Consider the following 43066-nt stretch of genomic DNA (forward strand, 5'->3'; position numbering starts at 1 on the left):
AGCGGGATTTGGACGAGCCAAACGCCCCTGGCCGTCAGGGGGAAGACGCTGCCTTCCCCCTCGGGCAATCCAATTAGACAAAACCGTGTCCTCGCGCTCTGCGCTGCGGGCCGCACCACTTTTGTCGGATAGCATTTCCTCGCCCCCAACCGCGTTCGCCACGTGGCAGATCAGCAGGAGCAGGCGGCTTCGCCGACTGAACCTGTAAATCAGCCCTAATTTTCCGAAAAGGGAAGTCAGATCAATCGAAACAGCCTGCGGGAGCAAAATGGAGATGTTGCGTCAGATTATCACGCAAGGGTCAAAGTCGTGTGAGGTTCAACATCGAGCAATGAGAATGGAAAGGTTCTGTCGCAAATGGCAGAACTATGTGTCGTCTCACACATAGATGTGGAACGTCACTGATGTTTGACTCAATTGACAGCCAAAACCTCAATAAATCTGCAAATCACGTCATTCATTTCTGACCCAAACGTCAAGCATTTCTGACCCAATCTGGAAAACAGTCCTTTATCAACGCTGCGGCTACAGATGGAGGTTTTTCGACGCGGGCCATAGCGTGCGGGATAGGCTGGAGTTGGCAGTGGCCCGCGTTGACAAACCTCTCAGGGAGGAAACCGCGGGGGCTGGGTGTGGTCTATGGGGAAAGAGCGTTTTCGGTTGGGTCTGTGCTTCTGACTGAGGCTCCGCTCGTGGTTTTGGAGGTGTTGTATCACAAGGTCCGCGAGCGACTTTGGCCTTCGTTTCCCCCGGATATGGATGGTTGAGCGTTCCAGGCGCGGCTTTCGGCATCGCTTTGAACAGATGTGCTCGGCCGGTGTGGCTGAGCCAACCGGTGTGCGGATGATGGTATGAACCAGCTTTTGGTCATGCGGCATGTCTCCGGGGTGGCGCGCGTGATCGCGGGACGTGCCCTGGGCGGAATGTCTCGATGATGCGCATGAGCCCGCCACACTCTGGGCATGGCTCGTGCAATGTCAGCGGGATGATCTCGACACCGGGCATATCTTCCTGCGTTGCCGTTTGTGCGCCGAGCAATGCCCGGATCTTCGCGATGTTGGCTTTGCGCTGCGCGGAAGCGAGAAGGCCGTAGTGGCGGATGCGGTGGAAGCCTTCGGGCAGGACGTGGATCAAGTATCGGCGGATGAACTCATCTGTCACAAGCCGCATAACTTTCATCCGATCTCCCCGCTTGATCCGATAGTCTTTCCAGCGGAATGCCACGATGCCCGCATCGGCGCTAACGAGGCGGCTGTTTGAGATCGCGATCCGGTGGGTGTAACGGCTGAGATAGGCCAGAACGGCTTCTGGGCCGCCGAAGGGCGGTTTGGAATAGACCACCCATTCTGATTGGCGGAACGGCGCGAGCCATTCGGTGAAGTTCGTTGCCTCCGCCAAGCCGGTCACATCGCCGAAGAATGCCAATTTGCCCGCGCGGTGCAGCGCCAACAGCCCGTCAATGAACAACCGTCGAAACAGCCGCGATAAAACCCGCACATGCAGAAAGAACCCTGGTTTGCGTGTGGCCCACTTGGTCCCGCCCGAGGACAGGCCACCACCGGGCACGATCATGTGGATGTGTGGGTGATGCGTCATCGCCGACCCCCAAGTATGCAACACACTGGTCATGCCGACGCGCGCGCCCATGCACTTGGGATCGGCAGCAATGGTCGCTACCGTCTCGGCTGATGCTTTGAACAGCAGTCCATAGACCGCCCGTTTGTTCCAATAGGCGATCCGGGCAATCTCGGCTGGCAGCGTGAAGACCAGGTGGAAATATTCCACTGGTAACAAGTCTTCGGCTCGGGCCGCCATCCAGTCGCGCGCCGCCGGTCCCTGGCACTTCGGGCAGTGCCGGTTCTTACAGCTGTTATACGCAATGTGCTGGTGATCGCATTTGGTGCAAGCCGCTACATGCCCGCCAAGCGCCTCAGTCCGGCAGGCTTCAATGGCGGACATGACCCTGAGCTGCGCGAGGCTCAGGTGCCCTGCATTGGCCCGCCGATAGGCAGGCCCATGATCACGGAAGATGTCGGCAACCTCCAGCGCGTGCCTTGGCACGCCGCGCCTGTCAGGTCACGTCCTGGATATGCTCGAACGGGCTGGCAACCTTGCCCAGCGTCTTGGTGGCAACATGAGTGTATCGCGCCGTCGTGGTTAGCTTGGCATGACCGAGCAAGACCTGGATCACCCGAACATCGGTATCTGCCTCTAGAAGATGCGTGGCAAAGCTGTGCCGGAGCGAATGCAGCGTTGCGGGGCTTTTTGATCTCGGCCATGGCTTTTGCGGAGTTGAAGGCGCGGTTCAAAGAGCGCGGAGATAGAGGCTCGACCCGGCTTTGCCCGGGGAACAGCCAACCCTGTGGACGCGCCTCGCGCCAGTAGTCTCGCAAAAGCTCCAGCAAGGACGGCGACAGCATCACGTCCCGATCCTTGCCGCCCTTGCCGCGTTCGACATGGATCAACATGCGATCACTGTCGATATCCCGCACCTTGAGATTGGTGACCTCGGAGGCTCGCAGTCCTGCGCCATATCCGATGCCGAGTGCCGCCCGATACTTGAGACCCGGTCCCGGGGCCGCTGATAAAACCGCTGCCACTTCCTCAAAGCTCAGCACAATAGGCAGCTTGCGCGGCTCAGTGCGGAATTTCATGTACTTCTTCATGTCCTTGCGGTTGCAGGTCATGCCGAAAAAGAACCGCAGCGCCGTGATCCAGGAATTATAGACCGTAGGCGTGACCTCGGTGTCCGTCATATGAAGCTGATAAGCGCGCAGCTCATCTGGGGTCGCTGTATCCGGTGCGCGTCCGAGGAATGCGGTGAAATCCTTCAGCGCCCTGATATGCGCCTTCTGCGATGTCTCCGCCATCCCGCGAATGCGCATGTCCTCGATCATCCGCGCACGCAGTGGGCTCATCTTCTCCAGTGTCATGGGAGCCTCCTGTCCGATTGAGAAACCTCAATCGTCAGGCACATCACAAAATACGCCTACATATTGTTAGACTCTCTACCTCAGCAACAAGCGCCATTGCTGCGAGAGCGGCTTAGTCCACAGAGCCCAGAGTGTCGAATGCGGCACTCCGATATTTGAGAGATTGCGCAACTGTTATAAAGTCAAACTGAGCTTTACCAAAGGTTGGTGACACAGTATTTTAACTCAATTGATGAATCTAGCCGTGCTTTAGAGAGCAAAGCAGGATTCAAGCTGTGCGGTCGTGATTTAGCCTCTTCGCCGCCTCGCAGAGCATCTTCATATCTTCTGGGTTCTCGGTAAACCCTATGCCAGCAACGATTGTCATCACACAGCTGATTTCATCTTGTGAATCGAACACCGCTGCCGCCTGGCCGGTAACTCCTGCTTTCAAATGGCCTGTGATTGATACAGCTTTGTCTTGGCGTATTTGTTCCAGTGTTTGAGGAGCTGGTGGCTCCCCTCTAAAAGCTTTGGGTTGCGCTTGTCGCGCAGTTTCAATCTGTTTCTTTGACATAAATGCCTGAAACAACAGTCCGCATGCAGTGTTATCCAATGGAAGAACGTCTCCGAGCTTCAAAGAAGCGATCGAAAATGTTTCACTTCGGTACCACCGGACCAGCGTTGGGCCCTGATCTGTCCAGACTGCAATTCCGCCACTTACGGCGAGTTCACCACAGAGCGCTTTCATTTCATGTGACGCAGCGTCCATCAGGTCAAATCGCCGCGCGGCGGAGAGGCCGATCTGCAAGGCATTTTGCCCCAAATCGTAAGGTTGGTTGGGGCCGTCCTGCGTAACCATTCGTGTGGCCAACAAACTTTGAATATAGCGATGCGCCGAGGACGTACCGATTTCAGCACGCTTGGCAATTTCCCCTAGCGCAAGCGGGCGTTCTGCTGCGGCCATCACTTCAAGTATGCGAACAGCCGTCACTACGGAGTTTATCCGATCAGACCCGCCTGCCTTGGTTGGTTTGCTCTCGCTCATATTCGCCAGCTTCCTCGTGCCAATGGGTACGTGTGACAGAAGTAATTGGCTTGGTTGTTGTTGCCAAGCCGCAGTGTGTTGATTGCGCCAGTGTCTTTCGCAACGTCTCTTGAAACCCGAAAGCACTTCTGGAATAGATTCCTCAATGTGGAAAATGATAGATCTGTCAACTCCGCGCGCCAGTGTTCCTTGAATGCAAGCCATCAATCAAAAGCAAACGACTAAGGAAGATGAGATGCCTCTCATGTTGAGAAAGCCACTTCAGCTTGTGGCCTGCGGACTGTTAAGCACTACCGCCCTGATCCCCCCAACTGGCGCATTGGCACAAGAAGATGAGGTCTTTGACCTCGGAACTATTTTTGTGCGCGGCTTAAATCGGACGGTGGCGATTGAAGACGCCGCTGCATCTGTTCAGGTGCTAACCTCTGAAGAGATAGAGCGCGACAAAGGCAACGCAACAGTTCAAGAAGCTGTGCGCAACGTGCCTAATGTGTACTTTCCAAGCGCGGTTGGCGCACCAGTAATTCGCGGTCAGCCCGCTAAAGGTCCCAACCGTGGCGCGGCGGCCTTCTTTGCGGGGACCACTCCGCGCGCCACAATTACGATTGATGGCAGGCGTCTGAGCTTCAACGAATTGAATTTCGGAACAGCAACCCTTTGGGATGTGGATAGCATTGAAGTCTTCCGCGGGCCGCAAACCATCAGCCAAGGGCCGAACAGCATCGCCGGTGCGATAGTTGTAAACACGGCTGACCCAACATTTGAGCGAGAAGGGGCCGTCCGTGTGAGCTATGGCTCTTACGATCGCAAGCAAATATCAGGTGTTTTTTCACAAGCATTGAGCAACGATGTTGCCGTTCGTCTCAGCTTTGACCACAGCGAGCGCGACACCTATATCGATTTCACCAATTCTGCTTTTGATCCCGGACAAGCACCAGTCGGCGAAAAAAATACAACGGGACGTGTGAAGCTGCTTTGGGCTCCAGAAGAGATGCCTGAGCTAGAGGTGAAGTTGACATACAGCTACACGGACACAGAAGGTCAACATGCCGAGCCCTATCAACCACCATTCGAAAATCGTCAGAGTGATGTGACAAACCCAGCTGGCTGGACCACACAAGTTCACTCAGCCGCTCTTGATGCGTCTTATGATTTTGACAATAGCGTCACGCTGACCAACCGCCTGCTGTACTCCGATACAGAAACGCGGCGCTACGTGAATCCCAACACCCAAGGTGGCGCTTCGGTGGATAGTCAGGATCTATCAAACGATCTTCGGCTCACCTTTGGCGACGACGCGGCGCGCCTTTCCGGTGTTGCTGGCTTGTATCTGAACCGAGTCACAGCGGATGAAGCCGTTGATCTATCTGGTTTTTTCGGCGGGGTATCTAACTTTGACGACACAAAAGAAAGCACTGGCATTTACTCTGAGCTAACCTATGAGCTGACAGATCGCTGGTCTTTGACGGGCGGGCTGCGCTATCAGACCGATCGCATAGATCGCGAAGGTACTGTGAATTTCCGCGGTGTTGCGCCAGTGGATTTCGATAAGACCTTTGAGGCGTTTCTGCCAAGTCTCAGCATCGCCTATGATGTTAACGACGATATGACGATGGGTTTCTCCTACAGCACCGGCATGAATCCGGGTGGTGTCTCATACAGCTTTATTCAAGGCGAATATGTGGAATTCGAGGAAGAGACTGCAGACAATTACGAGCTGTTCTTGCGTGGGGCATTCCTAGGTGGGCGCTTGAATCTGGCCGGAAACCTCTTCTACACAGATCTCAAAAATGCCCAACGCAACGTTTTGACCGCCTTGAGCGCAACAACGTTTGAATCCATTACTGTGAACGCTGAAAAGGCGAGGTCTTATGGTTTAGAGCTGTCGGGGAGCTATTCGGCAACCGACCGGCTCAGTCTTTGGGGATCTGCAGGGTTCTTGCAGACAGAATTTCAGGAATTCACCAGCGCGGTGGCCGACTACGACGGCAACTCTTTTGCGGAATCGCCTGAATACACCCTGAGTGTAGGTGCCGCATATGACGTGACAGACCGGATTACGGTATCCGGCGATATCACCCATGTCGCTGGATACTATTCTGACGATTTGAACACATCAGCCTTCGAGACCGCCTCCTATACTCTGGCAAATCTCCAAGCCGAATACCGAACAGACTTCGGTGGCACGTTTTACGGATATGTCAACAATCTCACCGATAAGGCCGCTGTTACCAGCATTACGCCGGGCGTGCGCGGAGGCTCACCCACTGCGAGCATGGTTGCACCGCGCGAAATTGGCGTCGGCTATAGGTTGGATTTTTGATCCGATTTTATTCGTGAAATCAAATAAGGGGTGCCCTACAGGTGCCCCTTATTCACTTTCAAACACTCCACGATCAGACAGGGTTTTCCAAAGCCCATCTTTTAATGGCGTCTAGCATATGCATGGCACTCGCAACGGTGGTTGTTGCGATTTTGGCTGAGGGCACAAAGATCATCCGATGATCTTGTGCCGGACGAGAAAACCGCCTCCAGCCCGGGCTGATGACATCCAGTTTGGCAGACAGCATATCCGTAGGATCGGTTGCAGCCACAAACCCATCCGTGGCTAATAAAAGGTCAGGGTTCAGTCGCGGAAATTCCTCAGCGCTTAGCGGTGTGCGCCAACCATCACCGAAAGCATCTTCCCTTCCCGATTTTGACCAAATCAACGCTCTATATCCCAGATCGCGCAGGGCCTGCATGCCGCCCGTTAAATCGCGCAACACACTTATGTCATCGCGCACCATCACCAGCATAGCAGTTGATTGTCTGGGATCCGGTTGCCCGTAAGCAACCACGACACCACGAACCTCTTCAATCTTGTCACGGTATTGGACATAAAGTGCGTTGTAGACATCCTCTTTGTCCAAGAGCCGGGCCATCTTGCGTTGCGACTCAAAGCCCGTGGATTTTGAGGCCCGGGTATGAAGTACATAAGTGGGGGCAATTTTCTCAAGTTGACCGAGCATAGCCATATCCAGCTCAGACCCAAGTATCAGATCGGGTTTAAGCGCGCGTACTCTCTCAAGATCCAATCCGCCCAACGGACCGGTGCCGACGATCCCTTCGGCACCTGCATCCCGGCCCAGTACCTCACGAATGAAATCAACTCCGAATAAGGATCCGCCATCATCGTCACGCCCAAAGCTGCCGACAACGTTAAGTCCAAGTTCAAGCGCTGGGATGGTCAGCAACCCTTCATACAAAGATACAATCCGCTGTGGGCGAACCGGCATCGTCACCTCACGCCCAGCATCATCGGTTACGGATTTGGTCCCTACTGCAAACGCTGGGTTGGCCAAAAGCATGCAGCTGCCAGCAAGAAAGTACCTTCGATCCATCTATATGCCTCCTTCAGGCCCTGCGGTTCAAGTTGCGCAACCGCAGTGTAATAATGAAAAGCGGCGCGCCGATCAGGGTCAGGGCCAGACCCAGTGGCAACGCAATATCATGCGAAACAATACGGCTGAGCGTATCACCAGCCACTACCAGTAGCCCACCCATCAGCGCCGACTGCACCAATCGTGGGCGACCCGAGGCACGGTTCAGAAACATCGCGAGATGCGGTCCCAGCACCCCCAGAAACGAGAGCGGTCCGACAGCTGTGACGGAGGCTGAGGTGATCAAAATCGCCAGAAACAAAATCGCAGGACGGCTGCGCCGTGTCTCTTCACCCAGACTTTTTGCTACGGCGTCGCCAAGATCGAACAACCGTGTGGCCGGACCATATATCAAAACCGCAGGGATACAGAGCAGGCCCCAGGGCAAAAAAGACCAGACCCGCGCCCAGTCTGCCATGACCAAGGATCCGGCCATCCAAGCAGCCAAGGCGGTAGACAATTCGGGAGGCGTGTAAAGCGACAGCACCGAGGACACAGAAGATAGCACCGTTTCGATGGCGATCCCCATCAATAAAACGGCCATCCCCGCCCGCTCAGCGGAGCGCGTCAGCAGGATTACAATAGCCCCAACGCTCAATCCCCCGGCCAGCGCGACAAAGGGCAGAATGTGATGCGACAGACCCGGCGCGATCACCAGGCTCAAAATCATCGCGACCAAAGCTCCTTGACTCAGGCCGAGCAGCCCCGGATCCACAAGAGGATTCTGTACCAGAGATTGCATCAGAGCGCCTGTCATAGCCACTGCACAGCCGACGCTCCATCCTAGGACAATACGTGGCAAGCGAACCTGCCACAGCGCATAAGCTTCATCGCTATGTGGATGGGTCAACGCCACCCACATGTCGGACCAACGCAGGTCAATGGACCCTGTGCGCAGGTGTATTGCAGCACAGATAAGCGTAGCCGCGAAGAGGCCCGCAGCTGTTATCAGGGGGCGTCTTTGGATCATCCTGCTCGTTCCGAATTTCTTGACTGGAAGTAGTGGCGTCGCACAATCCACACAAAGACCACCCCGCCCAATAGATCCATCATGACCCCGGTATGCAGGACGTAGGGTTTGAACACCAATCGCGCCGCAACATCCGCCCAAAGACACACCCCCGCCCCGACGACGGCACAGACAGGTAACTGGCGTGACAGCAGATTGCCAGTAAATGGCCGGACCATATGAGGAACAACCAATCCGATAAAACCCACAGGACCACAGATTGCCACGGCGGAGCTTGCTCCAACGACCACCGCAGCCAGCCCCAGATATGTGACCGGCAAAATCGCAACCCCTGCGGACGCGGCAGTATCACGCCCCAATGAAACCAGAGTCAAAGCTCGGGCCAAAAATAGCAGCACAAGCGTGCTCCCTGCACCCAACCACCAAAGATGATAAAGCCGATCTGCGTAGACGTGGTTGATATTTCCAGCCAGCCAGTTCAGAAGTTCTGCACGAACATGCGGATCCGTCAGCAAGAGCGTGTTGGCCACCCCGGAAAACAGCGCCGACAAGATCACACCAGAAAGGACAAGACCCAAGCCGCGCGGGTCTCCAGATTCGGCTGTCACGCGCGCCACCAGAACGCATCCGACAAATCCGGCAAGACCTCCCAACAGCGCCAAACCAGCCTGCACTCCCGGTGCCGTGTGGGGTGACAAGCCAAAGAGCACAACGCCAACAACCACAAACAGCGACGCCCCCGCATTAATGCCCAGAATTTGCGGCGAGGCCATTGGGTTGCGGCTGAGCGATTGCAGAACCGCCCCTCCGATCGCCATCACACCGCCCGTATAGACGGCGATCCAGATGCGCGGCATACGCTGGGTCTGAACAACAAAATGTTCGTAATTGTCAGGGTTCGGAGAGAAAAGCGCGACAAATACATCGGCCGGAGCCATATTCTGTGCGCCAAAACACAAGTTAGCAAGCAGCCCAGACACCATAAACACAAGTGCAAACACGAGAGGCCCCGTCATCCAGTCAGCCCCAATGGCACACATAAATGACGTGTGTTCCGGTCAAACACATCGACCTCAACCCCATAAGTGTTTCGGACTGTATGGGCGGTCAGCGCTTCGCGCACAGATCCACGTGCCGCGACCTTGCCATGATCAAGCATCACAACGTGATCTGCATAATGGGCCGCCAGATTGAGATCATGTAACACACACACGACCACTCTGTTGCTATCCCGCGCAATCTTTTGCACCAGTTCCAGCACCGCAATCTGATAGCGCAAATCAAGATGATTGACTGGCTCATCCAGCAAGATTGCATCGGCTGCCTGTGCCAAAATCATAGCGATCCAAGCCCGCTGCCTCTGACCACCGGACAAAACACTCATTTGATCATGAGCCATCTCTAACAAGCCAACGGTTTCCAATACCTCATCAAAACAGCGTTTTTGCTCTGCGGACACGCGGCTGAACAGGCCGCGGCGGGCGTAGCCACCGAGCTCGACCAATTCGGAAACACTCATGTAATCCGGGCAGTGGGCATCTTGAGGTAGGTAGGCCATGCGCCGTGCGCGCTGCCGCCGAGGCAGGTTTTGAATCTCTTCATTATTAAGAAAGAGCTTTCCACTTTGCTGTGGCAAAAGACCCATCATGGCTTTCAGCAATGTGGATTTGCCGCAACCATTTGGACCCACCAATGCGGTCAAACCGCCCGATCTAAATTCAATTGAAAGATCATCCACAACAGCCACAGAAGAACTGCTGTATCCCGCTGTAATGTGATGACACTCTAGCACGTCAACCTCATCCGCCTACAAATCCCTTTTAACGGTACGCTTTCCGTATTGCGGTATGTTTCAAACTAAATCTATAAACAATCCAGATTTTTACGCAATTGCGCCGACCCCGCTAAAACGGTCAAATCGGAGGCCTCATGACGTCATCCCACCGCCTACACATCGGTTTTTCCGCCAACACGACCTGGCTTTCAGGCAATGCATGGCGCAGACCCGACAGTGGCGTGTATCCGGGTGGCTTTGGTGATCCAGGGTTGGCTCATATAAAACGCGCTGAAGCGGCCCATCTGGATTTCATTTTCCGCGCAGACGTTCTTTACAATATGGGCCTGGGCAGTGGTGAATTGGATCCCAACTTGCAATTCGCGGCAGTTGCAGGACAAACGTCATCCATCGGACTGGTGACAACAGCATCGACCATGTTCATCCCGCCCTACTATCTTGCGCGGCAGTTGCAATCTCTGCACTGGCTGTCGAATGGGCGAGCAGGCTGGAATGTTGTCACATCTCTGGGCGGACATGGTAACTTCGGCCTAGATGAAATGCCATCGGCTGACGTGCGTTACGCAAACGCCCGCGACTATCTTGAGGTCATCAGGAAACTTTGGAAAAGCTTTCCACGCAACGCGCTGATCGCCGATCGCGACAGCGGCCAACTGATTGATCCTGACCTGATTCAGCAGATCCATCACAGCGGCCCTTTTCACAAAGTCGAAGGTCCGCTGAACATACCAACACACCCAGCACCCCTGCCCTTGTTTCAAGCCGGGGCTTCGCCAACGGGGCGTGATTTCGCAGCCTCCTGTGCCGATGCAATTTTTGCGTCCTGCCCGGATATGGAGGCCGCTCTGGAGCTACGCAGCGACATCCGATCGCGGGCAGTCGCACACGGCCGCAAAGCGGACGATATTAGAGTGCTGCCCGGCCTCAGTCTTTTCCTTGCGGAAACACGCGAGGCTGCGCAGGCTCTTTTTGCGGACACTCACAAGGGGATCGGAGACCAGCGCAAAATCGACTATGTACGTGACACCGCAGGAATTGACCTAACCTCCATACCTGCCAATACGCGGGTGACACCTGACATGATCCAAAGACCGCAAACTGTGCGCAGCCGCACCCACGCCGACCTCTTGTATAGGCGCATTGAGCATGACAGCCCAACGGTGGAGGCACTGCTGAACAGCGTCGAGGTCACTGGATCCAGCCATTGGCCAGTGATCGGGACAGCTCAGGACGCCGTGGATCAGATCGTCGCATGGCATAGCGCCGGTGCCATAGATGGTTTTATCGCTTTCCCGGGCGGCTCCATGGCATCCTACAATCTCTTCTTTGACGAAGTTATGCCACGACTGGTGGCGCTAGATTTGTTCCGCAGTTCATACGAAGGCAATACGCTTGCAAGCCATTTAAGTCGTTATTGAATTTCAAGCTGAAACCGACAAACGAAACCAACCACCGCAATTAACCAGCAATTAACCGGTGATTTGAGCGCACGCGCCTGTTTCGCCAATGTAATATAGAGGCCAGAGCAAGCGACTGTCTTTCTTACTGAGATTGGCCGCAAGGTGCCGTTCGCGTTGCTCCTTTGCGCTCGTAACCGGCAGCACACTCAGAGATTTCTGCGGTGTGACAAAAGTGGCGGGGCTTATGGCGCCGCCGCCTTGTTTGTTGGGCCAGCGGGAATTGGACGAGCCAAACGCCCCTGGCCGTCCGGCGGAAAGCGCTGCCTTCCCCCTCGTGTAAAGCTACTGCTGTGTGCAATCTGTCTTCGGCGTTTGCGACCTCAATCTTCAAAACGAGGGCCTCAAATCCAAACCAACTACTCTTCCAACTCATCAGAAAAGCATTTCATGACATAGCCCGGATCTATCGGGCCCATCAATTGAACCTTTTTTTGAAGCTCCCGCATTTTAGCCAACAGCTCCTCATACCCAGTGTCAGATATAACGCTTGGAACTGCTGAATGCTCGACCAGGCAATGTAGGTTTTTGCACGATTGGTGTCGGTGTTTTGATGCTTTAGCGTCTCCCCCTCAAACGCGACATAACCGATGTGCGGCGCGGAGGGATGTCAGCCTCTGTTAAGAGGCTGTTGTGAAGGTCATCGCGATTTCTTGAGCTAGACCTTCACCGCCAACTTAATGACCGAGATTTTCCGGTTCAGTTTGCTCAGGGTCGCGGTCAAATGCGCTTGCCCAATTGGTCAGCAAAGCACTTTCACCATGCAACAGGCGCCACTGACGAATGCCATTTCGACACCCTGCCCGCCCAACACGTGTCGCTGGTTCGGAAACATCCCGCGCTTCTTTGCCAGCCTTCAGCGCGGCCCACGCCGTGTTCTTACCAGCCAGATACTCCTCCGCCCCCCAAGCTTGTAGCAACATCTGGAAATGATCAAAAGCGGCTTTGTTAAAGGGCAGGTCCTCTCCCAAACGGCCAATAACGGGGTTTTCCGGGTGCATACCGCAGCATGGCACAAGCCCTTCCGGAATCAGCGTATTGGCAGAATGCGTGCGCTTGGCCCGCAGAAGTTTGGGAAGCACATGGGTGTGCGGACCGTCGGGTGATTTGCCACCGGTGTCTGGGCCACCGATCATTTGATAAACCTCAACCCGCCCTATCCGTGTCAAAGCAACCCGATGAGGGTGGGCTTTCAGGATCGCACCCATAGCGGGACTATGGTGATCAAACAACGAGCGGCCCTCATTTGCGCGCAAAACCTCAAGTAGTGTGGGATCAGTCGTCCGAATGCAGAAATCGACTTGAAACTGTGCCAGCCCCATATCAAACAGCACCGCGTCCCGATCTGTTGCGCGCAAGGCCTCGGTATCCGCACCAAGTTCGGTCAACACATCTCGCTGATGCATAGCGGCTTGATCTGTTGGCAAACACAGCGACACCGCCTGCGTCCAGCGATGTGGTTTGGGGCTCAGAGTTTCATAGGCCACCGGTGTCACCCCCTCCAGACGGTCAATACGCACACCTCCGCGTGGCGTGACCTGCATCAACCCGTCTTGGCTCGTGGGTACATCATCACCGTACACATGGTGGAACTCGGCAATGGCGCCAAATGACCCCATGTTCCAGCCGGTGTCTTCCTGAATGAGTGCGTCGCGCAATACGTTTTCAAGCTCTGGCACGCTGTCTTTCCTCTGTTTCATCAATCCACTTGTCAGCGCCCGCACGCACAGCGTCATAGACGGCGCGCCCGACGGCCTCTCCGATAGCTGTATGAAGGCCCGCATAAAGCCGGTCCCCCTCCGGGGCAGCAACGGCGACACAATCTGTCCCCGTTCCCGTTGCAACCCCTGTCGGTACTCTGAAGCCCGCATCCATGACAGCGGCAGTGCGAGCCTGCACGGCAATGCTCATCGCTTCGAGCAGCCCTGCTTGGGTCATTCCTTCGCTGATCCCCAGACCAACATTTATTGTGCCCCAATCACGGCCCGAATAATCCACCCGATGCCCAACGCGCTCCCCATTGGAGAGGCCCACAGTCGCGACCGCTTCGACAGTCACCCCATCAACGCTTGCGGTGCGTGCTTCGTAGCGAGTGATGTCGCGTGAGGTGAGCATAACCACGGCATCCTCGGAATAACACCGCACCAATTCGGCATTGATCCACTGCTGCACATCTACACCTTCAGGCAAATCGCGATTGCGCACCTCACGCCATAGAAGACGGGATGCGCGCGCAAACCCCGGTGCGTTTATCGACCAACTCAAGGCTTGCATGTCCTCGCCAAGGTCAAACTCCAGCCAAGGGGCTTTTAGTTTCACGTAGCTCATTTCACCACCTCAATAGGTTGAAACACCGGCCCCTCCGCTGTCTCCTCATGCCAAACAGAAACACCAAAGGCCTCTGCCATCAGCTCGGTGGTGAGCACATCATGTGGCGTACCATCAGCAATCACTCCACCTTCGGCAAGAAGGATAAGGCGGGTGCAGTGGCGGGCGGCAAGACCGAGATCATGAATCGAGATCATGACAGCACGGCCATCACCCGCCAGCTCGCGAAAGACTTGCATCGTGGAAATCTGATGCGCGGGGTCAAGCCCGGCAATGGGTTCATCCGCCATTAGAAGCCATTAGAAGCCATTAGAACAGGTGTGTCCTGCGCCAAGGAACGAGCAATAAGCGCTCGAGCCTGTTCACCCCCAGATAGGCGCGAGGCTGCACGCTGCCGATAGGCCTCCAACCCCAGACGCTCTATTGCCGCATCCACCCGGACCTGATCAGCGAGCGGCATCCTCTGCCCCGTCGCCAGATGCGGCAGCCGCCCCAGCGCCACGATGCGCTCCACGGACACCGGCCACGCAATTTCGCGGGATTGCGGCATCCACGCCACCGTCCGCGCGCGCTGACGTGGTGACATGGCAGCCAGCGAACTGCTCCCGTCATGCGGCAGCAATCCCAAAATGGCACGCATCAGACTGGTTTTTCCTGCACCATTAGGGCCGATCAGCCCAACAAACTCACCTTCTTGTATCTCAAAGGAAATGCCCTTGAAGACTTCTCTTCTACGCAGAGAAATCCCAAGGTTTTGGACCGACATCAGGGTCATGGCAGTTCCTTCCGCGTTTTGTAGATAAGGTGCAGGAACAACGGTGCCCCAACGAGGGCAGTCACAACGCCAAGCTTCAAATCCCGCGTCGGCAGGATAACCCGAACGGCAATATCAGCAAGCTGCAACATGATTGCCCCTCCCAGTGCGGAGGACCACATCAGCCGCGACGGCTGCGCACCGGCAAACGGGCGCAGAATATGTGGCACCACCAACCCGACAAAACCGATGGCTCCGGCAACCGCGGTGACGCCGCCCACAATGCTCGCTGTACCCACCACGATCAGAAGCCGTAGCCGCGACAGGTCAAAACCCATGGTTTCCGCGGCATCCTCGCCAAGTGTGAGCGCATCCAGACCACGCGCAGTCATCGCAATCACCACAGCCCCTGCCACAACAAACGGCAACGCCAGCCAGACATGCGTCATGGAGCGATCTGCCAAAGAGCCCATCATCCAGAAAACAATCTCATTGGCGGCGAAGGGATTGGGTGAGAGGTTCAATGCAAGTGATGTCAGTGCTCCGGCCAATGCCGAAATAGCAATCCCGGCAAGGATAAGCGTCAGAGAGCCGCCGCGCGGACCTGCCAGTGCCATCACCAGGCACACGCCTACCAAGGCCCCCGCCAACGCAGACAGAGGAAGCCCCAGAAACACATTTGCCGCCAACCCGGAATGTATCGCCAAAACCGCACCCAGAGCAGCCGAGGAGGATACGCCAATCAACCCCGGCTCAGCCAGAGGATTGCGCAAATATCCCTGCATTGCTGCACCGGCAAAACCAAGGCCAGCTCCGGCGGTTATTGCCAGAAGCCCGCGCGGCAGTCGGATTTCCTGCATCACCAGCGTGAGCGGCCCAAAGCTGTTATCAAACAGCGCCTGAAGGCTGTCGATCGCAGGCACATTGGCGGGCCCGATGGTAAGCGAGGCTACAAATAGTCCCAGCACACCAAGGCCAAGTCCGATCTCCAATCGCATCACTCTGCTGTCCTTTGAAATTGATCCCGATCGTTGCGCAACCGCTTTATCGCGCGAAGCACGTACGGTGTGCCGCACACCCAGTCTCGGTCTCGCATGTCACTGCGCATGCCCGGCGCGCGATACACGTCCAGCACGGGATGTCGCAAAACGTCTTCAGCGCGGGAGTGGCCCGGATAATCGCCAGAGTTGATCACCATATCAGGCGCGGCCATGACCAGTACTTCCAGCGGCAGAATGCCACCCTGCGAGAACCCCTTTTCGGTGGCGACATTGCGCAGCCCCGCGGCCCGCAGAATTTGCCCGGCCAGCGATTTATCTCCGGATGTCCACCCGTTGGCAGAATACAGCGCAGCACGTGGCCCTTCTTCGTTGGCCTCAGTGAGAGCGGACAGATCACCAATAAATTGCGCTGCCATGGCTTCGGCACTGTCTTCATGACCAAGGAGCGTCCCCATTTTGAGAATACGAGCCACGACATCGTCCAGCGCTCGGGCGGGTTGTATAACGGCTACTGGAACGTCAAGCCGACGCAGCATATCGACGGTTGCGCGGGTGGTATATGCACCGGCAATCACGAGATCAGGCTCCAGCAGGTAAATCTCCTCGGCACGCCCGTGATTGATCTCATAAGCGCGAGCCTCTTCCACCATGGCGGAGCTGCGGCTGTCCAAAGCGAGATAGGACACCGACAACAATTGCCCAGGCGCTGCGAGCATCATTGCAAGCTGATCTGTACAGAGGTTCATTGAGACGACACGCTGTGGATGCGCGGGAAACTCAGATGAAGGTGGCACAGAAAGCGGATCAGCCGCCTCCTGCGCCTGAGCGGCCCCACCCAAAAGCAGCACCGCCAACATTGATATGAGATGCGTCAAACGCATTTTAGAAAGATGCACTTATACCAAGATATGCGGTGCGTTCCTGACCATAGAAGCCCCAGGCCTCTGAATATTCTTCATCAAAGAGATTGATGATACGACCCGTGAGCATCAAGTTCTCCGTCAGCTCATACTGCCCAGCAAGGTTTAGAACTGTGAAAGAGGGCAGTTTTGTTGTCGGGTTGTTTGGCCATGGGCGAAACCACTCGGTGTCATAACTGCCGTTAACGTAGCGCAATTCCGCCGTGGCAACGGCGCGATCATTCAGGAAGGACGTGCGCGCCTGAAGGGCAAATTCATGCTCTGGGCGGCGCACCAAAGGGGCCCCTGTTGGGTCTTCGCCATCGCCATAAGAATAGCTCGCTTTCAGATCGAGCCAGTCGTTGACAGTCCAGTCGCCGGTTACCTCGAGCCCTTGACGCACGCTGGTGCCTGTCAGGTTGACGGCTGTCATACCTGCAGAAGAAATCATGTCGTCAATTTCATTGCGATAGATGGTAACGCCCAAATTGCCGCGACCATCCGCCAGCGTCCAATCTGCGCCCAGTTCAAAGCTGAGACTTTCTTCGGGCTTGAGGTCGGGATTGCCGACAAACTGGCCCGGAGAATAGCCAAACTGCTCATACATGGTGGGGTTGACCGTCGCCTGCCCCAAGGACCCGCGCAAACGCAGATCGGTACCGGGGATGCGGTAGGCCGCAGACAGGTTCCAAGAGAGCGGATTTTCGAAAACATCGATGTCATCGTAGCGAATGCCCGCCTGCACATCGACGCCATTGGATAAAATACCCTGATAATCAATTGCGATCGCGCGCGTGTTGCGCTCTTGCGTGCCTTCAGACCACGGCGACGAAATGTCCATGCTCTCTGTCTGTGCTTCCAGTCGCACATTCAGCTTTTGATTGGAACTCCGTGCCGCCTGTCCATCCAGCGAGAAGGTGGAGGTGTATTTGAAACTCTGGCGGTCAGACGCGTATTTTGATGGTGTCGCGGTATTGGGATCTGACACTGACTCCTGATCCATTCCCGAGAGTTCGAAACGATGGAGCCACAAATCATCGCGCGTTTCGGCTTCCAGCCAGATTGCCCCGGATTGCTGCTCAATGTGCGTTTCCTTGAGTGGCAGCGCAAGGTATCCGTCAGGCGTTTGCGACACTGCGGTCGAGCAATAGGTGTAGTCCTGATCTAGATCGCGGAATGTAAAGCCAATCCGCACCCCACCATCGCCCAAGTAGGTATCACCGGACAGGTTGATGTTGCGCACCTCGTTGTCGGCATTGGGTTGGAAAAGCCCCGTCGCTTTCGAGAGAAAAGTGGCCTAAAAAAGCTCTTGGGGCGGCACAAAAACGTGACAGGTCCAGTTTGATATCTTTCCGGCCACAGAACTTCAGGCGATGTTCCGAGCTGCACGGCAATGGCTTTCTGGATACGCTCCGATCGCCGATAGCCTTGCGAGACAGTTGAAACGGAACTGATGGAAACCCCAAGTTCTCTACTTATCTGCGCCAAACTCGTGCCCAACAAACGTAGATCGTACTTGATACGTTCATGTCTTGCCAAATCCACGATCAATACGCCCGCCAAGCTAAGTCCTCAGTCTAACACCAACAATAAGTACGTGCCGTTCTACAGCACACCACATCTTGAGTCTCTATTTTTGTTTTATTTCAATGACTTACATATTGATGACCTGAAAACGAAATCCAATCTTGTGCCGTTCGTGCTAACCGATTGAAATAAAGCAACATCACGACAGAAAACATTCCCCTACAAACCGAGAACTCAGGTGAGAAAAGTCAGCAAAGTAAAAGTTGGGAACGAAGAACTCTATTCCGTGAGCGCCACAAACACAGGCGCCAAAGTTTACGCGCGCGAGTGTTTAATCGCCTTATTGAAGGCTTCAGATTGTCTGCGGACCTTCGCCAGGCGGCTCGGGATTTCTCCGCTCGTTGGGCGCAGACTACTGGAACTCGCTCGATTTAACTATGTTGTGCACCTTCACAGGCAATACAAAAAAGGAGCGACATGCTTTCAGCTGGCCCAAGACAACGGTTTGAAATTGTCTACATTGCTACGTCTCTTCCGTGAGCAAAAACTGAGAGTGCAGCGCGGAGTACGCAGGCCAAGGGTAACTCCAAGGAAACTAATCCAGATTTGGCGAGACACCGAAACGATCATCGGAGTTGCCAGAAAGCTCGGCATCGCAAGAAATACCGCACGAAACATACTTCTGGAAGCAGGCCTGATTCAGGCGAAAATACCACGCTATAGGAGGCAAATACTTCCCGAGGGAGCTATCATTGGAAAGCCGATTGCTACTTGATTTTCGAATTGACCTCCGAAGCATCCAAAAAGTTTGCTTTTCGTCACGAAGCTTGTAGGTATCGCAGATCGCCGAAAACACTTGGAGTTCCGCTTTCCCGCAAACAGTGACCCCAGAAGATCTGCTAGAAATTGTAAATCTAGATTTGCACGGCAGTTCAACACCTGATGGTGCAAGAAGACTTTGTGAGCTTGGCATGGCCATCCCAGCCAATTTTGCATTCACCAGTCAAACTGGCCAAACGCTGCAATTTCAGACGATCGATATGGATCTGCAGGGCTACATCCTTTCTAAGAGGGTGCAAGACTGTCTGGTCTCCGAACATCCATTTGTTACGGAAGCCAGAGCAAATGTGCACAAGGATCAGTTTGTCAGCCGTGCTATGGTCGTCTTCGAAACAAATTTCTTGCGATCAAAAAACCCTGAAGAACTTGAGGTTTTACATCGGCGTTCAGCCAAGAGCTGGTGCCTCTAGGCGCACGCACCTTGATAAGCTGGCTAATCTGTAGGGGCGGTTCAGGGAGAACCTACCTGAGTGTCTCCAACCGGCCCTTTCTGGACATTCGTTGACCGGTCAAGATTCTGCGGTCGCAACCCGCCTTACGGCCATTCGCTGCAAGTGCGAATTCTGGGCTTCGTCGAACTCACACATCGCGGACAAAACGGCCTTTACTTTTCAGGTGCTTGCAGAAGCAGCATGCGTTCGCGGGTGCAGCATAGTCTTTGTTGATTGCAGTCGATGTTGTCGAACAGGTCATTCAAGCCCAGTGTGAGGGTTCGCATTCAGACCGACCATTCGAAGTGCTCAGGTCAGATTATCGAAATACTTACAAAACCTCGGTGCGCCACGCATAATAACCTCGTGCAGCGGGTCTATTGTTCGCGTCGCTTACAGCGGTTGGAAAGAGCGAATTGCGAAACATGGTTAGAAAACTTCCACCCACGGCCGCAGCTCCAGTTCCCATGACCACGCAGACCGGTCCTGTTGCAGGAAATGCCAATGGCTCTCAGCGATTGCATCTGGCGACAATCACGAATCCGGGTTGTTGGGTTCACCCATATAGCCTGGCCGGTCAGCGCTGCGGATAAGGCCGTCCACAACCATGTGCCCGATATGGATGCCTTGGGGATGGAGTTCGCGTGCCAGCGATTGGGCCAGCCCGCGCAGGGCGAATTTACCCATGGCGAAGGTGGCCGATTCTGGATAGCCCTTCACCCCCGCCGAGGCTCCGGTGAAGAGAATTGCGCCGTGGTTATATGGGAGCATGCGCTTGGCGGCTTCCTGGGCTGCATAAAAGGCGCCCATGGCGTTAACTTGCATTGCGCTTTCAACGCGGGCGGGGCCCAGCTGGACAAAGGGCATGCGAATGGCAAGTGAAGGATTGTAAACCAACACATCCGGCGCCTGGCGGCCATCCAGTTCCGCAAAAAGCCTGACCACGTCATCGCGCCTACCTGCATTGCAAGAATAGGTGGTTGCCTGAATCTCTTCGGCCAGATCAGACAGACCGGATGGCTTACGCGCTACCAGACTCACACGAAGCCCGTTGGCATGAAACAGGCGGGCAAGAGATGCGGACAATCCCGGACCTGCGCCAATGATCAATGCATGTTTATAGGTCGACTTCATGGTGCTGACTCCTTAGTTTCCTGGGGCAATCACGGTGGTTTCATAGGGCTGTGGCTGTTGCCCAATGGTGTTGGGGTTCGCGTCAAAAGGCGCCCTTAGCGAGTTGCCCGAAATGTCCTCGAGGTCCGGGTCGATCCTTAGGCGGACTGTGGCGGGCCAGGGTGCCTTGGGTGCGAAACGCCATGTCAGGTCATCGGTTGTGACTGTGCCCGGAATGACTGTTCCCGAACCATCCAGAACCTTTATCAATCGGGCAGAGGCACCACGGTCCATCACCCGGTCAAAGGTGATGAGCATTGGGATCTTGGCGCCTGTTTCGGGGCGGTTGATCCGCCAGTCATCTGGTCTGACGGCGGATCTTGTCGCGGGGCCTACCTTGAAAGGAAGCACCTGATGGCCGCCAATAGCAGCACCCCGCGCGCTTTGCATCGTGCCTGCAACGACAAGCCGATAGCTTTCCCCAAACTCAAGCGGTGCGCCATCCGTCTGATTTGGGCCGACACCCTGTTTGATCCGACCTGGGTCAAAGAGCAGTGTCAGGCGACGTTGATCTCGGTCCCAAAGCTCGGCGTTCAAGTTCAAGAAGGGGCTGTCGACACGGCGTCCATCGGCACGTTCCAACCATATGTTGGCACCGATCTGCCCGCGCGCTATTGGCTCAGAAAACATCAGGTAAAACCGCAGAGTATTGGCGGGAATTTCAGCGCTTGCTGGCGCATGCCAGACAAGTTCAGGCGCTTTGATTTCATCGCCTGGCAGCGCGATTTTGGCTTCATAGTCACCGAGTCCAACGATGTACTCCGACCCCGGCCGCAGATCGAAACGGGGATCGAGAACCAGTGAGTCACCCGCTGTACCAAGCGTCAATGCCATGCTCCGGCTGCTGTTGGCCTCGGCGTGTTGCAGATAAACTGCTGACGGGTTCTCCAATAGATCTTTGCGTTCCTTCTCATCCAGTCCTGACACAATCACGGAACCGCTGGCTGCGTCGAATTCCGCACGAACCTCTGCCGCCCCTTCGAAGGGCGACAGGAGGAGGGCGGCAAGCATTGCCTGCCGCACCACGAAGCGTTTCACAAACATCAGTTGAACTGCAGCGGGGGATCAACGTGGAACCCAAACGGGTCCGGCGCGCCGTCCCAGTTCATTTCGACAACGTGGTCCGAGCGCTCAAAGAACATCGGCATCGCGAGCGTGTGCATCTCGAGGATACGCGGATCTTCCGGGTTTTCACGCACGGTCACGGCCCAGCTTTCGTCAACGGTGTCGATATGGACCACGCCGCTGATTGGGATCGGAGTGTATTCAGCACCGCCAATGCCAAAGAGAGGTTGAACACCTTCGCCCGTCGGCATTTCTTCTGCGGTTGCCAAAGTATCAAGCGCATAAGAGGCCGCGCTGCGGTGGGTGTTGGTCACCAGAACATTCTGCTGACCGGTCCACGCGTTGGTATAGGCAATGGTATCGATCGGAGAGTTGCCGTAGCCCAACTCTGCAATCATCTCGCCGCGCACCTGTTTGCCATCTTCCAGATCGGCCAGCGGGATACGCACCACAGGCGTGCAGCGATAAAGCGCGATCATGGTCGCCTCACCCTCAAGTTCGACAATGGTCTGGGTGATGATGGGCGCGCGGGTTTCCCATTGCGCATGTACCGCATGCCAAATCTCGATTTTGGAGGTCTCGGCAGTGCCGTCAAAAGGATAGCTGATCCGGCGCAGGGTCGAGCCAAATTCTTCGTTCGACACGCCAGCAACAAAAATCTCGTCGTTGTAATAGTCGATATCCGTGATCGCGAGCTGGTACAGCGGGCGGTCGAACTCGATGGTTTCGTTCGCCGGAAGCGCGCCCAGATCTTGGGTCGAGTGGTTTGCCTTGGTCAGATCAACCAGCTCGATCTTGCCTTGGTTTACCTTGACGATCAGCGCCTCGGCATCCGGGCCCAGGCCGCGATGAACCGACAGGAAGATCTGTTTGCTTGGCTTGTGCATGACCATGTCGTTAATTTCGACCTGATCCGCCGGAACACCAAGAAGCGCGCCAATGTCGGCGTTGATGTTTTCAAAGATCGTGCGCCCTTCAAAGGTCTTGGCGCGGCCAAGCGCATAAGTGCTTTGGTCGGCGATTTGATCGTCACCAAGGTCGAAGGCGTGCACAACTCCGGCACGGCCATCACCAACGAAAAGTGTGTTAGCGTCGTTGAAGGCAAGCGCGCCTGCGGATTGCAGAACTGGCGTGTCGGCAAAGGCAGCGGTCGCCGCCGCGAATGTCAGCGCGATGGCGCTGGAGGTTTTGAAGAAGCGTGACATTGGGCTCTCCGTTGTTGTCATGAACCCAAAGATAGAGGGGTGCAAAAGTCACAACAGACTGAAAAAATGGAACCAAATGTTCTAAAATTCAGAACTAGCTCAAGATGTCTTTTCTGTTCAAAAGGCCGGGGATGACCTCTTCGGACAGTTTGATCGCCGCATCAATGCGAGCGACCCGGCGTGCGCCTTGTCGGTAGGTCAGTAACACCGGATGGGGCCGCACGCGAAAGCCGGGCAGGCATCGTACCAACTTGCCCGAGGTTGCAAGATCGCCAAGCATGAATTCGGGTACCAGCGCAAAGCCCAAACCCGCCAGAGCGAGATCCAGAAGGATGTGAAAACTCATCACAGCCAGGGGGCCGGACACCGAAACGGCGGTCTCTTCTGCTGCTGATTCAAACTCCCAAACGGCTCCGGGACGGTCCCCCCGAAAGGTCAGGCAGGGCGCGTTGGCAAGATCCCTTGGATGCTTCAGCCTGTGTTCGGCACATAGTTCAGGCGTTGCAACAAGGATACGTCGGAACGACCCCATTTCGCGCGCGATCAGGCGGTCATCATGGACCATGCCAATCCGGAACGCGATATCGGTGCCGGGGTCCTGCATATCGGCAAAACCATAATCAGGCCGCATCACCAAGGTCAGGTCCGGGTGCCGCTCACGGGCAAGGGGAAAGAGTTTTGACGCGACAAGCCCGCCAAATTCATGCGTCGCCGCCAGATTGACCTGCCCTGAAATACCAACGCTTTCCTCGCGGGCGATGTCTTCGATCAGGTCAATTTCCGCCAACACCGAAGCGATGCGATGTTCAAGACGCTCACCAATTGGCGTCAGCTTGACTGACCGCGCTCCGCGTTCCAAAAGCTTTACGCCCAGTTAGTCTTCGAGCTGCGCGACGTGCCGACTAACGCCGGACTTGGCAATGCCCAACTGCTCTGCCGCCGCACTTATGCCACCGGCCTTGGCGACTGTGTGAAAGCTGATGAGCGTGGGTAATCCCAGTGTTCTGATATCTTGAACCATGAGTTCAATTTTATCCCACTGTTCTGAATTTTTGGCAACACGTATCTGTAACTCATCAAAGGCCCAATGCGGGCAAACATGGAGATGAGAAAATGAATATCCTGATTACAGGTGCAAGCAGCGGCTTTGGCAAACTGATCGTAGCGGAGCTGCTCAAGGCCGGCCACCAAGTGGCGGGCACTGTCCGCGATCCAAAAAGGCGCAACGCCGAAGCGGCAGATCTGCTGCGGGACCTGGGCGCTGAAATTGTCGACATTGATGTTACCGATGACGCTTCGGTCGAGGCCGGGGTCGCGGCGGCAAGCGACCGTATGGGCGGCATTGATGTTCTGATCAACAACGCAGGCGTTGGCGTTCACGGCCTGCAAGAGAACTTCTCGGCGGCGGATTTCCAGCGTGTGTTCGACATCAACGTCTTTGGTCCGCAACGCCTGACACGCGCTGTTCTACCGCAAATGCGCGAACGGGGAGAGGGCCTTATCCTGAACATCACCAGCGTTCTGGGCCGCATCACCCTTCCATTCTATGGACCCTACAACGCGACCAAATGGGCGTTGGAGGCCGTCAGCGAGAATTATCGCGCAGAGCTGAGCCAGTTTGGTGTTGATGTCGCAATCATTGAACCCGGCGGGTTCCCGACGGAATTCCATGGCAACCTGATCCTGCCGAACTCGACCGCCCGCAATGAGGGTTATGGTGAGATGGCAGACGCTCCGGTGGCTGCACGCCAGCAGATGAATGAGTTCCTTGCGGCCAATCCACAGCAAAACCCGTCTTTGGTGGCGGAGGCTGTTGTATCCGTCGTTGACGCGGCGCCCGGCACGCGCCCGTTTCGCACCGAAGTGGATACGGTCGGCATGGGAGACCTGGTCAAACCAATGAACGATCTGGCGGCGACCAGTACCCAAGCGCTCTTCACAAACTTCGGTATGGCAGACATGCTGAAACTGAACGTGACGCCCAAGAAAGCCGCCTGACCCAAAAGGCTGGCCGGATTTGTTCTGGCCAGCCGCCAAGCCAACAATAGCACCCCTGACGATCAACATGACACACCCCGCGTTTCAATCTTCGTCTGTTGCCGTTGTCACTGGCGGCGCTTCGGGCATAGGTCTTGCCGCTGCGGCCAAGTTTGCGGGCATGGGCATGAAAGTCGTTGCCGTCGACCGTGATGCCGACAAACTGGCCGAAGCCGAAAAGGCGCTGCGTGCGGCGGGCGCGGCCGATGTCATGACGGCCGCCACCGATGTTTCTGATCGCGCGCAGCTGGAAACGCTTGAACAAGAGGTCACAGCTCGGTTCGGCGGCGCGGATATCCTGATGAACAATGCTGGGGTCGGCGGGCGCACCTCATGCCTGACCGCGCTTGATGTCTGGGAGAAGATACTGGGCGTCAATCTTTGGGGCGCTATCCACGGCACGCAAGTGTTCGCCCCGGGCATGATCGAACGGGGTCGACCCGGCGCAATCATCAACACCGGGTCCAAACAGGGGATTACGACACCGCCCGGGAACCCCGCTTACAATGTGTCCAAAGCGGGTCTGAAAGTCTTTACCGAGGCCCTGGCGCATGAGCTGCGCAACACCGAAGGTTGCCGGATTTCCGCACATCTGTTGGTGCCCGGCTTTGTTCACACGGCAATGATCGGTGCTGCCAAAAAGCCCGGAGCAGCATGGACGGCAGAGCAAACGGTCGATTGCTTCGTGGAAAGCGTAAACCACGGCGATTTCTACATTCTATGCCCGGACAACGATGTGCCTCGCGCGCTGGACGAAAAACGCATCGCTTGGGCCGTTGGCGACATGATCGAAAACCGCCCGCCCCTCAGCCGCTGGCATCCGGATTATGCGGACGCTTACGCAGCTTTCATTGCGCAGGAGACCTGATATCAAGCGATGCGCGCGCTGAAAACCGGTAACGTGAACCGGCGCCGGCCACCCAGATACAATAGCTGGAGAGACAGATGACAACACGAGGGTTTTGCCTGTGCAAAAAAACGCAATGGGAGTTTGAAGGCGAAGTAACCTGGGCCTGCTACTGCCATTGCGACGATTGCCGCAGAAACTGCGCCGCACCAGTCGTCGCTTGGCTGGGGGTGCCGATCAGGAACTTCAAGTGGACCGGAAATGCGCCGAAGACCATCGAAAGCTCGAAAGGCGTTTTCAGACATTTCTGCGCGCATTGCGGATCGCCGGTTGGCTTTGAGGCTGATCACTATGCAGGAGGGATGCACCTATACGCAGCGTCCCTGGAAAACCCTGCGGATTTCAAACCAACCTTCCATGTGAACTATCAAAGCAAACTGCCGTGGCTTCAGATGAACGATGACCTTACAAAATACGATGGGACTTTGCTGCATGCGCCCGAGGATCTGAGCGGCTACGATCCATAGCCTGATGCTACGCTGCCACAATGCAGCCTACTGTGCGTTGGACGATCGCTTGCTTGCTCACTATGCTGCTTGTGCAGCAAAATTTGCGTTGCTTGCAGTTGCAGCAACAAAAGTGAACTCACAGATTGGGCTCGTTGCCGCCGTCGGAGCTAATGCAGCATCATTGTATCATTGAATCCAAGTCGCTATCCAAACCGGCCCATTCCAGACCTTCGACACACGGTTACAATGCTGCGGGAACAGCCCGCTTACCGGCCATTCGCTGCGATAGCAAAAGCTCACGGTCTGCGAATGAGAAAGTCGCGGGACTTCGCTGCAGATCATCGGACAACGCCTATAAAATCCGACTCAGATTTTGCAATTGATCCGCATCATATTGAAACCACTTGTGCAGCCATCCAGTATAAATCTGCGCTGCTTGTTCAGCTTCGATTTGCCTCGTGTTTGTAGCTTTGATTAGATGACCGGCCATTATGGCGGACATCATGGCGCGCAGCACGCCGTGTCCGTTACGAGGATCCAGACGGCATGCCGCATCACCGACGCGAAAATAGTTGGCACTGGCCGGTCGCTTTGAAAAGCGCCAGGTTCCATCTATCAGCTTAGAACCTGCAGCGCTTCGTTTCGGAACTTGATCGCTGCCGCGAACCCACGCAGTTTCGCCGTCGCCCAAAGGGGCTTGCCAATGCCAACCCATATCGCCAATCTTCAGGCTTGGTGAGTTACTTTCTTTCGGATCGGTGCAGCGATAGCCATATTCGAGCCAAATCGGATGTGACACCTGGGTCATCGTCTCCTCGAGATTCTGATCCAGCCAGCCGGAATATCCGCTGGCATCTACAATCCAGCGTGTTTCGATTGTTCCAGGCTTTGTCTTCACCCGAAAGCCCTGTTTATCAACGCATAGGTCGTACCCTACTGTACCGAACTGGACCTCTCCACCAGTCTCGAGGAGCCTAGCTTGCAGAATTTGATTCAACTGGGATCGACGCAGCTGGAATCCGCACCAACCAGGGCCATACTTCACCCGCTGAGTTCGGCCGCAACGATGAATCAGAATTTCCTCGTGGCGCGCTGTTGCGCTTTTTTTGGTAATTTCGGCAATTCCGAGGGAACCAAAGATCGCTTCTATTCCCGGGTGAAAGGTCTCGCCAGGTCCAGCAGGTAAGGTCTGTGCCCGTTCAAGGACAAGAACTTTCAACCCAACACTTGCCGCGTGAATACCAGCGGAGAGCCCTGCCGGGCCTCCGCCGATCACAAGAACATCTACGGCTCGCAATTCAACCCACCAGCGGTTCGGCCGGTTCCCAATTCCGGCCTTTGAACCGAAATGCGGTCAGGCCATCAGAGCCGATAATAACATCGACCTCTTCGGTGATTTCTTCTCTCCGCAGCCACCGTGGAGAACCAGGCGCTGCTCTGACTGGCCTGTTTGCAGCCATAACTTCGGCTAGTCCAAATTGACAAACTCCCGCATCAAACTGGATACCCAATGCGGATTCTGCGCTGGCAACGGTCGCATTGCTCTGCCGTCCCTGATTAAACGAGAGAATTCTGACAGCACCAAGGTTGAGTGGATCGCCGGGCCTTTGATTGTTTGATGCCCGCAGAAACTGGCGCATCCGCGCGGTCGCCAAAACGCGGCCCTGATAATCTTGCTGACTGACTTTCATGGTTTCCACCATCGTGAACCGCCCATCCAGTGCGTTCTGGACGTAATCGACATGATCAAAGTTGTCGGTTTCGACAAACTCTCGGTTACTTCCATCGACATGTCGACGCGGGCCCGGGACACCGTCCCAAGCCGGAGCACCATCAAGCCCAACTTCACGGTCCGTCATCGGTGCGATGGGGCGCTGCCCAGAACTACGAGCCGAATCCGGAGCCACGCCAGGCCAGAACGCTGACAGCGCCGCACAGAGTTTCGCGTCCTCGGGAAACGGGCTGCCAAGGCCGTAGGCAGCCAAGTGCAGGACATCTTCATTGTGCTCATCAACCCGCGTTACATCGGTACTCACATCCCAACCGGGTTGATAAACTCCAGCGCCTGCATCCGGGAGCGCCGACACACGCTGAATTTCCAGCTCTGAACCCCGCGACGAACCTGCATTTGCCGAGCCCTTAAGTCCAACTATTGCCGTTGGGGTTTTGTTTTCAGGTCTGATGTCGCCACCAAATTCACGCAACGTAATATTCGCGGCAGATCTTTGATCGCAAAGCGCCAGTGGAAGCCTGTTCCACATTTCGCTTCTGAGGTTAGTCGGAACCTGGGTGCGCCACCAGTCAAGTAGTACTGACTGATCAACATAAGGGTAAAAGTCAGGAGCTGCGATCACAGAATAAGCGGGAACCATGCGATCAAGACGACTACCAAGCAGACCGCCAACTTTGGCATCAATCCAGCCATCGCCGGTAAAGTCGGTGTAATGACCAGCAGTGAAGTTGCGAACACCAGCGACACTTGCACTGCGCACAACATCTGCAACATCTTCCCGCAAATTGAGGTTATCGATGGTTCCATCCCTCTTTAAGCGGCTTCGCACATGCATCCATTCCGGCGAGGGATGCGCTCCGCGTTGTCCTCCAGGAGTAAAAAAGCTCGGTGATAGACCACCGTGCCTTCGGGCAGGTATTTTCGTTCCAATTTGCTGACCATTTAGTTCAGTAGGTTCGATTACTCGTGGGCGCACAGTGGCAGCAAGCGTCCCAGAGCCATGAACATTTTGGTTCAAAAACGAAGCGAGTCCACTTGTCACCAAGAAAGGTGCTACATCCGTTGCAGGGGACTTGAATCCCGTGTCGAAACCACCAAGCCCACGTTCGCCCAAGTTGTTAACATGGATACGGCGCAATTTTTCATTAATATGGTGAGCGTCCAATTGTACGTCTAACGTTAGTCCCAGCAAACAGTCAGAGCCATCAAACAGTTTGTGGACAGGCACCCAAAAATCCAGTTGATCGTCTGGCTCATTCGCCTCCTGTCCGTTTAGCTCAAATGCACGGTTGAACTTGAAAGGCCCGAAATCGTCCTTTTTGCCCTTGAGCTGCACTGCCAGGTAGACGCCATAGCGACAGGGGAGTACACGAAAGGCGAAGGGATCATCATCTTCTTCACGTGGCAGGTAACTGCGTGTTTTACCGTCCCATACAGCCTCTTCAGTTCCAACGCGGGTGATGCCTGTTCTTGAGAAAACCAGATCAGCATGATCGCCGTGAACTGTCTTTGCCGCTTGACGATATTCACGGGCAAAAACAACAGCGGCCAGATTGGCTGTATTGCCAAATCGCGCTGCCAAGGCCTCGAATGTTGGAGGCACAAGACCAAAGACTACATTTTCCATCTGATCCAGATCGGCCGCGGTCGGAAAGGCCGCCAAAGGCGTGCCGTCTGGTGTGGTTGTGACATTCGGTGAAGATAATGCATGGAATAGAATACTGCGCGCCGGACTTCCCGGCTCAATTGCTTGCTTTGCCAACGGGGAGATGTCCCCAAATCCCGGAATCATTGCTATTTGATTTGGCGACAGGCCAACCGGCTTTATCAGGTCGTCATGCAATGTTTCTGAGGCAGGATTGATCCCAAACTTCGCGAAGATGGGACTCCATCCACCATCACTCAACCTCTGAATTATCTCTCTTACGATCGCGATCATGACAAGCTCCTGAGTAACAAAATGCAAAACTGACCTACCACCCCAGTCATTCGGTCACTGCATAATCTGCCTGTTGACATTTGTGTCGACTTCGACCGGGAGTAAGGGGCTACGAATAGCACAAGGGAAAGTTTAGGGAGCTGCCGTGATTTGATCGTGAAATCAAGCTGACTGTTGATTTGGAGCAAAACGACATCTGGTAGTTCTCACAACATAAATCACTGGTAGCGGCGCCGACCGCAATCACCACCGCCCACACTCGAGCCTCGACGGGCTAACCCCGTTGATCCTCCCCCAGTGAAGTGGTCCTCCGCTATGTTTAGGAAAACGGAGGAAACACATGACCAACAAGCGACCAAAGCCAGAAAAGATTATCACGAAGTTGCGGCAGGTTGAGGTTCTGACGGGGCAAGGCATGCCGCGTTTGGATTCGATCCGCCAGATTGGTGTGACTGAACAAACGTTATACCGTTGGAAGAAGAAATACGGTGGAATGGACCTGAATCAATTGAAGGAACTGAAGCGCTTGCAGAAAGAGAACGAGCGGCTGAGAAGGGCCGTTTCTGATCTGACGCTCGACAAGCTGATCTTGGCGGAAGCTGCGAAGGGAAACTTCTGAGCCCCGCTCGCCGTCGTGACTGCATTGACCGCGTCCGTACTGAGTTGAATGGCTCGGAGCGTCGCGCATGCCGTGTTCTGAAACAACACCGATCCACGCAGCGGACGGTGCCAGTTGGTCGCCCAGACGAAGAACGTTTGGTGGCCGATATGATCGAGTTGACGCGGAAGTATGGCCGCTACGGCTATAGCGGCAGATAGTGGGTCAGGGTGCGATGCCATAGCTCAGTCTTCGAACGCGAGACGATGTCGTGCGTCTTGGACAGTTCCTGAAGATCGTTTGTGCCGCACAACAGTGGGTCGTGATCGAACTGCTCGTTCCCGATCTGCATCATGTGCAGGATGACTTGCGCATCCTTTGGGCCGTTCTTGTCCCAACTGTTGTTCAAGGCTTCGCGGGTGCGCGCCAATGCGACCGAAGACACCAGCTTCACATCAAACCGGCGTTCCCAAGCCTGTAAGCCAGAGCGCGGTGGTAATTGCCTGTGGCTTCAAAGGCCGCGCGCACAGGACGGCTATAATCTAGAAGTGTTGCGATCAATCGGTTGAATTCGTCGAGTTGGTTCAACACGGTCAGACGGCGGCAGTGCTTCTTACCGGGAACAGCGATCAGAACTTCATGGCGCGCTTTGGCGATATCAATCGCAACCAAAACAGGCTCGGATTGTGCAATAATGGCATCGGTCATAGTCGGTCTCCCTCGCTGTGTGGTTTGTTGCAAAACCACTGTAGAGACCTGAGACCCGGCTATGATCACCTGCTGCGCTATTTGGGGGCTGCGCAGGCAATCATAGCTTTTAAACCAGCATCACTCCGAAGGTGTTAGGGCTCGGAGTTTATTGCTCAGGCCGTCCAGGATTGGATCAAAGCAGTCGGTGCAAAGGCTGCGTACATCGAGCCAGGCAGCCCTTGGGAGAACGGATATTGCGAAGGCTCCAACGCAAGGTTCCGCGACGAGTTCTTGAACGCCGAAATCTTCTACAGTCTGCGCGAAGCACAAATCCTGATCGAAGAATTGAGAAAACACTGTAACACCAAACGACTACACAGCGCTCTGGGCTACCGCCCTCCGGCTCCGGAAACCATCGTCCAGATGGACCAAAGGCCGATCATGCACTAAAAATCAAATTGGACCACTCAAGTGGGGCTGATCACCGTGGGAGTATCACCAACGGTCAAGAGAGGACCAAACCCTGAACAGAGCTGACTGAAAAACGCGGACTCAAAGGGGAGCAGGTCACACAGTATGCGGACAAAGCGCCAATTCGCTGCGACTGCACCAGTGTCAGCTTTTCGAATCCGCTTTCGGGGTTCGAACATTTAGCAACCATAAAGCGTTGGATTTTCAGTGCGCGTCACAGCGAGTTAAGTTTTTGATAATGTTAATCTCTGACGCGCGCCCCACAAAAGCGCCATCTCCCACTGATACTTAGCAGAACTGGAAAACGACTGTGGACTTAAGAAGTGCGCAAGGATGTAAAAACTGCGCGTTACTCCAACGTCGCTGAGGCGAACTATCTACGATGCCATTGTTATTGGTGTGTTGTTATTGGTGTGTTGAAAAGTCGCTGAAACTTGAATTGCTTTTTAAGCAACTGAAGATTGTTTATAGAGTGGATAGTTCTCGTTTTGGATGAACGGATGTAAAGAGAGACACCGCCCGCCCATCCTAGCTTCAGGGGAGTTACACGCCCAATGGGTTGATGATAGGGTTCCCGTTTTCGTCGCAGAACGCCATCATCTTCGGCAAGGTATCGACCTCGGAGCCGTTCGAGAGCCGCAGTGGACTTTGGCTAGGCGCCCAACCGCTCGCGATAATGCTTGGCTTACTGGCTTTCACCAAAGAGACAAGCGTTTCCGCCACAAGAATAGAGCCCATTTCGCCCAGGTGATCGCCATTATGGCGGGCATTCGCCTCTTGTAGGATGTAGAACCACAAAGGGGCCTTTTGATCGAGCTCGAGCGTGTCGACGAGGCCTGCCATGTCCTCGGGCAGGTTCTTCTTCATCTCCGCTTTTGTCAGAACCTTCACAGTGCTCATTGCCGCGCTCACGTCTTGGCCTGATGGCAAACCGCGCAGCGCCCCGCGGCGCAGGTTAGAAGCGGCCAGATTGTTAAGAACGGGCTTGTTGGGCGCGCGCCCGAGGTTGCCCATGCCAGATGCCAGGAGCGGATCAAAAGCCGCAGCATTGACGAAGTCGGCATCGCCCACATCAAAACCGGTTCCTGTAAAATCGAGCAAGCGGCGCCAATCGGCAATCCAATTCGTTTCGAGCTGCTCTTCGAGGGACAGGTTGTTGCAAGTGTGGAAGAACAGCGACAAGCGGTTCAGTTTCCCGTCAAAAACCGCTGCTCTATCGAAGAAACCGCCGCGCATGAAGTTGGCATTCCAATCATAGGCCTGTCGAATCATCGTGTGGCCGAACCGGAATGCGGCGACGGCAAATTCCAGCGGCATGGTCGCGGTTTCGGCGACCGTCGTGTCGCAATGGCGGCATTTGCCTTTTTGCACGACATCGGCCCAGACATTCGGCTCGCAGACCTTTTTGAGGAAATCGTGCAGCACGATGTGTTGGTAATGTTGCGTTACAAGCTCGCGCGCCTTTTCGAAGGCCATTGTGTCCGACAACGACATATCATTGCTCATCAGCGTGCGCGCGACAGCATTGTGAAACTTCATCCAGGCCAGATGCATTTGCCCGACAATCAGGTTCTCATCGTTGCGGTCATCTGGAATGAGAACTTTGGCTGGCGCATCGGTGCGGTCCCCATTTGCATCTAGCGGAAAAGGCCCCCTCGGTAGATCATTGGCGAGCGGTTGGCCAGAGTTTCCGGCCCCCGCGCTGGGTCTCGTGATACCAAATTCAAAGAAGGGACCGGTGCCGTTGTTGCTGCGCGGACTCGTGCCGCCCTTCGTGCCTTCCGGCACGCTTCCGTAGACGCTGTCGAGATCGAGTGTGGGCGAACGGGCCTGTTCGATTTCAAGCATCACAGCAGGCAAAGGACCGTCCAGAGCGTCGCTGTCGGGAGTGACGTCTCGGGTGATGTCATGGTCGATAAACTGGCCAAAGTAGGTATATCCTGCGGGCATGATCCCGTCTTTCTTTGGCGCGCCCTCCACAGTCATCGCGCTGCCTAGCATCAAAGCGGCGGTGGGCGAAATCTGAAAGGCGGGAAGATTTGGAAAGAGCCGTGAGAAGCCGGGTTTGGGCCCGCTTATGGCCGAATGCATTCCGTGGGATTCAGGTATCATGGATTTATCCTTCCTGCTAATTTGGTTGGGTGGTTACCGATTCACGTGGCGTCTTCGGGGGCCGCGGCTGCGCTTTGATTTCTTCTGTTGCGCTCATCCGAACCTTCCCGGCACAGTGCCACGCGTTGCGTGAGCCGACCGGTATTCCAGAAGGCTGATCTCGGTGATTGCTTGAATCACGCACGGATCACGCATGATCGTGTCAATTGGCTTTGGATTGTTTCGAGTTGAGGTCTACAGGCCGGTCTCAGTGTACCTCGCCAACGTCGACGCTATTGACGATCGAGCCCTGCCACAGGATGAGAACCCTATCGTATTCGCTCGCCGAGGCGGGCTTTTCGAACCGGACACTTTGGAACTCGAAAGCAGGGGTTCCGATCCCGCCAGAATTGCGAATGGTCAGGTCAAGTTCCAGGGTAGAGGGTGGATTGCGCGGATCTTCTGTCTCGGTCAGGACCGGGATGTCCGCGCTGCTGGGCGTTTCGACCTCTCCTGTCACGACAAGGTTGCTGGGGCCGGGCGGCTGCAAATTGATCCAAGCTGAGAAATCCTTGGTTCTTGGTGGTGTGCTCATGGGGTAAGCTCCTGATTTGGTGTGTTAAAAGACGAAGCGTAGGGTCAGTTTGGTTTCGTCGATGTCGCGCAGCGTCAGCGCCTCGGTTCCGTTTTCGTAGCGCAGCTCCAGATAGGCACGCGCGTCCTTGCCCAGTCTGAGCCGTGCAGAGGCGTTGAAGAGGACCGCATCGTCTTCGTTGATGAAATCGTAGTTGGCGTTGACGCCGGTGGAGAGGCGCAGCCCATAGCCGACATCGGAAAAGGTGTAGCCAGCGCCCAGATCAACACCCACCCAGGCATGTTCATCGCCGGCGGTCAGCCCGGACGTCCCTGCCTTTTCTACGGACAGATAGTTAAAAGTGCCCACCAGCGACCAATCGAAGAACTGCCTCGCTTTGTCGCCCTGCAGCCCATTCAACCGGCTTTCAAAGTGATATGGTTTCCAGGTTGCGGATAGCCCATAAATTTCGGCATCACCATCCAGATCCGTTTGATAAAACGGCGCAACGCCAATTTCCTGCAGGTCGAAGACGCCGCCGAAGAACTGCCATTGTGTGAGCACGCCCAGTTTGATCTCTGCCACGTCACCAGCGCTCGTGGAGCCTTTGCCGTCAAAAGAGAGAAACGGAGCGATGCCAAAGCCCGAGAGCTGGGCACCGTTGGGCCGCTCGACGGTCTTCGCCAGAAGGCAGCGCTGCGATCCGCTGGTGGCAACCCATGCGATTGCGCCTTTCGCTTCCCAGGTAGTGTCGCCTGCGGTACGATCATCGGAATAGGACAGCAGGGCACCATTCTTGGACGGAGCCACAAGATCCGGATCAAAGACCGAGACGTCGCGAATACTCTCCTGCAGATGGAAGCGTTTGCCGTCGCGGCAGAACGCAGCCATTTGCGGCTGGTCCGCCGCTATGAGGTCAGCAACTTTCAGCGTCTCGATGTCGCCTGTCAAAAACAGGCCAACTTTGGTTTTCTGCGCAGCAGTTAACCGGCTTTGTTGTGCAAGCAGACCATCCAGTTCTGCGCCGCGATCAACAACGCCATTGCCGTTGGTGTCGGAGGCTTTGATGTCTGCGTCCGGCAAGGCCCAAACAGGCAAGGCCCAGCAGCCCAGAACGAGCGCAATTGCGCCTTCGCGCATAGATGACTTTCGCATTGTGTTTCTCCTTGCGCAATTAGGGAAGGGTCACGGTCCAGCCGCGGCGCTCATAGTTTTCGGTGATGGCGGTCAAGAGGTCCTCGACACTTGCCGTGTGGGAAAGAATGCCGGGTGCCAGGAAGAGCCCGTCTGTCTTGAATGGCTCGAGGTTGTTGACGACGGCCAGGAATGCGTTGAACGTAATTGCAGCAGACGGGGTCTTGCCGATGTGGGTAGTGACTTTGTGGTTGTGGGCGACTTTTTTCCCACTGGCTTGATGAAGCCGGTTAAACAGCGTGTCTCTTACAACGGTGAAGCTTCGTTTCTTCATAAAACGCCCCCAATAAATTTATCGGGCTCATAATTAAGGCGACGGCGTGATTCTATCGTGAGTGCTGTGCCGTGAGCGGGAAATTACAATTGCAGAAAAGAGCGGCGACGTGACGAGTTTTCGACGAAACCGGAATTTGGCTTATTGCCCAGACAACGGGCTAGACGTGCCGCCTGTCAATTGCGTGGGGGACAGGGATTTAGTTTTGAAGTTTTGGACGTTCGTAGCAAAATTTGATTGCAGCTTGGGAAATTGGAGGGAGGGGCCATGTTTGCAAATGAGCGGGCAGGATTAGTGGGGCCTGACCATAGACGCGGCTGAAGACAGTGATCCCTGCGCAGGTAAGTACCTCGCTGTCCGGCGCGAAACGCGTAATCTGGGTGAGGCAAAGGCTGGTTTATGGCACACGTTTTGCCTGTATTGATTGAAACCCCGCTTCAGACTAAGTTCTGTGCATTCGGGGACTGAGTTTTATGTCAATAGAGTTGAAGCTTCGAGGAATATTTTTGTGCCGCGGGTCTGGCGGGGCGGATATCACGCCACGTGGCGCGCGGGAAAAGGGTATCTTGGCCCTTCTCGCGCTTGCTCCGGAACGCGCACGAAGCCGCAATTGGTTGAAAACCAAGCTTTGGAGTGAACGGTTTGACACTCAGGCCAATACAAGTTTGCGCCGCGCGCTCAGCAACATCCGCAAGGCATTTGGACCATATGCCGATTGCCTGATCACGGATCGGGTCAATATCCGGCTTGCGCCAGACGTGATCATTTTAAACGATGCGACCTCTGGTGGTGAATTGCTGGAAGACTTGTTCATCAATGACCCTGAATTTGATGATTGGCTGCGCGACACGCGGATGTTTTTCGACGCGCCGCAGCCATCTTCTGCACTTGAATCGCCAGCTCCCCATACGTCTTACAGGCGTGTCATGAGCATTTCCACCGACGAGGCCGTTTCGGGTGAGGCGGGACTGCTGCAAAATATGCTTGGCGATATTTTGGCGGAGCGATTGGTTGCGACGGGGCCAGTCGAGGTTTATCGCAATCAGCGCATAGATCCAAAAATGCCGCATGACCGAATAGATGTGACCGCTTATCCCGTCGGATCGCAATGGGTTTTTTCGCTTTCTATTGTGGAGGCGCCAAAATCCAGGCATGTTTGGTCGGGGCGCACGCGCATTGATTTCACGGCCAAATCGAACGGTGAAAGTAATCCATTCGCAAGGTTTTGCAACGAAGCAATTGCTGCCTTGGCGGATCGGAAGATTAATTTGGCCGCCAATTCAGATCCATTTTTTGTGATGAACTTTGCGTCGGCGCGACTGTTTACTGGTCAGAACAGCGATTTAAGAACCGGGATGGCGCTGCTTGATACGGTGGTAAGTCATCAGACCGATGCGGCGCTGCCCTTGGCCTGGCGCGGATTCGCGAAGCTGACCAAGGCGCTGGACAGTTCGGACACGACGACCGAGCTTGCGGTGTCTGCGATGGAGGACGCGTCCAAGGCTGTCGCCCTGTCCAGCAGCAACTCAACAGCGCTGGCCCTTGCTGCGCATGTTCATTTGCTTCTGTCGGGAGATGCTGACTATGCGCGGTTCCTGGCTCAAAAGGCTTTGACGATAGATGAGGAGGATCCCTATGCGGGTTTCGCTGCTGGAACAGCGGCGTTTTACAACGGAGAAACGCAGCGCGGGTTGGACCTGGTAAGGTGGTCCCGCGAATGCGCGCAGCCTCTAACAAACAGCTTTTTCTGGGATGTTCAGAACGCGATTCTGGGGTTGTCGACCCACGACTTTGACGACTGTTATTCAAGCGCGCTGCTTGCCAGTGCAAAAATGCCGACCTATCGGCCTGCACTTCGCTATCTGATTGCGATTGCTTTGTTGAAAAATTTGCCGGACGAGGCGAACCGGTATGTTCTGCGGTTGCGTCAATTGGAGCCGAATTTTGATGTTCGGCGCTTTATTGAAGATGAGTACCCAGTGCCAAGTTTGCGGCGCGTAGGATTGTCGGAAGAGACAGTCAGCCGCGCCGCGCGCATGATCGAACAGTAAGCGCCGTCTCACATCGACAAACTAGGGCCTGTTAACTCTATGAAGAACGCACTGGCGCGTGTCGGATTTCGTCTCTGACAAGCAGATTTGACCGCCGCGATCTGGCTGATCGGAAGGGCTACTCTTCGATGGCAGAGGCAAAACCCGCCGCGTCCTTTGGATCTTTCGACTTACCCGCTGCTCCTGCGTTGTTTCCGCTTGAAAGGCGGCCACCCTTGCTGCGGGAAAACACCTTGCATCAGCGGATTTTGGAATGAAAACAGAACTCTTTTCAGAGTGTTAGCAGGCCCGAGCCTTGGCGGAAGAGCTTTTTCACGCTGCAATCACGCCAGACCTGTCTGATGGGCGCATTGGTTGTGACAGGTAAGACGATGCACCAGGTTATTTATGCGCCCAACGCGGTTGGGCATCATGCAACTGCTTTGTGTGCGGCAGGGGGGACCACGGTCATTCGTCCGTGCGGAGGCTTGGACGGATCGTTGCAAACCAATCTGAGTCGAAGCGAAGCCGCCGACATCGCCAACAGCGAGATGAACTTGGTTTTGCTGAGCCTGAGCGCTGACACAGGCCCGGTCTTGCACATGGCTGAGGGTTTGGGCATGGCCCCAGCGTCAGCGGTGTATTTCAACGCGAATGCACTGGTTGCCACAGAAGGGGTCGCGGTCATATCGGCGCTTTTTGCCAAGCTGCGGAAGGATACAGCGCGTCGTTTTCGTATCGGTGTATTTGGTACGGCTGAGATCTGCCAAACCCTTTTGGCCTTGGATTTGGTAGACCATGCATGGCTTTGCCACGCGACCGAAGATGTGGGGCATATGCAGTTTTTGTCCCAGCAGTCCTGGTCATTGTGGCAGCTTACGCCGCGCATATGGCCGGGGCTTGAGGTGCCGTTCTCCCCAGTTCTTACAAACCCTGCCATCCGTGATTTCGGGCAAAGCGCTCTCAAGTTCAGGTCCCCCTATCTGGCTAGTTTCACCCCCGAAAGCGTTGATCCTGTATTTGCGGTCACCGCGCGCAATGGTGCCAGCCTGCGCAGCGGTCCGGGGCCCGGCTTTGACGCGGTGCAGCACCTGAACACCGGCAGCTATCTGTTTGTGAAAGACATCGAAAACGGCTGGGTGCGCGTTGACCTGATCGGTGATCACCTTGTCGACGGCTATGTTCTGTGCGGCGATCTGGAGCCAATCTTGGGGGATGTTTCATTGGATTACCCTCCCTTGGCCACTGCGTTTGATATCGCACAAGCCGAACTGGCTGCGGATCAGTGCACTTCGGACCACGGCGCGCTGAACCCCAGGCTCTATAACTATAACGCAACAACTGTTGCGGGCGGCCGCGATCCGGTTCATTGGGCCGCCTCTTTCGTAAATTATTGCGTTCAACGCGCCGTATATGTGGGAACAAACAACAAATGGGCATTGCGGTGGCATGAAACCTCTTGGGGATGGGAGGTCACCGGCGCGGTTCAACCCGGTGACATAGCCGTATGGGAATGCCGCGATGGCAGCAAAACAGGCGCGGTTATTGGGGGGTATGTCGGGTTCATCGTTGATGTGATCGTCGAGGACATCATGGTGCTTGGCGCCCATTCCTCAGGGCGGCTTCGCATTTCCAAACTCCCCCGTACCGGCCTGGTGCGCGGGGTATTTTACAATCTGAGATCAATTCGCAGGGCCCATCGCCAGATAACCCAAACGCCGCAACACTGACTATGTAGGACCGGATCACAAAGCGTGGCCCAGAAAACAGAGCGCTTGCTTAAATCTGCGAGGGTGGGGGCGTCGCTGGAATGGAGCGTGCATCTTTGTTGCCGCTCAACGCGGATGCAACCGACGTGCCGATCACCGTATCCTTGACCCCCGATGCTGTGATCTGAACCTCGTGATGGGCAAAGTCCAGCCCATCATCCACAACGGCAAAGACAGTGCCTTTGTTCCGGTTTGCGTCGTGGCTCGTTGATACGCCGCTATAGTAGCTAAGCGCGCCGTCGTTCAATAGCTCAATCCCGCCGATGAAGGGCTCCCGCGGGCTGCCACCGCCGGGTAGCGGTTTGTCAACCGAGCCACAGGACTTGAAATGGGTCGCAAACTCGCTACTCCCGACTGACGCCACAAATTCGTCAACCGTGGCCGCCAGTTCCGATCCGCTGCCTGCGCGTTTGATGGGGCTTGTGCTGTCCAGTGCGGTCGTTCCATAGCGGCCTTGAAACCAAACTTTGTAGTCCGGGTGATCGAACCGGGTTTGTTTGCGGCTCTGGTCATTGCTCAGGAAGGACACCGCATCATCACGTAAGATCCAAAGCTGAGCGTCTGTTGTATTGCCAAGTTCCAATTTCCAACTGCCGCTGGGTGTAGGGTGCATCGCCCTATCATTTGGGCGTGTCGCGCCAAGCGTAAGCCGCCCGCGCAGCTGGTTGCCGTCGGGGGATGCGTTGCAATAATAGCTCCCGATCACATCAGACACTCCCGTCAAAGCGATATCGGCGCCAAAACCTTTGTCTAGGATCAATTCCAATGACGGGCCAGCGCCCGGCGCTGTCAGTTTCAATGACGGCGAGCCGTCTTGCGGAAGGTCCTTTTTATTCACCGAGAACGAGATCACATTGGGCGTGCGGTCACCGGGTAACAGCAGCCAATCGACATAGTCATCGCCTTTCAACTCGGCATAGAGGCTGTCCTGTTGATGGTTGCCCATTGGGATATGCAACGTCGGGATGACGTTGCCGCGCGACGCGGCTGCCACCAATTTGACAAGCTCTTGGGCAAATCTGTTGTCGTCGCTGTGCGGCCCGCCTGTAAATGCATACGCCAGCACGATTTCCAATCCGACATTCCCCGAGGTCTCTTCAGGTTCAAGGTCGCGAACGATCTCAATCGCGCGCGTGACAGCAGGCAGCAAAACGGATTTTAATATTCCTCCGCTGGGGTCTTCGAGGACCCGTGCAGGCAGTTCTATTCCGATCAGCCCTGCATTGTCCGTCACGGTTTCGCCTTCGGGTACAAGGCAGGCCAAATCCGTCATTGCGATGCCATGCGAGAAATCGTCAAAAGACGCACCCTTGCCATAAATACAGTTTGGAAAGCGCGACACCCAATTGCGCATCCGCGCGCCGATGGGGCCTGTCATCATATCCTGTTGACTATCTTCACGGCTCCAATCGGAAAACGCGACCGTCGTGCCGTTGCCCGGTTCAAGGTCGAGATGCGAGATCCGTTTGAACTGCGATGTGCCATAGGTCAGCCAAGGTACTAGGCCAACGTCAATGACGGCTATATAAGAAGGCGGCTTGCCGCCACCATCGACAATTTTTTCGCTGCGCCCTGTCGGGGCGAAGCCTGTCCGGTCGTTCAGATCACTGTTGGCTGGGCCGCTCAAGGTGAGCAGGTTGCTGTTTTTGAAGACTTGCTCAAACGCGTCTGAGGAGGGCTCAAAAAGTACTGCGTCGGAAATTGCTCCCAGCTGCACAACGACATCGATGGCGTTGGTTGAGCCGGTATTGTCGCCGGACACGTCAAAACCGGTCCCGGTCAACGCAACAAAGCCGTGAAACCCGGTCAGGCTGTCGGTGCCGTTGGCCTGCCCGATCTGCCGTAGCTCCATCGCCAACGGTAAGTAATTCTCGGGTAGGTTTTCGGCCGGATACGCCCGGTCCAAACGCTGCATCAAGAAACCTCATCCAGCGCCGCGCCGACCAACCATCCCAAAAGCGCTTCTGTGGTGATGGCTGCCCCCGTGTTGGCGTCTTCCGGTTGCGTGGCACTAGTTGTCCTTGTGTCCATTTCGCCAAGCATGAGTTCGATGTCGAACAAGTCTTCCCCGGTCGCGATATTCAGTTCCGATGATTTGTCTACCGAACCTGTCGCCGCTGACGGTGCGGGCGTCTGTCCCTCGATTGTGCTGTACCCGTCCGGTGACAGCGCAAATTCCTTCAAACCTGCTTTGTCCAGCATGACGGCTGCAAGAAACTCGCCCAGATAGGCCCCCGCGGCGTTGTCGACTTGATAATGCACTCCGGCATATACGCGGTTTTCGGCAATACGCCGTGCCTTGGACGCGGTGAATTTCGGTTCTGCTGCCGGCACCAAATGCGACAGGAGAATAGCGAGCCCGAATGCCTCTGTCGCATGGCCGCTGGGGAAGGCAGAATGCTCGGGCGTCTGAATCGGGGGCGCAATTTCGGGAAAGAAATCGACCGGGCGCAGAATATTGAACATCATTTTCACGCGCGTTTCGATATCAACAATCGCTTCGAAACAGATGCCCAGAAACTCGAGCAGTCGGCCATGGGTGGCGGGGCTGAGCCTTAGGCCTTGGCTCAGGAAACTCATGATTTCGCCTTGCTGAAGCTGAATCTCGGCCAGTCGCTTTCCTCGGGACTTCGAGAAGCTGCGGACCTTTTTCGCTCTGTCGCGCCAGACCTTCGGATCAATGTCCCCTTCCAAGAAGAAACTCTTGCCCTTGTAAGTCAGAGTTACCTTGAGTGCGCCGGATGTGTCTGATGCCGCGGCGGCGACGGAAATGCCGTCCGTCAGATATTGCCGCAAAATACGGGCGCGGTGGCTGGGGGCCAACCGCCGTGCTTTCCTGGTTTGCGCGTGTGTTGGAAGAGGAAGATCGCCAGCCTGCGAGGCCACATCCCCAGCCGCCGCCTGAAGCGCAGAACTGAGCAGCATCGACGTCGCGCTGCCGGGCGTACTCGTTTCAACCCCGGTATTTCCAGTGTTCCCGGTGTTTCCCGTATTGCCGGTGTTTCCAGTATTCCCCGTGTTCCCCGTATTCGAAAATGGCATATGGTCCTCCCGTGTCCAATGCCAATCCTAAGCGTATTTTAACGGGTCCGAATAGGGGTGGAGCAAAATTCACAGAATAATCACGCTATACTCTGCTCGATGTGGACACATGCGGGCACCATTCGACTGTGTCTAGGCCTCAATGAAAAAGTTGCGTGACTTGGCCATTTGTGACTTTGTCTGGGCGGCACGAGTTCGATGCATCTGAAGTTACGTTGCCTTCAAAGGCGCAAGATGCGCTTCTCCCACTTATTTGAACGTCTGCCTTCGTAGATCGGGACAAAGTCACTTTCACCCGCAGCGAACTTCCGCTTCCCGCCGATTCTGTTGAAAAACAACGTGTTGCTGATGCAGAAATTGATGAGCTGAACCGAGCGCGAGCGCCTTTCTGGTCAGGCTTTGCGCGTTTGCTGCGGCGCAGGAAAGATCTTGGCCAATTTGC

The 43066-nt window shown here is 55.4% G+C and carries 33 protein-coding genes and 5 pseudogenes; 10 read left to right on the forward strand and 28 right to left on the reverse strand.

Annotation, left to right across the window (positions count from 1 at the left end):
• Positions 1-867 precede the first annotated feature (867 nt).
• The 3 genes and pseudogenes from J7413_RS19270 to J7413_RS19280 form a co-directional block, all read right to left on the reverse strand.
• Entirely contained in the window at positions 868-2061 is a 1194-nt protein-coding gene (locus tag J7413_RS19270) for an IS91 family transposase (RefSeq protein ID WP_209101292.1), read from the reverse strand.
• A 10-nt stretch (positions 2062-2071) separates the two neighbouring features.
• Positions 2072-2933: pseudogene (locus J7413_RS20610) on the reverse strand (tyrosine-type recombinase/integrase).
• 268 nt (positions 2934-3201) lie between these two features.
• Entirely contained in the window at positions 3202-3960 is a 759-nt protein-coding gene (locus tag J7413_RS19280; RefSeq protein WP_209101295.1) for an IclR family transcriptional regulator, read from the reverse strand.
• Between the two features lie 193 nt (positions 3961-4153).
• On the opposite strand from J7413_RS19280, the gene J7413_RS19285 reads away from it, so the two are divergent.
• Positions 4154-6283 (forward strand): TonB-dependent receptor, encoded by a 2130-nt coding sequence (locus J7413_RS19285; protein ID WP_209101298.1) that lies wholly within the window; start codon positions 4154-4156, stop codon positions 6281-6283.
• Positions 6284-6356: 73 nt separating this feature from the next.
• Here the strand turns inward: J7413_RS19285 and J7413_RS19290 are convergent, their stop codons facing one another.
• The 4 genes from J7413_RS19290 to J7413_RS19305 are packed head-to-tail and all read right to left on the reverse strand — an operon-like array spanning position 6357 to position 10099.
• Complete coding sequence (locus tag J7413_RS19290; RefSeq protein ID WP_209101301.1) at positions 6357-7310, reverse strand: ABC transporter substrate-binding protein; 954 nt, start codon at positions 7308-7310, stop codon at positions 6357-6359.
• A gap of 46 nt (positions 7311-7356) precedes the next feature.
• The gene (locus J7413_RS19295) at positions 7357-8352 is read right to left on the reverse strand and encodes an iron ABC transporter permease (protein WP_209101302.1); all 996 of its coding nucleotides are present in this window, start codon (positions 8350-8352) and stop codon (positions 7357-7359) included.
• Positions 8349-9368 (reverse strand): iron ABC transporter permease, encoded by a 1020-nt coding sequence (locus J7413_RS19300; protein ID WP_209101304.1) that lies wholly within the window; start codon positions 9366-9368, stop codon positions 8349-8351. Before J7413_RS19300 ends, J7413_RS19295 begins: the two co-directional genes overlap by 4 nt.
• On the reverse strand, positions 9365-10099 hold the full coding sequence (locus J7413_RS19305) for an ABC transporter ATP-binding protein (RefSeq protein WP_209101306.1): 735 nt from the start codon (positions 10097-10099) through the stop codon (positions 9365-9367). Before J7413_RS19305 ends, J7413_RS19300 begins: the two co-directional genes overlap by 4 nt.
• Before the next feature lie 182 nt (positions 10100-10281).
• Between J7413_RS19305 and J7413_RS19310 the strand changes: the two genes are divergently transcribed.
• A complete protein-coding gene (locus J7413_RS19310; protein WP_209101308.1) occupies positions 10282-11565 on the forward strand; it encodes an NtaA/DmoA family FMN-dependent monooxygenase in 1284 nt (427 codons plus the stop codon).
• Between the two features lie 716 nt (positions 11566-12281).
• Here J7413_RS19310 and J7413_RS19315 read toward each other — a convergent pair.
• The 7 genes and pseudogenes from J7413_RS19315 to J7413_RS19345 all read right to left on the reverse strand — a co-directional run bounded on the left by J7413_RS19315 (position 12282) and on the right by J7413_RS19345 (position 18131).
• Entirely contained in the window at positions 12282-13304 is a 1023-nt protein-coding gene (locus tag J7413_RS19315; protein WP_209101310.1) for a hypothetical protein, read from the reverse strand.
• Complete coding sequence (locus J7413_RS19320; RefSeq protein WP_209101312.1) at positions 13270-13932, reverse strand: adenosylcobinamide amidohydrolase; 663 nt, start codon at positions 13930-13932, stop codon at positions 13270-13272. Before J7413_RS19320 ends, J7413_RS19315 begins: the two co-directional genes overlap by 35 nt.
• Positions 13929-14707 (reverse strand): annotated as a pseudogene (locus J7413_RS19325) (ABC transporter ATP-binding protein). Before J7413_RS19325 ends, J7413_RS19320 begins: the two are co-directional and overlap by 4 nt.
• Entirely contained in the window at positions 14704-15684 is a 981-nt protein-coding gene (locus tag J7413_RS19330) for an iron ABC transporter permease (RefSeq protein ID WP_209101315.1), read from the reverse strand. Before J7413_RS19330 ends, J7413_RS19325 begins: the two are co-directional and overlap by 4 nt.
• Positions 15684-16568 (reverse strand): ABC transporter substrate-binding protein, encoded by an 885-nt coding sequence (locus tag J7413_RS19335; protein WP_209101318.1) that lies wholly within the window; start codon positions 16566-16568, stop codon positions 15684-15686. The genes J7413_RS19330 and J7413_RS19335 overlap by 1 nt, the downstream gene beginning before the upstream one ends.
• Position 16569: 1 nt before the next feature.
• Complete coding sequence (locus tag J7413_RS19340) at positions 16570-17829, reverse strand: TonB-dependent receptor (RefSeq protein WP_209101321.1); 1260 nt, start codon at positions 17827-17829, stop codon at positions 16570-16572.
• On the reverse strand, positions 17751-18131 hold the full coding sequence (locus J7413_RS19345) for a helix-turn-helix domain-containing protein (protein WP_348538784.1): 381 nt from the start codon (positions 18129-18131) through the stop codon (positions 17751-17753). The genes J7413_RS19340 and J7413_RS19345 overlap by 79 nt, the downstream gene beginning before the upstream one ends.
• Positions 18132-19084: 953 nt before the next feature.
• Here J7413_RS19345 and J7413_RS19350 point away from each other — a divergent pair.
• On the forward strand, positions 19085-19363 hold the full coding sequence (locus J7413_RS19350; protein WP_209101326.1) for a hypothetical protein: 279 nt from the start codon (positions 19085-19087) through the stop codon (positions 19361-19363).
• Positions 19364-19918: 555 nt separating this feature from the next.
• Here the strand turns inward: J7413_RS19350 and J7413_RS19355 are convergent.
• From J7413_RS19355 to J7413_RS19375, 5 genes are all read right to left on the reverse strand, one after another.
• On the reverse strand, positions 19919-20518 hold the full coding sequence (locus tag J7413_RS19355; RefSeq protein WP_247743644.1) for an SDR family NAD(P)-dependent oxidoreductase: 600 nt from the start codon (positions 20516-20518) through the stop codon (positions 19919-19921).
• 12 nt (positions 20519-20530) lie between these two features.
• Entirely contained in the window at positions 20531-21601 is a 1071-nt protein-coding gene (locus tag J7413_RS19360; protein WP_209101329.1) for a hypothetical protein, read from the reverse strand.
• Complete coding sequence (locus tag J7413_RS19365; protein ID WP_209101331.1) at positions 21601-22827, reverse strand: hypothetical protein; 1227 nt, start codon at positions 22825-22827, stop codon at positions 21601-21603. Before J7413_RS19365 ends, J7413_RS19360 begins: the two co-directional genes overlap by 1 nt.
• 94 nt (positions 22828-22921) lie before the next feature.
• Positions 22922-23686 carry a LysR substrate-binding domain-containing protein gene (locus tag J7413_RS19370; RefSeq protein WP_209101334.1) on the reverse strand — a complete coding sequence of 255 codons (765 nt, stop codon included), beginning with the start codon at positions 23684-23686 and terminating at the stop codon, positions 22922-22924.
• A 15-nt stretch (positions 23687-23701) separates the two neighbouring features.
• A complete protein-coding gene (locus J7413_RS19375) occupies positions 23702-23848 on the reverse strand; it encodes a LysR family transcriptional regulator (protein WP_209101337.1) in 147 nt (48 codons plus the stop codon).
• 92 nt (positions 23849-23940) lie between these two features.
• Here J7413_RS19375 and J7413_RS19380 point away from each other — a divergent pair, with 92 nt between their 5' ends.
• The 3 genes from J7413_RS19380 (at position 23941) to J7413_RS19390 (ending at position 26238) form a co-directional block, all read left to right on the forward strand.
• Positions 23941-24825: an SDR family oxidoreductase gene (locus tag J7413_RS19380; protein ID WP_209101340.1), complete on the forward strand. Its 885-nt coding sequence runs from the start codon at positions 23941-23943 to the stop codon at positions 24823-24825.
• Between the two features lie 67 nt (positions 24826-24892).
• On the forward strand, positions 24893-25732 hold the full coding sequence (locus tag J7413_RS19385; protein WP_209101343.1) for an SDR family NAD(P)-dependent oxidoreductase: 840 nt from the start codon (positions 24893-24895) through the stop codon (positions 25730-25732).
• 77 nt (positions 25733-25809) lie between these two features.
• Positions 25810-26238: a GFA family protein gene (locus J7413_RS19390; RefSeq protein ID WP_209101345.1), complete on the forward strand. Its 429-nt coding sequence runs from the start codon at positions 25810-25812 to the stop codon at positions 26236-26238.
• Positions 26239-26572: 334 nt separating this feature from the next.
• On the opposite strand, the gene J7413_RS19395 is transcribed toward J7413_RS19390, so the two are convergent.
• Positions 26573-27517: an FAD-dependent monooxygenase gene (locus tag J7413_RS19395; RefSeq protein ID WP_209101349.1), complete on the reverse strand. Its 945-nt coding sequence runs from the start codon at positions 27515-27517 to the stop codon at positions 26573-26575.
• Position 27518: 1 nt separating this feature from the next.
• Positions 27519-29891: a hypothetical protein gene (locus J7413_RS19400; RefSeq protein WP_209101352.1), complete on the reverse strand. Its 2373-nt coding sequence runs from the start codon at positions 29889-29891 to the stop codon at positions 27519-27521.
• 340 nt (positions 29892-30231) lie between these two features.
• Here J7413_RS19400 and J7413_RS19405 point away from each other — a divergent pair.
• Positions 30232-30698, forward strand: a pseudogene (locus J7413_RS19405) (transposase); the annotation flags it as partial.
• On the opposite strand, the pseudogene J7413_RS19410 reads toward J7413_RS19405, so the two are convergent.
• Positions 30698-31197 (reverse strand): annotated as a pseudogene (locus J7413_RS19410) (transposase); the annotation flags it as partial. The pseudogenes J7413_RS19405 and J7413_RS19410 sit on opposite strands and share 1 nt — an antisense overlap.
• Positions 31198-31335: 138 nt before the next feature.
• Between J7413_RS19410 and J7413_RS19415 the strand changes: the two are divergent.
• Positions 31336-31629, forward strand: a pseudogene (locus J7413_RS19415) (transposase); the annotation flags it as partial.
• Positions 31630-32193: 564 nt separating this feature from the next.
• On the opposite strand, the gene J7413_RS19420 reads toward J7413_RS19415, so the two are convergent.
• From J7413_RS19420 to J7413_RS19435, 4 genes are all read right to left on the reverse strand, one after another.
• Positions 32194-33501, reverse strand: coding sequence for a peroxidase family protein (locus J7413_RS19420; protein WP_348538785.1), 1308 nt, complete (start codon positions 33499-33501; stop codon positions 32194-32196).
• 508 nt (positions 33502-34009) lie between these two features.
• Complete coding sequence (locus tag J7413_RS19425) at positions 34010-34336, reverse strand: hypothetical protein (RefSeq protein WP_209101370.1); 327 nt, start codon at positions 34334-34336, stop codon at positions 34010-34012.
• 24 nt (positions 34337-34360) lie between these two features.
• The gene (locus J7413_RS19430; protein WP_209101372.1) at positions 34361-35470 is read right to left on the reverse strand and encodes a hypothetical protein; all 1110 of its coding nucleotides are present in this window, start codon (positions 35468-35470) and stop codon (positions 34361-34363) included.
• Positions 35471-35489: 19 nt separating this feature from the next.
• The gene (locus J7413_RS19435; protein WP_209101376.1) at positions 35490-35783 is read right to left on the reverse strand and encodes a hypothetical protein; all 294 of its coding nucleotides are present in this window, start codon (positions 35781-35783) and stop codon (positions 35490-35492) included.
• A gap of 665 nt (positions 35784-36448) precedes the next feature.
• Here J7413_RS19435 and J7413_RS19440 point away from each other — a divergent pair.
• Both J7413_RS19440 and J7413_RS19445 read left to right on the forward strand, forming a co-directional pair.
• On the forward strand, positions 36449-37834 hold the full coding sequence (locus J7413_RS19440; protein WP_209101378.1) for a hypothetical protein: 1386 nt from the start codon (positions 36449-36451) through the stop codon (positions 37832-37834).
• 479 nt (positions 37835-38313) lie between these two features.
• A complete protein-coding gene (locus J7413_RS19445) occupies positions 38314-39543 on the forward strand; it encodes a hypothetical protein (RefSeq protein WP_209101383.1) in 1230 nt (409 codons plus the stop codon).
• A gap of 49 nt (positions 39544-39592) precedes the next feature.
• Here J7413_RS19445 and J7413_RS19450 read toward each other — a convergent pair whose 3' ends face one another.
• Together J7413_RS19450 and J7413_RS19455 are read right to left on the reverse strand one after the other, a co-directional pair.
• Entirely contained in the window at positions 39593-41497 is a 1905-nt protein-coding gene (locus J7413_RS19450) for a hypothetical protein (protein WP_209101386.1), read from the reverse strand.
• Positions 41497-42624, reverse strand: coding sequence for a phosphatase PAP2 family protein (locus tag J7413_RS19455; RefSeq protein WP_209101388.1), 1128 nt, complete (start codon positions 42622-42624; stop codon positions 41497-41499). Before J7413_RS19455 ends, J7413_RS19450 begins: the two co-directional genes overlap by 1 nt.
• Positions 42625-43066 lie beyond the last annotated feature (442 nt).

Source organism: Shimia sp. R10_1 (assembly GCF_017744095.1).
Classification (GTDB): domain Bacteria; phylum Pseudomonadota; class Alphaproteobacteria; order Rhodobacterales; family Rhodobacteraceae; genus Shimia.

Bases quoted from the DNA above. Each gene is read 5' to 3' on its own strand.
- J7413_RS19380 (WP_209101340.1), top strand. From the start codon at position 23,941: ATGAATATCCTGATTACAGGTGCAAGCAGCGGCTTTGGCAAACTGATC.
- J7413_RS19450 (WP_209101386.1), bottom strand. From the start codon at position 41,497: ATGCAGCGTTTGGACCGGGCGTATCCGGCCGAAAACCTACCCGAGAAT.
- J7413_RS19425 (WP_209101370.1), bottom strand. From the start codon at position 34,336: ATGAGCACACCACCAAGAACCAAGGATTTCTCAGCTTGGATCAATTTG.
- J7413_RS19385 (WP_209101343.1), top strand. From the start codon at position 24,893: ATGACACACCCCGCGTTTCAATCTTCGTCTGTTGCCGTTGTCACTGGC.
- J7413_RS19400 (WP_209101352.1), bottom strand. From the start codon at position 29,891: ATGATCGCGATCGTAAGAGAGATAATTCAGAGGTTGAGTGATGGTGGA.
- J7413_RS19300 (WP_209101304.1), bottom strand. From the start codon at position 9,368: ATGACGGGGCCTCTCGTGTTTGCACTTGTGTTTATGGTGTCTGGGCTG.
- J7413_RS19455 (WP_209101388.1), bottom strand. From the start codon at position 42,624: ATGCCATTTTCGAATACGGGGAACACGGGGAATACTGGAAACACCGGC.
- J7413_RS19390 (WP_209101345.1), top strand. From the start codon at position 25,810: ATGACAACACGAGGGTTTTGCCTGTGCAAAAAAACGCAATGGGAGTTT.
- J7413_RS19335 (WP_209101318.1), bottom strand. From the start codon at position 16,568: ATGCGTTTGACGCATCTCATATCAATGTTGGCGGTGCTGCTTTTGGGT.
- J7413_RS19430 (WP_209101372.1), bottom strand. From the start codon at position 35,470: ATGCGAAAGTCATCTATGCGCGAAGGCGCAATTGCGCTCGTTCTGGGC.
- J7413_RS19355 (WP_247743644.1), bottom strand. From the start codon at position 20,518: ATGAAGTCGACCTATAAACATGCATTGATCATTGGCGCAGGTCCGGGA.
- J7413_RS19295 (WP_209101302.1), bottom strand. From the start codon at position 8,352: ATGATCCAAAGACGCCCCCTGATAACAGCTGCGGGCCTCTTCGCGGCT.
- J7413_RS19280 (WP_209101295.1), bottom strand. From the start codon at position 3,960: ATGAGCGAGAGCAAACCAACCAAGGCAGGCGGGTCTGATCGGATAAAC.
- J7413_RS19330 (WP_209101315.1), bottom strand. From the start codon at position 15,684: ATGCGATTGGAGATCGGACTTGGCCTTGGTGTGCTGGGACTATTTGTA.
- J7413_RS19360 (WP_209101329.1), bottom strand. From the start codon at position 21,601: ATGTTTGTGAAACGCTTCGTGGTGCGGCAGGCAATGCTTGCCGCCCTC.
- J7413_RS19290 (WP_209101301.1), bottom strand. From the start codon at position 7,310: ATGCTTTTGGCCAACCCAGCGTTTGCAGTAGGGACCAAATCCGTAACC.
- J7413_RS19285 (WP_209101298.1), top strand. From the start codon at position 4,154: ATGCAAGCCATCAATCAAAAGCAAACGACTAAGGAAGATGAGATGCCT.
- J7413_RS19315 (WP_209101310.1), bottom strand. From the start codon at position 13,304: ATGAAACAGAGGAAAGACAGCGTGCCAGAGCTTGAAAACGTATTGCGC.
- J7413_RS19365 (WP_209101331.1), bottom strand. From the start codon at position 22,827: ATGTCACGCTTCTTCAAAACCTCCAGCGCCATCGCGCTGACATTCGCG.
- J7413_RS19375 (WP_209101337.1), bottom strand. From the start codon at position 23,848: ATGGTTCAAGATATCAGAACACTGGGATTACCCACGCTCATCAGCTTT.
- J7413_RS19435 (WP_209101376.1), bottom strand. From the start codon at position 35,783: ATGAAGAAACGAAGCTTCACCGTTGTAAGAGACACGCTGTTTAACCGG.
- J7413_RS19310 (WP_209101308.1), top strand. From the start codon at position 10,282: ATGACGTCATCCCACCGCCTACACATCGGTTTTTCCGCCAACACGACC.
- J7413_RS19320 (WP_209101312.1), bottom strand. From the start codon at position 13,932: ATGAGCTACGTGAAACTAAAAGCCCCTTGGCTGGAGTTTGACCTTGGC.
- J7413_RS19350 (WP_209101326.1), top strand. From the start codon at position 19,085: ATGGCCATCCCAGCCAATTTTGCATTCACCAGTCAAACTGGCCAAACG.